The sequence below is a fragment of the Pseudomonas sp. NPDC089741 genome, from assembly GCF_044748825.1.
Taxonomy (GTDB): Bacteria; Pseudomonadota; Gammaproteobacteria; order Pseudomonadales; family Pseudomonadaceae; genus Aquipseudomonas; species Aquipseudomonas helmanticensis.
Genome location: NZ_JBIVGT010000017.1, coordinates 1 through 56,789, shown reverse-complemented (window position 1 = coordinate 56,789; position 56,789 = coordinate 1). Strand labels below are relative to the sequence as shown.

The 56,789-nt window shown below is 59.9% G+C and carries 52 protein-coding genes (1 of these 52 running past the window's edge); 28 read left to right on the top strand and 24 right to left on the bottom strand.

The genetic code is table 11. From position 1 onward, the window contains the following. Positions 1-513, bottom strand: the 5' end (the start) of a protein-coding gene (gene mnxG, locus ACIPZE_RS17420) for a manganese-oxidizing multicopper oxidase MnxG (RefSeq protein ID WP_400774148.1). It extends 5,325 nt beyond the left edge of the window; the window shows 513 of its 5,838 coding nt (coding positions 1-513); the start codon lies at positions 511-513; its stop codon lies off the left edge, out of view. Between the two features lie 201 nt (positions 514-714). Then, a complete protein-coding gene (locus tag ACIPZE_RS17415; protein ID WP_129394589.1) occupies positions 715-1,323 on the bottom strand; it encodes a lytic transglycosylase domain-containing protein in 609 nt (202 codons plus the stop codon). Positions 1,324-1,528: 205 nt separating this feature from the next. Between ACIPZE_RS17415 and gspG the strand changes: the two genes are divergently transcribed. The 3 genes from gspG (at position 1,529) to ACIPZE_RS17400 (ending at position 3,863) form a co-directional block, all read left to right on the top strand. Continuing rightward, positions 1,529-1,957 carry a type II secretion system major pseudopilin GspG gene (gene gspG, locus ACIPZE_RS17410; RefSeq protein ID WP_129394590.1) on the top strand — a complete coding sequence of 143 codons (429 nt, stop codon included), beginning with the start codon at positions 1,529-1,531 and terminating at the stop codon, positions 1,955-1,957. A gap of 14 nt (positions 1,958-1,971) precedes the next feature. Then, complete coding sequence (locus ACIPZE_RS17405) at positions 1,972-3,159, top strand: type II secretion system F family protein (protein WP_283435940.1); 1,188 nt, start codon at positions 1,972-1,974, stop codon at positions 3,157-3,159. A gap of 74 nt (positions 3,160-3,233) precedes the next feature. Beyond that, a complete protein-coding gene (locus ACIPZE_RS17400) occupies positions 3,234-3,863 on the top strand; it encodes a hypothetical protein (RefSeq protein WP_400774143.1) in 630 nt (209 codons plus the stop codon). 206 nt (positions 3,864-4,069) lie between these two features. Here ACIPZE_RS17400 and ACIPZE_RS17395 read toward each other — a convergent pair whose 3' ends face one another. Next, entirely contained in the window at positions 4,070-4,969 is a 900-nt protein-coding gene (locus ACIPZE_RS17395; RefSeq protein ID WP_283435938.1) for a LysR family transcriptional regulator, read from the bottom strand. Between the two features lie 228 nt (positions 4,970-5,197). Between ACIPZE_RS17395 and ACIPZE_RS17390 the strand changes: the two genes are divergently transcribed. Then, a complete protein-coding gene (locus ACIPZE_RS17390) occupies positions 5,198-6,214 on the top strand; it encodes an alpha/beta hydrolase (RefSeq protein ID WP_283435937.1) in 1,017 nt (338 codons plus the stop codon). 190 nt (positions 6,215-6,404) lie between these two features. Further along, complete coding sequence (locus ACIPZE_RS17385) at positions 6,405-7,832, top strand: mechanosensitive ion channel family protein (protein ID WP_129394594.1); 1,428 nt, start codon at positions 6,405-6,407, stop codon at positions 7,830-7,832. Positions 7,833-8,054: 222 nt separating this feature from the next. Here the strand turns inward: ACIPZE_RS17385 and ycaC are convergent, their stop codons facing one another. The 7 genes from ycaC to ACIPZE_RS17350 all read right to left on the bottom strand — a co-directional run bounded on the left by ycaC (position 8,055) and on the right by ACIPZE_RS17350 (position 17,722). Continuing rightward, positions 8,055-8,678 (bottom strand): isochorismate family cysteine hydrolase YcaC, encoded by a 624-nt coding sequence (gene ycaC, locus ACIPZE_RS17380; RefSeq protein ID WP_007913541.1) that lies wholly within the window; start codon positions 8,676-8,678, stop codon positions 8,055-8,057. Between the two features lie 71 nt (positions 8,679-8,749). Further along, the gene (locus tag ACIPZE_RS17375; protein ID WP_283435936.1) at positions 8,750-10,588 is read right to left on the bottom strand and encodes an amidohydrolase; all 1,839 of its coding nucleotides are present in this window, start codon (positions 10,586-10,588) and stop codon (positions 8,750-8,752) included. Positions 10,589-10,631: 43 nt separating this feature from the next. After that, entirely contained in the window at positions 10,632-11,258 is a 627-nt protein-coding gene (locus ACIPZE_RS17370) for an antibiotic biosynthesis monooxygenase (protein WP_283435935.1), read from the bottom strand. After that, positions 11,251-11,667 carry a DoxX family protein gene (locus ACIPZE_RS17365; protein ID WP_283435934.1) on the bottom strand — a complete coding sequence of 139 codons (417 nt, stop codon included), beginning with the start codon at positions 11,665-11,667 and terminating at the stop codon, positions 11,251-11,253. The genes ACIPZE_RS17370 and ACIPZE_RS17365 overlap by 8 nt, the downstream gene beginning before the upstream one ends. Positions 11,668-11,821: 154 nt before the next feature. Then, positions 11,822-14,707: an RCC1 domain-containing protein gene (locus ACIPZE_RS17360; protein ID WP_400774137.1), complete on the bottom strand. Its 2,886-nt coding sequence runs from the start codon at positions 14,705-14,707 to the stop codon at positions 11,822-11,824. Positions 14,708-14,879: 172 nt separating this feature from the next. Further along, positions 14,880-16,652: a hypothetical protein gene (locus ACIPZE_RS17355; RefSeq protein WP_400774135.1), complete on the bottom strand. Its 1,773-nt coding sequence runs from the start codon at positions 16,650-16,652 to the stop codon at positions 14,880-14,882. A 146-nt stretch (positions 16,653-16,798) separates the two neighbouring features. After that, the gene (locus ACIPZE_RS17350) at positions 16,799-17,722 is read right to left on the bottom strand and encodes a LysR family transcriptional regulator (RefSeq protein ID WP_283435930.1); all 924 of its coding nucleotides are present in this window, start codon (positions 17,720-17,722) and stop codon (positions 16,799-16,801) included. A 211-nt stretch (positions 17,723-17,933) separates the two neighbouring features. Here ACIPZE_RS17350 and ACIPZE_RS17345 point away from each other — a divergent pair, with 211 nt between their 5' ends. Beyond that, positions 17,934-18,365, top strand: a complete 432-nt coding sequence (locus tag ACIPZE_RS17345; RefSeq protein ID WP_283435929.1) for a helix-turn-helix domain-containing protein — start codon at positions 17,934-17,936, stop codon at positions 18,363-18,365. A 128-nt stretch (positions 18,366-18,493) separates the two neighbouring features. Further along, the gene (locus ACIPZE_RS17340; RefSeq protein ID WP_400774132.1) at positions 18,494-21,418 is read left to right on the top strand and encodes an ATP-binding protein; all 2,925 of its coding nucleotides are present in this window, start codon (positions 18,494-18,496) and stop codon (positions 21,416-21,418) included. Here the strand turns inward: ACIPZE_RS17340 and ACIPZE_RS17335 are convergent. Beyond that, positions 21,383-22,831: an ATP-binding protein gene (locus ACIPZE_RS17335; protein WP_400774130.1), complete on the bottom strand. Its 1,449-nt coding sequence runs from the start codon at positions 22,829-22,831 to the stop codon at positions 21,383-21,385. The genes ACIPZE_RS17340 and ACIPZE_RS17335 overlap by 36 nt on opposite strands. Positions 22,832-22,921: 90 nt before the next feature. Further along, positions 22,922-23,872 (bottom strand): GlxA family transcriptional regulator, encoded by a 951-nt coding sequence (locus ACIPZE_RS17330; protein WP_400774127.1) that lies wholly within the window; start codon positions 23,870-23,872, stop codon positions 22,922-22,924. Between the two features lie 219 nt (positions 23,873-24,091). Here ACIPZE_RS17330 and ACIPZE_RS17325 point away from each other — a divergent pair, with 219 nt between their 5' ends. Next, complete coding sequence (locus ACIPZE_RS17325) at positions 24,092-24,814, top strand: pirin family protein (RefSeq protein WP_129394604.1); 723 nt, start codon at positions 24,092-24,094, stop codon at positions 24,812-24,814. A 52-nt stretch (positions 24,815-24,866) separates the two neighbouring features. Here ACIPZE_RS17325 and ACIPZE_RS17320 read toward each other — a convergent pair whose 3' ends face one another. Both ACIPZE_RS17320 and ACIPZE_RS17315 read right to left on the bottom strand, forming a co-directional pair. Beyond that, entirely contained in the window at positions 24,867-25,331 is a 465-nt protein-coding gene (locus ACIPZE_RS17320; protein WP_400774124.1) for a hypothetical protein, read from the bottom strand. 181 nt (positions 25,332-25,512) lie between these two features. Further along, positions 25,513-26,388, bottom strand: a complete 876-nt coding sequence (locus tag ACIPZE_RS17315; RefSeq protein WP_400774121.1) for a LysR family transcriptional regulator — start codon at positions 26,386-26,388, stop codon at positions 25,513-25,515. A gap of 111 nt (positions 26,389-26,499) precedes the next feature. Here ACIPZE_RS17315 and ACIPZE_RS17310 point away from each other — a divergent pair, with 111 nt between their 5' ends. The 3 genes from ACIPZE_RS17310 to ACIPZE_RS17300 all read left to right on the top strand — a co-directional run bounded on the left by ACIPZE_RS17310 (position 26,500) and on the right by ACIPZE_RS17300 (position 29,890). Beyond that, positions 26,500-27,777 (top strand): YbfB/YjiJ family MFS transporter, encoded by a 1,278-nt coding sequence (locus ACIPZE_RS17310; RefSeq protein WP_400774118.1) that lies wholly within the window; start codon positions 26,500-26,502, stop codon positions 27,775-27,777. A gap of 57 nt (positions 27,778-27,834) precedes the next feature. Then, positions 27,835-28,833, top strand: coding sequence for an NAD(P)H-quinone oxidoreductase (locus tag ACIPZE_RS17305; protein ID WP_400774115.1), 999 nt, complete (start codon positions 27,835-27,837; stop codon positions 28,831-28,833). Between the two features lie 112 nt (positions 28,834-28,945). Next, complete coding sequence (locus ACIPZE_RS17300; RefSeq protein WP_400774112.1) at positions 28,946-29,890, top strand: alpha/beta hydrolase; 945 nt, start codon at positions 28,946-28,948, stop codon at positions 29,888-29,890. Here the strand turns inward: ACIPZE_RS17300 and ACIPZE_RS17295 are convergent. Then, positions 29,887-31,698, bottom strand: coding sequence for an ABC transporter ATP-binding protein (locus ACIPZE_RS17295; protein ID WP_400774109.1), 1,812 nt, complete (start codon positions 31,696-31,698; stop codon positions 29,887-29,889). The genes ACIPZE_RS17300 and ACIPZE_RS17295 overlap by 4 nt on opposite strands. Positions 31,699-31,940: 242 nt before the next feature. Between ACIPZE_RS17295 and ACIPZE_RS17290 the strand changes: the two genes are divergently transcribed. Beyond that, positions 31,941-32,354, top strand: coding sequence for a VOC family protein (locus tag ACIPZE_RS17290; protein ID WP_283435921.1), 414 nt, complete (start codon positions 31,941-31,943; stop codon positions 32,352-32,354). 58 nt (positions 32,355-32,412) lie between these two features. Here ACIPZE_RS17290 and ACIPZE_RS17285 read toward each other — a convergent pair whose 3' ends face one another. From ACIPZE_RS17285 to ACIPZE_RS17270, 4 genes are all read right to left on the bottom strand, one after another. Next, a complete protein-coding gene (locus ACIPZE_RS17285) occupies positions 32,413-32,742 on the bottom strand; it encodes a hypothetical protein (protein ID WP_129394611.1) in 330 nt (109 codons plus the stop codon). A gap of 210 nt (positions 32,743-32,952) precedes the next feature. Further along, entirely contained in the window at positions 32,953-34,065 is a 1,113-nt protein-coding gene (locus tag ACIPZE_RS17280; RefSeq protein WP_400774105.1) for a succinylglutamate desuccinylase/aspartoacylase family protein, read from the bottom strand. 199 nt (positions 34,066-34,264) lie between these two features. Continuing rightward, positions 34,265-35,044, bottom strand: coding sequence for an ABC transporter substrate-binding protein (locus ACIPZE_RS17275; RefSeq protein WP_129394613.1), 780 nt, complete (start codon positions 35,042-35,044; stop codon positions 34,265-34,267). Between the two features lie 291 nt (positions 35,045-35,335). Beyond that, complete coding sequence (locus ACIPZE_RS17270) at positions 35,336-35,764, bottom strand: rhodanese-like domain-containing protein (protein WP_283435918.1); 429 nt, start codon at positions 35,762-35,764, stop codon at positions 35,336-35,338. Between the two features lie 102 nt (positions 35,765-35,866). Between ACIPZE_RS17270 and ftrA the strand changes: the two genes are divergently transcribed. Further along, positions 35,867-36,841, top strand: a complete 975-nt coding sequence (gene ftrA, locus ACIPZE_RS17265) for a transcriptional regulator FtrA (protein ID WP_400774101.1) — start codon at positions 35,867-35,869, stop codon at positions 36,839-36,841. An 85-nt stretch (positions 36,842-36,926) separates the two neighbouring features. On the opposite strand, the gene cobF is transcribed toward ftrA, so the two are convergent. Continuing rightward, a complete protein-coding gene (gene cobF, locus ACIPZE_RS17260; RefSeq protein WP_400774098.1) occupies positions 36,927-37,682 on the bottom strand; it encodes a precorrin-6A synthase (deacetylating) in 756 nt (251 codons plus the stop codon). Further along, entirely contained in the window at positions 37,682-38,251 is a 570-nt protein-coding gene (locus ACIPZE_RS17255; RefSeq protein WP_400774095.1) for a histidine phosphatase family protein, read from the bottom strand. The genes cobF and ACIPZE_RS17255 overlap by 1 nt, the downstream gene beginning before the upstream one ends. Positions 38,252-38,582: 331 nt before the next feature. On the opposite strand from ACIPZE_RS17255, the gene ACIPZE_RS17250 reads away from it, so the two are divergent. The 11 genes from ACIPZE_RS17250 to ACIPZE_RS17200 all read left to right on the top strand — a co-directional run bounded on the left by ACIPZE_RS17250 (position 38,583) and on the right by ACIPZE_RS17200 (position 48,834). After that, positions 38,583-39,437 carry a MurR/RpiR family transcriptional regulator gene (locus ACIPZE_RS17250; RefSeq protein ID WP_129394618.1) on the top strand — a complete coding sequence of 285 codons (855 nt, stop codon included), beginning with the start codon at positions 38,583-38,585 and terminating at the stop codon, positions 39,435-39,437. A gap of 2 nt (positions 39,438-39,439) precedes the next feature. Next, positions 39,440-40,084 (top strand): isochorismatase family cysteine hydrolase, encoded by a 645-nt coding sequence (locus tag ACIPZE_RS17245; RefSeq protein ID WP_400774092.1) that lies wholly within the window; start codon positions 39,440-39,442, stop codon positions 40,082-40,084. Further along, on the top strand, positions 40,081-41,412 hold the full coding sequence (locus tag ACIPZE_RS17240; protein WP_400774090.1) for a glutamine synthetase: 1,332 nt from the start codon (positions 40,081-40,083) through the stop codon (positions 41,410-41,412). The genes ACIPZE_RS17245 and ACIPZE_RS17240 overlap by 4 nt, the downstream gene beginning before the upstream one ends. After that, positions 41,396-42,148: an N-formylglutamate amidohydrolase gene (locus ACIPZE_RS17235; RefSeq protein WP_283435912.1), complete on the top strand. Its 753-nt coding sequence runs from the start codon at positions 41,396-41,398 to the stop codon at positions 42,146-42,148. Before ACIPZE_RS17240 ends, ACIPZE_RS17235 begins: the two co-directional genes overlap by 17 nt. A gap of 86 nt (positions 42,149-42,234) precedes the next feature. After that, complete coding sequence (locus ACIPZE_RS17230; protein WP_283435911.1) at positions 42,235-43,584, top strand: APC family permease; 1,350 nt, start codon at positions 42,235-42,237, stop codon at positions 43,582-43,584. 117 nt (positions 43,585-43,701) lie between these two features. Continuing rightward, positions 43,702-44,718, top strand: a complete 1,017-nt coding sequence (locus ACIPZE_RS17225) for an arginine N-succinyltransferase (protein WP_283435910.1) — start codon at positions 43,702-43,704, stop codon at positions 44,716-44,718. 61 nt (positions 44,719-44,779) lie between these two features. Continuing rightward, positions 44,780-45,814, top strand: a complete 1,035-nt coding sequence (gene astA, locus ACIPZE_RS17220) for an arginine N-succinyltransferase (protein ID WP_129394624.1) — start codon at positions 44,780-44,782, stop codon at positions 45,812-45,814. A gap of 219 nt (positions 45,815-46,033) precedes the next feature. After that, the gene (locus ACIPZE_RS17215; RefSeq protein WP_129394625.1) at positions 46,034-46,903 is read left to right on the top strand and encodes an oxaloacetate decarboxylase; all 870 of its coding nucleotides are present in this window, start codon (positions 46,034-46,036) and stop codon (positions 46,901-46,903) included. A 307-nt stretch (positions 46,904-47,210) separates the two neighbouring features. Beyond that, entirely contained in the window at positions 47,211-47,984 is a 774-nt protein-coding gene (locus ACIPZE_RS17210) for a hypothetical protein (RefSeq protein WP_400774086.1), read from the top strand. Next, positions 47,981-48,661, top strand: a complete 681-nt coding sequence (locus ACIPZE_RS17205; protein WP_283435908.1) for a transposase — start codon at positions 47,981-47,983, stop codon at positions 48,659-48,661. Before ACIPZE_RS17210 ends, ACIPZE_RS17205 begins: the two co-directional genes overlap by 4 nt. Then, entirely contained in the window at positions 48,658-48,834 is a 177-nt protein-coding gene (locus ACIPZE_RS17200) for a hypothetical protein (RefSeq protein ID WP_283435907.1), read from the top strand. The genes ACIPZE_RS17205 and ACIPZE_RS17200 overlap by 4 nt, the downstream gene beginning before the upstream one ends. 79 nt (positions 48,835-48,913) lie before the next feature. Here ACIPZE_RS17200 and ACIPZE_RS17195 read toward each other — a convergent pair whose 3' ends face one another. Continuing rightward, positions 48,914-50,149, bottom strand: a complete 1,236-nt coding sequence (locus tag ACIPZE_RS17195) for a M20/M25/M40 family metallo-hydrolase (RefSeq protein ID WP_400774082.1) — start codon at positions 50,147-50,149, stop codon at positions 48,914-48,916. Positions 50,150-50,378: 229 nt separating this feature from the next. Then, positions 50,379-51,449 (bottom strand): diguanylate cyclase, encoded by a 1,071-nt coding sequence (locus ACIPZE_RS17190; RefSeq protein ID WP_129394627.1) that lies wholly within the window; start codon positions 51,447-51,449, stop codon positions 50,379-50,381. A 274-nt stretch (positions 51,450-51,723) separates the two neighbouring features. On the opposite strand from ACIPZE_RS17190, the gene ACIPZE_RS17185 reads away from it, so the two are divergent. The 3 genes from ACIPZE_RS17185 to ACIPZE_RS17175 all read left to right on the top strand — a co-directional run bounded on the left by ACIPZE_RS17185 (position 51,724) and on the right by ACIPZE_RS17175 (position 55,628). Further along, positions 51,724-53,178 carry a flavin-containing monooxygenase gene (locus ACIPZE_RS17185; protein WP_400774078.1) on the top strand — a complete coding sequence of 485 codons (1,455 nt, stop codon included), beginning with the start codon at positions 51,724-51,726 and terminating at the stop codon, positions 53,176-53,178. 21 nt (positions 53,179-53,199) lie between these two features. After that, positions 53,200-54,129, top strand: coding sequence for an alpha/beta fold hydrolase (locus tag ACIPZE_RS17180; protein ID WP_283435903.1), 930 nt, complete (start codon positions 53,200-53,202; stop codon positions 54,127-54,129). Positions 54,130-54,248: 119 nt separating this feature from the next. After that, positions 54,249-55,628: a VOC family protein gene (locus ACIPZE_RS17175; protein ID WP_400774075.1), complete on the top strand. Its 1,380-nt coding sequence runs from the start codon at positions 54,249-54,251 to the stop codon at positions 55,626-55,628. 68 nt (positions 55,629-55,696) lie between these two features. Here the strand turns inward: ACIPZE_RS17175 and ACIPZE_RS17170 are convergent, their stop codons facing one another. Further along, positions 55,697-56,374, bottom strand: coding sequence for a type 1 glutamine amidotransferase domain-containing protein (locus tag ACIPZE_RS17170; protein ID WP_400774073.1), 678 nt, complete (start codon positions 56,372-56,374; stop codon positions 55,697-55,699). A 228-nt stretch (positions 56,375-56,602) separates the two neighbouring features. On the opposite strand from ACIPZE_RS17170, the gene ACIPZE_RS17165 reads away from it, so the two are divergent. After that, positions 56,603-56,789 (top strand): hypothetical protein (locus ACIPZE_RS17165; protein WP_400774070.1); only part of this gene is annotated, 187 nt, incomplete at its 3' end.

Here is a 56,789-nt window from a genome sequence, read left to right as displayed (position 1 = left end):
GTCATCGATGCTGTTCACTGCTTGCAGGCCGTTGACCTGAAAACCAACGTGGCGGTCAGCGACTTGCTCATCGACTTTGAAGTCTTCGCCAGCGTTAGCGTTTTCGACGCCTTCCTCTTCTTCACCTTCATTCTCGAAGTGCTTGTTCGGGTTGGCCTGATAGTCGAGCAGGTTCTGCAGATTGATCGTCAGGCAATCCCCGGCGGCGACCCGCAGTACCAATGGCCGTGGCCGCTTGTCCGGCCGCAGCGAAACCTTGCCCGGCACTGCTGAACCGCCGTAGGCCAGCGACATATTGCGGTCATCAACGACGTCGCGGCGCAGGGCGAACATCATGCCGTTGATGTTCTGCGCGCCGAGGCGGTTGAACATCAGCGGTTGATCGAAGGCGACGACGTTGGCTACCAGGTTGCGCTCGCAACGCACGGCCGCGCTGGCCAGCTCGACGCTGAGCATCGAGGCCAGAATCACCAGCCAGTTCAACAGAGACGGAGCGTGATGAATGCCAACCATGATCAGTAACCTCGTAGTGGGTGCTCTTGGGAACACTTCTCGACAAATGCCTCGGAGCAATCCGCGTGCCACAAAAAAATTGCATTAGCGTTCAATCAGTTACCGCGACCACTTGAGAACCCGGGGGATATTCCCCACCGGTTTTCCCCACTTTCCGGGTCTGTCCGGTTTACCCCGAAAGTGGGGAAAACCGGTGTAGGGCTACAACGGTGAATCTGCCGCCAGCCCTTGCAGGCGGCGGTATTGGCGCAACACGTTGGGCACATAACGCTGGGTTTCGGCGAACGGCGGAATCACCCGGCCACGGCTGAGCACCGCGTCGGGCCCGGCGTTGTAAGCCGCCACGGCGAGGGCAATGTCGTTGTCGAACAAGGTCATCAGGCGCTTGAGGTATCGAGCGCCGCCCTGGATGTTGGCCTTGGGGTCGTAGACGTCGGTCACACCGAGTTCACGCGCGGTGTCGGGCATCAATTGCATGAGCCCGCCCGCGCCTTTGGCTGAGGTCGCGCCGGGGTTGTAATGCGACTCGGCGTTGATCACCGCATGCAGCAGCGCTTCAGGCAATTGGTTGACTTTGGCCGCCGCCGAAACCAATTCCGCGTAGGGCTGGTTGGCGATCATCTGCGGCTGCTGATCGAGGCTGACCACAGCGGCTTCAGCCTCATGGATCACCCGTTCGTAAGTGCGGCCGGGCCGGTGAACGTTGGACAGCACGTAGCTGCCCTTGGCGTCCACGGAGATGAATACATCGGCCTGCGCGGCGCCGCTGAGCAGTACACAACCGAGCAATCCGCTGGCGAGAAATTTCATGTCGGGCCTCCCCGGATCGACCCCGATAAATTGGGGGAAATGCCCCAATGGCCGATCACGCTTGAGCCATACGCAAGCACTGTGCCGACTCGTGAGATGCACGTATTACAAGGCTTGCAGCCAATCATCAGCTTTTCGACGGGGCTGAGCATGGCAATTGCATAAGCCCTGTTGGCGACACGGCTGCCACTCACGGGAGGTCATCATGAAGCTGCAATTTCGTCCGCGTGGCCAACGCGGTTTTACCCTGCTCGAATTGCTTGTGGTGCTGGTGGTGCTCGGCCTGTTGGCCGGGATCGTCGCGCCGAAATACTTCGCTCAACTCGGTCGCTCGGAAGTCAAAGTGGCCAAGGCGCAGATCGAAGGGCTGAGCAAGGCGCTGGATTTGTATCGACTGGAAGTCGGCCACTACCCGTCCACCGAACAGGGCTTGCAGGCCTTGGTCACCGCACCGAGTGACGAGGCGAAATGGACCGGCCCGTACTTGCAGAAAAAGCTGCCGCAGGATCCGTGGGGGCGTAATTACGCTTACCGTTATCCCGGCGAAAACAGCGAGTACGACTTGCTGTCGATGGGCAAGGACGGCCAGCCCGGTGGCGAAGGCGAAAACGCCGAAGTGACCAACTGGCAGTAAGCGGAGCGCAGCCCATGCGATTTCATTTGAAGGCGGTCGGCAAGGCTGGCGTGGTGTCCTTGAGCGTGGAAGCGCCGGGCGACAGCGAAGCGCGGCGGATTGCCGAGGATCAGGGGTTGCGCGTAGTCAGCCTGCATGCGGAGAAACATTGGCGCTCACTGCGCTGGCGTCAGCGCGAGACGTTCAATCTGGTGTTGTTCAGCCAGGAACTGACCACGCTGCTCAACGCCGGCCTACCGTTGATCGATGCACTGGAAAGCCTCGCCGAAAAAGAATCCGCCCCCGCTGCCCGGAAAACCTTGAGTGAGCTGGTGCGCCTGCTGTACGAGGGCAAATCGTTTTCGCAGGCGCTGGGCCAGTTGTCGGCGGTGTTCCCGCCGTTGTACGTGGCGCTGGTACAGTCCAGCGAGAAGACCGGCGCGGTCGGCGATGCGCTGGGCCGCTACGTCAGCTATCGCCAGCGCATGGACGAGGTGCGGCAGAAGATCATCAGCGCCTCGATTTACCCGATGCTGTTGCTGATAGTCGGCGGTGGCGTGGTGCTGTTCTTGATGGGTTACGTGGTGCCGCGTTTCAGTCTGGTGTTTGAAGGTCTGGGCAATAACCTGCCGTGGCTGTCGCAGGTGTTGATGAGCAGCGGCATGTTTCTGCACGCGCATCAGGCAGAGTTTTTCGGCGCGCTGGTCGCGTTGGTGACCGCCCTCGCCGTGCTGCAAAAACAACCGGCGTTTCGCCGTGGGCTGGACCGGCTGGTGGAGAAATTGCCGGCGGTGCATCAACGGATTTTCATGTACGAGCTGGCGCGGTTTTATCGTTCGCTGGGGATTCTGCTGCAAGGCGGGATTCCGCTGGTGACCGCCATGGCCATGGTCCGTGGCTTGCTCACCGTGGCTTCGCGGACGCGACTGGATCAGGCCTGCGAGCGGGTGCGCGAGGGACAATCGTTGTCCACCGCACTGGAACTCAATGAACTGGTGACGCCGGTGTCCCTGCGACTGCTGCGGGCGGGTGAGCAGTCCGGCAACCTCGGGCAGATGATGGAACGCAGCGCCGACTTCTACGACGAGGAAATCAGTCGCTGGCTGGAGTGGTTCGTGAAGTTGTTCGAGCCGCTGCTGATGACCTTCATCGGCCTGCTGATCGGGGTCATCGTGATCCTGATGTACATCCCGATTTTCGAACTGGCTTCAAGTATTCACTGACCCCGGGAACCGGTTGGATCTGTGTCACAACGCTCATCGACGTTCCCAACAAGACCACAAAGACGGAGAACGATATGCACATTAAAAAGCTCGTGCTCGCAATGGCCATCGGCGCAGTTCTGTCCGCGTCCACGGTATTGATTCCGGACAGCCTGTCCGGGGTGTCCAGTGCTCACGCCAAGGATGGGGGGAGTGGCGGCGGAGGTGGTAGCGGTGGCGGTGGCGGAGGGAGCGCCGGTGGTGGTGGCGGCAGTGGTGGCGGTAATGGCGGTGGTGGAAGCCACGGCGGCAACGGCGGAGGGAGCGGCGGAAACGGGGGTGGCGGCGGCAGTGGTGGAAGCGGTGGCGGAGGCAATAGCGGCAACGGTGGCGGCGGCAACAGTGGCCACAGCGGCAGCGACCATGGCTCAGGGCACTCCGGCAACAGCGCCTCCTCCGGCCGCAACGGCGCCCATGCCGAACCGGGTGATGACCATGGCGTCCATCGTGCCGGTGAAGTCGGCGATGATCACGGCGTCCACCGCGCCGGTGAAGTCGGCAATGATCACGGCGTCCACCGCGCCGGTGAAGTCGGCAATGATCACGGCGTCCACCGCGCCGGTGAAGTCGGCAATAACCGGGGCCTGCACGCAGCAGGTGAACCGGGCGACGATCGCGGTGTACATGTCGGCGGTGAGCCGGGCGATGACAAGCGCGCCAACTGATCAATCCTGAAAACACCGCAACCCTTTTGGGAGCTGGCTTGCCAGCTCCCAAAAGGGTTTTGTGGCGTTTACATATTCCGCAGACAACCATAATCCCAATGTAGGAGTGAGCCTGCTCGCGATAGCGGTCATTCAGACACTGAAGCTGTGACAGACGAAACGCTATCGCGAGCAGGCTCACTCCTACAATTTGATCTGCGTATAAATCAGAGGGCGACATTGCTCTGGTTCAGGCGTTCGCGCAGAAATTCGACCAGCGCCTGCACCGGCCTTGAGGCCTGCCGATGCTGCGGATACACCGCCGACAACGTCAGCGGCTCCGGGCGCAAATCATCCAGCACCGGCACCAGCCGGCCATCCTTCAGCGCCGCGCCGACTATGAACGTTGGCAGATAAGTAATCCCCATCCCCTGCACCGCCGCGTCCCGGAGCAACTCGCCGTTGTTCACGCGCATGCGCCCGGTGACATTCACCAACACCGGTTTGCCCTGCCCCGCATTGAATCGCCATTGCACCGAACGTCCATGCCCGTAAGGCAGGCAGTCATGGCTGTGGAGATCTTCAGGCTTGAGCGGCATGCCGCGTTCGGCCAGATAGGCCGGGCTGGCGCAATACACCCGTTCGATGGAAGCAATGCGCCGGGCAATCAGCGTCGAATCTTCCAGCACACCGATCCGCAGTGCCAGGTCGTAGCCCTCACCGAGCAAGTCCACCGGCCGATCACTCAGATCCACTTCCACCGTGACGTCGCGATAGCGCTGCAAAAACACCGGCAGCAGACAGCCCAGATGCGCGACGGCAAACGACAACGGCGCACTCAGACGAATCGTTCCGCGTGGCTCGGCGGTCTGCCCGGCGATACCCTGCTCGACCTGTTCGACTTCGCCCAGCAGGCGCAAGGCCGACTCGTAATAGCTCTGGCCTAGCGGGGTGACGTCGAGGCGCCGGGTCGAGCGATTCAACAACCGCACACCGAGGCGCTCCTCCAGCTGCATCAACCGACGGCTGACGAACTGCTTGGACAGCCCCAACTGATCAGCCGCCGACGTGAAGCTGCCGGAGTCCATGACCTGGCAAAAAATACGCATGTCTTCGAACGGGTTCATTGTCACTCTCTGGTAGACAGTTAAACGCTTTATAGCCGCTTTTTCACTTTTCAGCAGCCTATTAATCTGTGTTAACGGTTTGAAAACAACCCCTTACCGGTAGGAGCTGCCGCAGGCTGCGATCTCTTGATCTTGATCTGCGCTGACATCGGGTAAAGGCAAAAACAGGATCAAAAGATCGCAGCCTGCGGCAGCTCCTACCTCACACATTCGAAAATGGAATTGAACATGAACATTAAAAAGACCCTGACCGCTTCCCTGCTCGCACTCTCTATCGGCAACGCTTTCGCCGCCGAGACCTCCGGCGTCGAACACAACACCCAGGCCTTCCTCAATGCCCTCGCCGCCGGCGGTGGCAAACCCCTTGAGCAACTGAGCCCGAAAGACGCCCGTGCGGTGCTGACCGGTGCGCAGGCTTCGGTAAAGGTCGACCTGTCCGGTGTTGAAGTCAGCGACAAGGCAATCAAGGTCGACGGCCAGACGATCAACCTGAAAGTGGTGCGTCCGGCCAAGGTCAAAGGCGACTTGCCGGTGTTCATGTTCTTCCACGGTGGCGGCTGGGTGCTCGGTGATTATCCGACTCACCAACGCTTGATCCGTGACTTGGTGGTGGGTTCTGGCGCCGTCGCGGTCTACGTCGACTACACGCCATCGCCGGAAGCGCAGTACCCGACCGCGATCAACCAGGCCTACGCCGCGACGAAATGGGTGGCCGAGCACGGCAAGGACATCGGTGTCGACGGCAAGCGTCTGGCGGTGGCCGGCAACAGCGTCGGCGGCAACATGGCGGCGGTCGTGGCGTTGATGGCCAAGGAGCAGAAAACCCCGACACTGCGTTTCCAGCTGTTGATGTGGCCGGTGACCAATGCGCAGTTCGACGACGGCTCGTACCAGCAATTCGCCGAAGGCCATTTCCTCACCAAAGGCATGATGCAGTGGTTCTGGGACAACTACACCACCAACCCGGCCGAGCGTGCGCAGATCCATGCCTCGCCACTCAACGCCAGCAGCGAACAGCTCAAAGGCCTGCCTGCCGCACTGGTGCAAACCGCCGAATTCGACGTGTTGCGTGATGAAGGCGAAGGCTATGCGCGGCACCTGGATGCGGCCGGGGTGGCGGTGACTGCGGTGCGTTACAACGGGATGATTCATGATTTTGGTCTGCTCAATCCGTTGAGTCAGATTCCTGAAGTGAAGGCGGCGGTGCGTCAGGCGGCGGCTGAGCTGAAGACGCATTTGAACTGAGCCCAAGCCCTCGCCACAACCAAAATTGTGGCGAGGGGATTTATCCCCGTTGGGCTGCAAAGCGGCCCCCGCTTTTTCAGACTAAAGAGCGACGACTGCTTCGCAGCCGAACGGGGATAAATCCCCTCGCCACAAAAACCTCCTCCCCACCAGAAACTTCTTCAACACTGCTGCAGCTCCGGAGATTGTCATGTCCTTCCTCCTCACCCACCTGCTGTCCCTCAGTGCCGCCCTGCTGCTTCTCGACGCCGTGCTCTGGCACTTCACGCCTTTCACCCATCGTGCGCCAAGAGTGGCTGTGCGACTGGCGCTGTTTCTGGCCTTCACCGCGTTGGTGATCAACGCCGGCGTCAGCCCGCTGCAAGCACCGCTGTTCGCCGATGATCGCGTCGCGCAACTGGGTGCCACTGCGCTGGGGATTCTCTGGTGGCTGTACGCCGCGCGGGTGTTGACCGAGGTGATTGGCTTGGCGCTGATGCGCCGTATCGGTCACAGCGGTCGTTTGTTGCAGGACGTCATCGGTGCGCTGGTGTTTCTGGTGGCCATCGTTGCCGCCGCCGGTTACGTGCTGGAGTTGCCGGTGAAAGGCTTGCTCGCCACCTCCGGCGTGGTCGCGATCGTCGTCGGTCTGGCGCTGCAGAGCACCCTGGCCGACGTGTTTTCCGGGATCGTGCTCAACACCACCAAACCTTATCAGGTCGATGATCTGGTGATGATCGACGGCGTCGAAGGCAAAGTGTTCGACATCGACTGGCGCGCCACGCATCTGCTGACCAGCGCCGGGACCATGGCCGTGGTGCCGAACTCGGTGGCGGCGAAGGCGAAGATCGTCAACCTCAGCCGTCCGACCAACATGCACGGCGTGTCGATCAGCATTCAGGTACCCAATCACATTCGCCCACGTCGGGTGCTCGATGCTCTGGATCGTACGCTGCAAGGGAGCAGCTCGCTGTTGCTGACGCCGGCGCCAAAAGCCGTGCTGAAAGAGGCCGGTGAAACCATGTCCGAATACGTCGCCAGCGGTTTCATTGCCGAGCTTGGCAAGAAAAGCGAAGTGCGCAATCAGCTGTTCGACCTCGCCCACCGGCATCTGGAAGCGGCAGGTATTTCGCGGCATCCGGACGGCGTGATCGAACCGTCGACCCGCGCCCGTGCGTTGCTCGATGAAGTGAAAATCTTCCGTTCGCTGAGTAGCGACGAACGTGATCGCCTGGCCGAATCGATGGTCGCGCAGCAATACGCAGCGGGCCAGGTGGTGCTGGATCTGGACGAAGTGCCGGACAGTTTGTTCGTGATTGCCACGGGCGTGGTCAGTGCCACCGTGCCGGACGGTGACAGCAAGATCGAAGCCGGACGAATGGGACCGAGCGAAGTCATGGGCGAGCAGAGCATTCTCGCCGATACTCCATCGCAAGCCACGTTCACGGCGCTGACGTCGAGCATCATTTATCGTCTCGACAAAAACCTCACTCGCCAGTGCATGGAACAGCGCACTGAAATTGGCCGGGCGTTGAACAAGTTGCAGGCGGTGCGTCAGCAGAACAGTCGCCTCGCGTTGATGGCCAAACCGGTGGCGGTGAGGAAAGGTGGGTTTTTGGGTTGGTTGCAAAAGCGTTGAAGCGGCAAGATCAAGATCAAAAGCCTCCCCCTCACCCCAGCCCTCTCCCCCACGGGGGGCGAGGGGAAAGGGAGCCGATCTCCATGTATTTCAAGATCGGAGTTCGACTCGGTACTGCACGTCGGCGTACTTCGAAAGAACCCCTCGGTCAGTCCCCTCTCCCTCCGGGAGAGGGTTAGGCGGGCGGCGTTCCGATGAGGGGCTCTTCCAGCTGACACAAAATTACTTGGCAGTAAACTTGGTATAGCTGTTAATCAGGTTGCGGTAGTTAGGCAGACGCTCCGACAACAAATGCGCCAAGCCTTCCATATCGTTGCGCCAGTCGCCCTGCAGCTCGCACGCCACCGAGAACCAGTTCAACAGGTGTGCACCCGCCGCCGACATCCGCGCCCACGCCGCTTGCTGCACGGTGGTGTTGAAAGTGCCGGAAGAGTCAGTCACGACAAACACTTCATAGCCTTCAGCAATTGCCGACAGGGTCGGGAACGCTACGCAAACGTCCGTCACCACACCGGCGATGATCAGTTGCTTGCGACCGGTGGCCTTGATCGCCTTGACGAAGTCTTCGTTGTCCCAGGCGTTGATCTGGCCTGGGCGCTGAATGAACGGCGCATCCGGGAACTGCTCACGCAATTCAGGCACGATCGGGCCGTTCGGGCCGGCGTCGAAACTGGTGGTCAGAATGGTCGGCAGCTTGAAGAACTTGGCGATGTCGCCCAGCGCCAGCACGTTGTTCTTGAATTCGTTCGGGGTGAAATCCTGTACCAGCGAAATCAGGCCGGTCTGGTGATCGACCAGCAGCACAACCGCATCATCTTTGTTCAGACGTGTGTAAGGAACGCTCATGGGAAAACTCCTGGATGGACGGATGGTTGAAACGTGCAGCGCCGACCGCATGGCCGGCGCTTTGGGGAAAATCAGAAGGCGAAGCAGGAGCAGCCGAACGCGCCCCAGAAACCGGCAAAGTCACTGACCGGCGCGTTCGACATCCGCGCTTTTTCATGGCTGTGGGTGTGCACCGCGCACGGCCCGCTGCATTGGTGAACCTGCGCCTGCAATGGCGAATTCGGCCGCCAGTGGCCCGGGACTTTCACCACCGGTGACCAGTCCGGCAACACTGGAATCGAGCGCGGGCCGAGGTCTTCGAAGTCGCCGGCGGCGTAGACGATCTTGCCGCCGACCACGGTCAGTACCGACTCGATCCACTTGATCGCTTCTTCTTCGACATGAAAGAAGTCCGCGCTCAACGCCGCCAGATCCGCCAGTTGCCCGACCTTGATCTGGCCCTTTTTGCCCTGCTCCGATGAGAACCAGGCACTGCCGTGGGTGAACAGTTCCAGCGCGGTGGTGCGTGGCAAACCTTCTTCGTACAAGGCCAGACCACCGACGGTGCGACCGCTGACCATCCAGTACAGCGAAGTCCACGGGTTGTAGCTGGAAACGCGGGTGGCATCGGTGCCGGCACCGACCGGTACACCTTCGGCGAGCATGCGTTTGATCGGCGGGGTCGCCTCGGCGGCTTGTTTGCCGTAGCGGTCGACGAAGTACTCGCCCTGGAACGCCATGCGATCCTGGATCGCGATGCCGCCGCCCAGCGCTTTGACCCGTTCGATGTTTTGCGGGGTGATGGTTTCGGCGTGGTCGAAGAACCATGGCAAGCCGTTGAACGGAATGTCACGGTTGACCTTCTCGAACACGTCGAGCATGCGGCTGATCGATTCGTTGTAAGTCGCGTGCAAACGGAACGGCCAGCGCTGTTCAACCAGGTGGCGCACCACTGGTTCCAGCTCTTGCTCCATGGTTTGCGGCAGGTCCGGACGCGGCTCGAGGAAATCTTCGAAGTCGGCCGCCGAGAACACCAGCATTTCCCCGGCGCCGTTGTGGCGCAGGTAGTCGTCGCCCTGATGCAACTTGACGCTGCCGGTCCAGTTCTGGAAGTCGCTCAGCTCTTCTTTCGGCTTCTGGGTGAACAGGTTGTAGGCGATACGCACGGTCAACTGGTCGTCCTTGGCCAGTTGCTCGATGACCTGATAATCGTCCGGGTAATTCTGGAAACCGCCGCCGGCATCAATCGCACTGGTCAGGCCGAGACGATTGAGTTCGCGCATGAACTGACGGGTCGAGTTGACCTGATATTCCAGCGGCAGCTTCGGTCCCTTGGCCAGCGTCGAATAGAGAATCATCGCGTTCGGCCGCGCGACGAGCATGCCGGTCGGATTGCCGTTGCTGTCGCGGACGATCTCGCCACCCGGCGGGTTCGGCGTGTCGCGGGTGTAGCCGGCCACGCGCAATGCGGCGCGGTTGAGCAGCGCGCGGTCATACAAATGCAGGATGAACACCGGGGTGTCCGGCGCGGCCTGGTTGATTTCTTCCAGCGTCGGCATGCGTTTTTCGGCGAACTGGAATTCGTTCCAGCCACCGACCACACGCACCCATTGCGGGGTCGGCGTGCGGTCAGCCTGATCCTTGAGCATGCGCAACGCATCGGCCAGCGACGGCACGCCTTCCCAACGCAGTTCGAGGTTGTAGTTCAAACCGCCACGGATCAGGTGCAAGTGCGAGTCGTTGAGGCCGGGAATGACGCAGCGGCCATGCATATCGACCACTTGCGTGTTCGGCCCGCGCAGGGCCATGGCCTGATTGTCGTTGCCGACGACGACGAAGCGGCCGTCGGTGATTGCCACCGCACTCGCCAGTGGTTTGGTGCGGTCGACGGTATGAAATTGGCCATTGAACAGAATCAGATCGGCGCTCATCGCAGTTCCTCAAGCAAAGTAAAAAGGAGCAAACCCCGCGCGCTCAGCGTGGCGAGGTTTCTTGGGAATCGAGGTGTTCATGGGCCTGACCGGCTTCAAGCCAGGGTGCGAACAATCGCGTTACGCGAGGCATGAACACGTACACCACCGACACAACGATGGTCAGGGTGATCAGGAACGTCGCGACCACGTAGTTGGAAAGCAATGGGTGCAGCTTGAGCAGCGGCCCCCAGATCAACGGCACCAGCAAGGTGTGCGGCAGAATCACCAGCAACGTGATCACCGCTTGTTTCCAGCGTGGCGGTGGCGAGGCGGCTTCGGCCAGCGGCGAGAACCAGAATTCGTTGACCGGCGCGATTTCGGTCTGGTCGCCATCCGCCAGCATTGGCGCAGCTTCGTCGACCAACGCCTGCCGCTCGGATGACTCCAGCCATTGCTGCATCGCTTCGGTCGAACAGAAACGCAGCACGCAGGTATAGAAATCGAGACCGGCACGTTTGCCGCGTACCACGTCCACGCCCAGATGCCCTTCCCGCAGCCCCGCCACCCGCACGATATTGCGCAGCCAGGCTTCATACGCCGACTCGAAACCGGCCTTGACCCGGTGCTTGACGATCAGCGTGACCGTCTCATCGGCCCCCGGCGCTTGTGGATTGAGGACTTCAGGCATAACGCAGCGCTCCGGGCAAACGAACAGGAATCACCAGCCGTCCCGGCCCGGCGATCAATACAGTGGCAAACAGGATCAACAGCAACCAGCCGAACTGCCCCTCGGCCACACTCCATTGCGGATGCACGACCAACAGCGCCACCAGCAGCACAAAGAGAATAGGCACGCAGGCCAATCGCGCCAGTAATCCGGCGACGATCAGTAACGGACAGACGACTTCGGCGAAGATCGCCAGGATCAACGTGAGGTGGGCACCGAGGTGGAACGGGTCTTCGATCAGTTGCAGCTGCGCGCTGAAATCCAGCAGCTTGGGCAAGCCGTGCACCCATAACAGGAACAGCCCGCCGCTGACCCGCAGGAACAGCAGACCGAGGTCGCGCGCCCGTTCATCCTGTTGCGAAGTGTTCATGACCTCACGCCCTTGAATTATTATCGAACGTAATAATGCCGAGGCCGGGAGGGGAAAACTTGAACGTACGTGCTCTCTTCAAAGTGAAAGCAATGACCCGCTGCGGGCACTGCCGAAAGCTTCGGCAGTGCCTGCAACGTAAACAATCTGTTGGCTAACCGAGGTGATAGGAAAGCTGCCGGAGCAGTTGATTCTGAACCCCATCACTATTGCCACCGCCGCCCGCCAGTCCGGCGGTCACCACTCGGCGGTCAGCCGTCAGAAAGGCAAATGCCTGGGCGTTACCGATTATTGCCCTGACGCCGGTCAATTGACTGGCGACTGAACGGACATCGCCCCCCCAGAGCGGATTGCCGAACGCATCGGCTGTGCCGTCGGCATACAGCACCGCATAGGCGCCATTGGTACTGGCGATTTGCACAATGTCGTCACGCCGCGCCACTGCATCGGGAACCCTGCCGCCCTGGTCCTGATCGCCCCACGTATCGATCCTGTTAGTGTCCAGGCGTACTGCAAAACCATAACCGCCGCCAATGATCTCGATGACGTTGGTGTAGGCGGAAATGCTTGACGGCACCAAGCCACCGGCGGCCGGATTGCCCCACGCAGCGACTCGCCCGCTGGACAGCCGCACCGCAAACGAAGAACCGGAACTGGTCACGTCTACAATGTTGCTGAGTCGGGCGATGTCGGCGGGCACATCCCCTCCAGAGCGGCCTTCCCCCCAACCCACTACAGTGCCATTGGCTCTGAGCGCCACACACGCGTTGTGGTTACAGGTGACGGCGACAATATCGCGCAGCGCGGCGATCTCTGCCGGCAAGGCAGCGCCAAAACGGGCATCGCCCCAAGCGACAATTTGCCCATTGGCCAATAGCGCCACAAAAGCGGAGACCGTGGCAAAAACACTGACGACATTGCGCAGGCCAGCGATGGCCGCTGGTACTGCCCCGCCAAAGCGGGCGTCCCCCCATGCCTGCACCTGACCGTTGGCGCGAATGACCGCAAAGCCATAGCCGCCAGGGGTGACTTTGATGACGTCGGTCAAGCGCGAAACTTCGGCGGACACCACACCACCGAAACCGGCGTCGCCCCAGCCGACGACAGAACCATTAGCGCGCAATGCCGCAATAGCCCGTGCACCACCGAACACCTCAGTGATATCGCGCAGCGCAGCAATGGCTGGCGGCAGAATCCCCCCGTAGCCGCGATCGCCCCATGCCACCAGACTGGCGGAATCCCGCAGGGCGACAAGCACCGCATGTCCTTCGCGAGGCGTAGCGGGATCACCCCACCCGTTGCCGAAGATATTGGAGCGTTGCAACACCACCTGATATCCAGCGCTGCCAACCCGAAGCAAACGCTGGGGTTGTAAATCATCGAAGCGCTGACCGCGAAACTGCTGGCTATCGCCTTCGTACTGCCAGACTGTTTCCAGCGGCTGGAGGCTGACCGGATCAAGCGCCGAGAGAAACCGCGAACTGCCTTTATTCGACCAATACCTGACCGTGGTCCCGCGCGAGCCAATGACCAGAGGCACAACGAGACTCGGCGCTTCACTGATGAAAACCGACAACGATGGCGATTCGAATATCCGGCCATTGCGCAGTAACAAGAAATGAAGCTTGACCGATTTACCCCTGTTCGCTGCGACAAAGGCCAGACCCAGAGGAAAGTTCGCCCGGCTGTTGGCGTTCAGTGACTTCGCCTCAAACACTGGCGATCCTGCGCCCGGAGCGCCTTCGACAATCAGCCGAACCGTATCGCCCGGCTGAAACCCAAGAACTTCAACCTGGCCGTTCGCCCCTTGAAGGTTGGCCGGATCCGTTGGATCGAACACGCCGTCAACTGACTTCTGCAATCGCGGCGGTTGCAGCTCCGGCAAGCCTTCGCCCACCACCCGCGCCGTAGCGGTGCTGGAAATGCCAATCAGCACACCGTTGCGCCATACCTCATAACTGGCACTTACCGCATCACCGGAAATCACTTTGTCATTGGCCACTGGCAAGATGACGGGCTTGAGCTGGCCGAAATCGTCGGCTTCGATCTTGCCCTCGACCACCACGTTCGGCTGACCTGCAACCTCGGAAAGAAAAGTCGCCCGAATGATGTCGCCTGAGCGCAGACGATTATCGGTGGTGAATACAATCAACAGCAGCGGGTTTTTACCGAGTTTTTCCAGGTCGACAATTTCCGAGACATCGCCGCTGTCCGTCTGGTTCTCCCGAAAGATCAGGGGCGCGAACCGGGTGCCATCCAGATTCTCGTCGACGATCTGCGAAGCCGACCAGAGTGCGTCGGGATCCACGGTGTTGCCAAGTTGATCGGTGACGGTAAAAACGAACTCCAATGTCTGGTCCGCCCGCTTGGCGCTGTCGAGAAAGGCCCGGGTCACGAGGAAACAAACGGTGATGGGAACGGCCGATCCCGGATTGGGTGGCGGTGGCGCCTCAGTCGGCTTGACGGTGTAGTGCAGAAGGCTGGCGTTGCACTTCAAGGTGATCACGTCGTGAGCCCGGCAATACGGATAACTGACGCAAACCTGAGCACTGGAAAAGTCCGCGCCAACGCCTTTGAGAATTTCATCGGGTAACAACAAGTTCAGTTCGCTATGGCCTTCGACCGTAGGCTGTTTGTCTTTGAGTCCTGGACGAATCTTGTTGTACAGCGCAGTCAGATCCAGCGATCTGGCGATGTTCTGACTACCGCGCACGATATTGAAGAACAGCTGATTGACCAGGTCGAAAGACAGCCGTCCATTCGGAATGCGCAGAAAAATCACCGCATTGACATCATAGATGATTTGACTGTCCAGCAATGCCGACTCCCCCACGCGAAACAGTTGAATGACGTCGCCTGGAGTTACCGTACCACTTGCAATCGGGTCAACGCGGACCGTTGCCCCGAGCCCGTCGGCGACCTGATCGGATATTTTCAACGATATGCCAACGTCTGCGCCCACCACCGAGTGGACTGCCTGAGGAATGTCGGGTGGATAAATTACCAATACGCCGGCGTCATTGGATCGCGAAGTACTCATGTGCCTGGTTCCTGTGCAGTGAGGTGTGGACAGGTCCTAGCAGAACGCGATTCAGTGCATTGCGCACCTGACAGTTCTGACAGTTGTGTGCCTACTCAAGACGAACGGTATCGTCTGGAAAGACAAATCTCCCCGGCTCATCACACAGTAGAACGGACAGGTTTCGAATTGGCTAAGGCACAGCACGAATCGTGTACTCACGCGTTTGAAAGATCGCTGCCGTATCGAGGTTCGCAACCTGATCCAGATTGACCCTGAAGCGAATGACCAGCTTGCTGCCATCCCTCAGCAGCCGCAGATAATTAGCCGATATCAGCGAACTGTAGCTGCCATTGGTAGCCCAGGCTCGATGCACCATGTTCGTCGTCCCCGCCCACATCCGCAGGTTGTGCGTCCCGGTGTCTTTCTGTCCTTCCAGATCAAGCCAGATACGTTGACTCACAGAAATGTGCGGCCAGGCACCAAACAACAGATTTGCGCCGGATTGAACGTCTTTCAGATCGAGAATATCGGTGCCGTTGGCCTGAGTGATCAGTGGCGCCGTGAGTCGATCACGGGCAATCGGCAAGACGTTGAGGCGTAGAGGTTGCGAAGTCACCGGGGCAGAAGCGCCTCGGGTATAGGTGAAGGTCACCTCCATTATTTTTCCGATGCTGAATGCCACCAGCGACACCGGCAAATTGATCTTCAAAGGTGTTGTAGTGCCCGCCGCAATCGGCGTGGAGGTATGTGAACCCGCAGCAGGGGTACCGTCAGCGGCCTTCACCGTGACAGAAACCATATCGGTGGGTTGCTGGTCGTAATCCAGCACTGCGGTCAGGGAAGCGGTGGCATTCAGCGGGTCGAGATTGACGCTATCGGCAGACTCCTGAATGGACAGCTCACCACGTTGAACCTGCTTGACGGTGATCGTCCATAGGTCGGAGATCTCTCCATCGCCATACAATGCCTGTGCCTTTAACGGGTGCGGACCGACACTCAGAGGAGACAAGGGAAGCTGCCAAATACCGGAATCGGCGCGAACCATGCCCTTGGAGTCACTCCTGTCAAAAACCTCCACTTGTTCGCCGGCCGTCGCGCTGCCGCTGATTGTTATCCCGGTATCGGTCGTCTCGCCACCATTGGCAATGTCTTGGCCGGCGGCATCTTTAACCGAGAGGATGGCGGGTTTTCCCGGAGTGGGAGACGCACGGGTTCTGACAATGTAGTGGCGCGGTGCGAAGCGGATTGCATCAGCCTCGACCTGACTACCATCGAACGAAACACTGAACTCGACAGTCAGCACACTGCCATCCTTGAGTCCCTTAAGCGGATCAGCGGGGAAGTTTTTCCTGAAAAAGCCAAAGCGGAAGAAGTCCTGGCCGACCAGGTTGTCGGGAGCAAACCAGTAACGTTGTTCAAATACGCTGCCGTTGGCGTTGGTGCCTTTGAGCCAGGCCCAGAAAAAAAGATCTCGCCTGATCAGCAGCCACGCATTGATTCTCAACGCAAACAGGCTCAGGTCGTGCACAAACAGCAGCTGTCCCTCACCGGCGTGTTCTGCCTGCTCGATAAACGGCCTGGGCAGATCACTCTGTGCCAACGGCAACACGTACAGAATCAGCGGTTGAGACGTGACTGGCGCGGCGTTGCCGCGAATGATGTCGTAGGTCAGCGTGACCGTCCTGCCTTGGTTGATAGACACCAACGAAAACGAAAAACTTTGCTCTACCGGGCGTCTGTCGCCCACTTCCGAAAAGCCCGAGGTGTATGAGCCCTCGGCGGGAGTACCCGGTGCGCCCTGCCATTTGACACTGATTCTGTCGGTGGACTCGAGGACAGCTTCCACGACGATCGTCAGCGAATACCTGGCATGCGCCGGATTCAAGAGGGCGGGAGCCGAGCTCTCCCGAACGAAAGGTGGTGGCAAGTCGTCAGTGGTGATCGTGGCCAATGGACGGTTCATCATTCACTCCTTGCATGATTGATATGGCCCCAAAGGACACCACCTCATCACACACTGGAATGTGCATTGGCGCTACTGTCAGAAGTTACAGGTCAAGGTATGCTCCCGACGAACAGCGCAGGTTGATCCGGGGACTATGCACAGCCTCATTTCTGCTCGATATCCAGCGCAGCCGACATGAACTGCGCAATCCGCGATCTGAGCCACTTCTCGGCCGGATCATTGTCATGCACGCCGCTCCACGCCATCGATAGCTGCGCTGCATCAATCGGGAACGGCGGGTCTTCGGCGCGCAACGCACAACCTTCGACCAACGCGCACGCCGCGTAATCCGGCACGGTGGCGATCATCTCGGTGCCGGCGAGCAAGGCCCGCAAACCACTGAATTGCGGCACCCCCAGCACCACGCGGCGCGAGCGGCCGACCTTGGCCAGGTCGACGTCGATATTGCCGCTCAAATCCCCGGAGAACGACACCATCGCGTGCGGGCGCTGGCAGTATTCGTCGAGGGTCAGCGGCCCCGGGCGATCATCACCACGCAGGACTTTGCACGGAATATCGCGCAGCTTCTTGCGCTTGGCGTTGGCCGGCAGATCGGTGGTGTAGCTGACGCCGACAGAGATTTCGCCGGACGCCAGCAATGCCGGCATCAGCAGGTAATTGGCGCGACGGACGACCACGACAATGCCCGGTGCTTCCTCCTGAAGCTGGCGCAGCAATGGCGGAAACAGGCCGAATTCAGCGTCATCCGACAGGCCGATGCGAAATACCTCGCAACTGGTTGCCGGGTCGAACTCCTTGGCCCGGCTGACCGCTCCGGAAATCACGTCCATCGCCGGCTGCAGCTCTTCGAGAATCGCCAGCGCCCGCGCTGTCGGCTCCATGCCCCGACCGTTGCGCAGCAACAATGGATCGTCGAACAGATCACGCAGGCGACCGAGTGCCGCGCTCACTGCCGGTTGGCCCATGAACAGTTTTTCGGCGACGCGGGTCAGGTTCTTCTCGAACATCAGTGCTTCGAAAATCACCAGCAGGTTCATGTCGACGCGACGCAGATCGTTACGGTTCATGGGCACGGATTCCTTTTAGCCTGGCAGACGCAAGTGCTCTGCACTGTACGCGATCAGGGGCGTCTGGATGGCGGGTTGGCCCGCAGAATTAACAACGATTAACTCGTCAGTTTCAAGCCCCGAGCCAACAATGAATGCCTCTGCGCAGCGTTGTTTTTTGACCAGAGGGAAAGTGCCGAGCGCGCCTTCCTCACCGACACGGACCTTGGCCATGGCTCACTTACAACCAACCGTCGCCCTCGCCCCTGACAGCGCACCGCGCAAGAGCGGCATCGGCGGACTCAGTCCGCAGCGCGAACGGCAAGTGAAACAACTGATCCTCGAACGCCTCGGCGACAGCCTCGAAGTCACCGAACTGGCCCGCGCCTGTTCGTTGTCGCGCAGCCATTTCTCTCGCGCCTTCAAGTGCAGCACCGGCCTCTCGCCGCAGGACTGGATCCGCGCCCAGCGGATTGCCCGGGCGAAACTGCTGATCCAGCACACCGACCTGAGCCTGACGCAAATCAGTCTGGAATGCGGCTTTTGCGATCAAGCGCATTTTTGCCACATGTTCACCCGCAGCGAAGGCATCAATCCGTTTGCCTGGCGCTGTCAGGTCATGCGTGAACTGAAGAGTATCCGCTCACTGCCCGCGCTGTTTTGAATCCGCCGCTCACGCCAGCCGTTGCACTGATGCTCAAACCTGAGGATTATGCCCGGACACCGCGAACCAGAAGGCCTGCACGCGCTTCCAATTCCGCCTGTCCGCCGTCGCATCGCAGGAGTGAGCTGTTGAGTCTTCCGCCGAATCAGGCCCTCGGTTTCGGCCCTTACCGGATTCATCCCGGGCAACGGCTGCTGCTTGAGGGCAACCAGCCGCTGCGACTGGGCCGACGGGCGATGGATATCCTGCTGATTCTGCTGGCCCATGCTGGCGAGGTGGTGAGCAAGCAGCAATTGATGGCCGGGGTCTGGCCGGACAGCGTTGTCGAAGACATCAACCTGCGCGTGCACATGGCGGCGTTGCGCAAGGCACTGGGCGACGGTCAGGCCGGCCAGCGCTATATCATCACCGTGGCGCAACGCGGCTACAGTTTCGTCGCGCCGGTGCTGCACGAATCCATCGAGCAACGTCCGCCGGGCGCTACCGCGAGCCGGCACAACCTGCCGCTGCGGCGCACGCGCATGATCGGCCGCCAGCCGCTGGTCGACAGCCTGATGAGCCAATTGCCACGCCAGCGCTGCATCACTCTGGTCGGCCCGGGCGGGATCGGCAAGACCACCGTGGCCTTGCGCGTCGCCGAGCAGTTGATCGGCCACTACCGTGACGGCATTCGCCTCGTGGACCTGGCGCAGCTCAACGATCCCCGGCTGATTTGCTCACACCTGGCGACGCTGCTCGATCTGGCGTTGCTCGACGGCGATCCGCTGGCATGCCTGGTCAATGGCCTGCGCGAACGGCAGATGCTGCTGGTGCTCGACAACTGTGAACACTTGATCGATGCCGTGGCGGTACTCAGCGAAGGCATTTTGCGTGGTGCGCCGAAGGTGCATATCCTCGCCACCAGTCGCGAGAGCCTGCGCGCTGAAGGCGAGTTCGTCCAGCGTCTGGAATCCCTCGACTATCCGCCGCTGCAAACGGTGCTCGACCGTCAGCAAGCGCTGGGTTTTTCTGCCTTGCAGTTGTTTTTCGAGCGGGCGCTGGCGGCGCAGGAAAACTTCGAGCTGAGCGACGCGCAACTGCCGCAGGCCATTGAAATCTGCCATCGACTCGACGGCATGCCCTTGGCACTGGAACTCGCGGCGGCGCAGGTCACCGAGCTGGGGCTGGAAGGTTTGCTCGCGCAGTTGCAGGGTCGATTGCCACCGTTAGTCGCGGGTAATCAAACCAGTCTGGAGCGACACCTGACCCTGCGCGCTACGCTGGACTGGAGTTTCAATCTGCTCACGGCCTGCGAGCAAACCTGCTTGCGTCGCCTGGGTGTGTTCCGCGATGGATTTACCCTGGAATCCGCCGCAGCAGTCATCGTCGGCCAACACATCGAACCCGGCGCGGTGTTTGCCTCGATCACCCAATTGGTGGCGAAATCGCTGCTCTGTGTCGAGGTCGGCGATGAAGAAGTGTTTTACCGTCTGCTCGACACCACCCGCCGCTATGCCTTGGAAAAACTCGACCTCGCCGCCGAACTCGACGACACCCGCCGCCGTCATGCCGAGCGCTGCCTGACGTTGATGCAGCAAGCACAGCGAGCGTGGGAAGACACCCCGACAAACTTGTGGATCGAGCGTTATGCACGGGGCCTGGAAGATTTGCGCGGCGCTCTGGACTGGAGCCTGAACGGCTGCACAACCCGCGAACTGGGGATTGATCTGGCCGCGACCTCGGCGCCGTTATGGCAAGAGCTGTCCCTATTGCGCGAATACGGCGGTCATGTGCGTCAGGCATTGCATCTGCTGGAAACCAGCGAGAAGCCTTGCCCGCGCCTGCAAATCGCCTTGAATCTGGCGCTCGGCAGCGCTTGTTACCACACCTGGGGCGGTATCCCGGAAACTGTCGAAGCCTTCGTCAACGCCCGTCTGCTCGCGCAACAGCACGGCGATCTTGCCGGGCAATTGCGCGCGGTGTCCGGACATATGGCGGTCAACCTCAGTTGCGGGCATTACCGGATGGCACTCGAACAAAGCGAGCAATTCGATCGCCTGGGCCTGCACGGCGACCCGCTGTTATCGCTGAGTACCCACCGTTTGCGCGTGCTGGCTCTGCACTACGCCGGTGATCAGCCGCAGGCACGCCTGCATGCCGAGCAGGTCATCGAGCGCATGGCCCACAGCGGTCATCTCAACCGTTTTACCCATGGTTTTGGCGTGCAATACGACCAAAGCGTCGCCTCGCTGACCGTGCTCGCCCGGGTGTTGTGGGTGCAAGGTTTTCCAGAACAGGCATGGCGCACGGCGCGCCAGGCGCTGGACATTGCCGTGCAGATCAATCACGGCACTTCGATCTGCTACACATTGGCGCTGGCCAGTTGCCTGATCGCCCATTACAACGGCGACCGGCAGAATGCCCGGGCGTTGTTGCATCTGCTGCTTGAGCAATCGCAGAAGCATTCGGTGCTGCTGTTCCATCACTGGGCGCGGCATTACGCGCAGGTGATCGATGCCGATAACGCCACGCCGATGCCGGCAGATGGTAGCGGTTTGATCCGGGAAATAATGGTCACGCTGGATGAGCGTTTTGTTGATGAAGCGTTGCTGGAGCGCGCCCGGCGCGGTGATGCCGGATGGAGCACGGCGGAGATTTTGCGCGCGCGGGCAAATGTCTTGCTGGCTGAAGAATCAGGTGAGATTGGAGGCCGCCAGCGCTGGCAAGCCAGCTCCCACAATGAATCTGTGTTAAATCCAAAAACTCAACTCAGCACGAAACCCTGTGGGAGCGGGCTCGCCCGCGAAGAGGCCCGCGCTGACAACGCAATTTTCCTCGAAGCTGAAAAAACCCTGCAACAAGCCCTGTCCATCGCCAAGGCCCAAGGTGCGCTGGCCTGGGAACTGCGCAGCGCAACCTCGCTAGCCCAACTGTGGCAGCGCCAGTCGCGTTATCGCGAAGCGCTGGACCTGCTCACGCCGATCTACCAGCGCTTTACCGAAGGCTATGCCACCCCGGACCTGCGCAAAGTGCGCCTGCTACTCGACGAACTGCTCAGCCAGTTGTCCGCTTGAAGCGCGGCTGCCGGACTGCACATGGCGATAGTCGAAATCGCTGGGGGCTATTTGTGCGCTGGCGTAGCTGCGGGTGGTATTGAGCATTCGATAGCGCACCAGCGCACTGCCCTGCTCCACCGCCAGCAACGATTTGCCCGCGAGTTGCGCGATGACAGCGACCAACGCCGAGGCCGGCAATTGCGCGCAGGTGCTCGCACTCAAGGCGTCTTCCAGCGTGAAAGCCTTCTTGAACATCGACAACCGTTGCAAGGCCAGTTGCTCCTGCTCCCCCAGGCATTGATAACTCCAGTCCAGCGCCGCTGTCAGCGTCTGGTGACGCGGCACGGCGGTGCGGCGACCGTGACTCAACAGTTGCAGGCAATTGCCCAGTTGCGCCTGTAACCCGACCAGCGCCAATGCATCGATCTGTGTCACGGCCAGTTCAATCGCCAGCGGCAAACCATCGAGTTTTCGGCAAATGTCGCAGACCGCTGCAAGGTCTTGTTCACGCAGCGTAAAACCCTGCTGACGAGTGCGCGCGCGGCTGACGAACAACTGCACCGCCGAATAGCTCATCGCCTCTTGCACACTGAGCAGTGCCGACGATTTCGGCACTGTCAGAGGTCGTAAGGGTTGCAGTGTTTCCAGACCGAGTTGCAGAGCCTCGCGGCTGGTGGCAAGCACCGACAGCCGTGGCCCGGCATCCAGCAATCGGCGCACCACTGCGCGGCATTGCTCGCGCAAGTGTTCGCAATTGTCGAGCACCAGCAACGCGTGCCGAGAGGTCAATGTCGCGAGGTCAACATCCAGTGTGTCGAGGATGTGTTCGAGCAGCGGCGTGGTGTCGTCGACGAGCGCCAAGTCGACCCGCCACACGCCGTCGCGAAAGTGTTCCAGCAACAGCTCCGCCACACGCAGGGCAACCGTGGTTTTACCCACGCCGGCAGGCCCGGTGACGGTCATCAACCGGCACAGCGGCATTTGGCGCACGAGCCCACCGACCAGCGCGTCACGTCCGGTCACCGGGGTCAGTCGCGCCGGTAAATTGTGTTGCGGCGCCTGCAGGCTTTCGAAGACTACTTGCCCGATGCTGTCGTGATGCACCGGGGCGATAAAGCTGTAACCGCATTGCGGCACATTGACGATGTAGCGCTGACCGTTTTCGCCGTCACGCAGCGCACGCCGCAGCGCAGCAATGTGCACGCGCAGGTTGATCTCCTCGACCACCGACGTTGGCCATACCCAGGCGATCAACTGCTCCTTTGTCACCACCCGTCCCGCGCGTTCGACCAGCAACTGCAGAATGTCGAGGGCACGACCGCCCATGCGCAATTGCCGATCCCCTTCGAGGATCAGGCGTTGACGCAAATGAAACGCATACGGGCCGAAACGCAGCACCGATGCCGGGTTCGAATCGTTGTGATTATCCATGCCAAACATCTTGGCAGCCTTGAGTGACGGTACAACCGCCACACAGGGCGCAACACGGACATAGGAGTGCGCGGTACGGACAGAACCGCTCTAGCTGAACTGTTCGCGGTACTGCGCAGGGGTCAGGCCGAGCCTTTGCGCGAACACCGAGCGCATGTGCCGCACGCTGCCGAAACCACTTTTATAGGCCACGGTTTTCAGCGGCAGGTCGCTGGTTTCCAGCAGGCTTCGCGCAAAATCGATCCGCGCGCTTTGCAGAAACTCCATCGGCGTCATGTTGATGTCGCGGGTGAACACCCGCGCAAAATGCCGCGCGCTCATGTTTGCCAACCCGGCCATGCGTTCTATGGTGAACGCCTCGTCGAGATGTTCGAGGATGTAATTCTGCGCGCGGGTGATCGGCGTCTCCTGTGGGGCCACGGCTGCCATCAACGGGCTGAACTGCGCCTGCCCACCTTGACGCTTCATCACCACCAGCAGGACTTTCGCCACATCCTGAGCGAGTTTCTTGCCGTGATCCCGAGCGACCACCGCCAACGCCAGATCGATGCCGGCCGTCACCCCGCCCGAAGTGATCAGGTTGCGGTCTTCGACATAGATCTGGTCCGTCGCAACAGTGGCTTTGGGGAATCCCTTGATCAGCCGCTCGGTGTAATTCCAGTGAGTGGTGACCCGATAACCGTCGAGCAGCCCGGCATTACCCAGCACAAAGGCACCGGTACAAATCGAACCGTATTGTCCGGCACGTGACACCGCGCTTTGTAGCCAGGCGAACAGTGCCGGGAATTTTTCGTTGTAGGCACCTGGCCCGCCGGGCACCAGCAACAGGTCATAGCGATCAGAAGCCTCTTCGATGTGCCGGTCGGGCAGCACCGATACGCCGTTGGATGCTCGCAGTGCCCCGCGCTCGGTACCGAGGGTAACCAGTTGATAGTGCAATTCAGCTTTCAGAAAGCGGTTGGCAACCGAAAACACTTCCAGCGGCCCGGCCATGTCGAGCAGGAGAAAGTCGGGAAACAGCACCATTGCCACGGTTTTCATGGGAGGACTTCACGAAATCAAAGAAAGTTGCGCAGGAAACAGACCGCGCATTATGGCCAGAGAGTCGGTTGCCGTTGCAAAAGAAAGCGTGACCGGCGCCACAATACTGTCAACCAGATCAGGACAGTATTTCAATTTCCATCTACTTATTGCGCAGAGCGGTAACCAGTAACCTTCTCCTCACTCGGACGAATTCACGTCCCGCAAGGAGATTTCATCATGCTGACCCTTCGCAAAGCCTCCGATCGTGGCCTCGCCAATCATGGCTGGTTGAAGTCGTTTCACACGTTTTCCTTCGCCAGCTACCGCGACCCGCGTGAACAGGGTTTCTCCGACCTGCTGGTGATCAACGATGACCGTGTTGCCGCCGGCAAAGGCTTCGGCCAGCACCCGCATCGCGACATGGAGATTTTTTCCTACGTGCTTGAGGGTGCGCTGGAACACAAGGACACCCTCGGCACCGGCTCGGTGATCCGCCCCGGCGATGTGCAACTGATGAGCGCCGGCAGCGGCGTCGCGCACAGCGAGTTCAACCATTCAGCGAGCAAGCCGGTGCACTTCCTGCAAATCTGGATCGTGCCGGAAGTCAGTGGCGCCAAACCGCGCTATCAACAGGAGCACTTCAGCGCGCAGAAAAAACGTGGTCGCCTGCAGTTGATCATTTCGCCGGACGGCTCCGATGGCTCGCTGAAAGTACGTCAGGATGCACGGGTGTTTGCCGGCCTGTTCGACGGTAAGGAAAGCGCCACGCTGAAACTGGCGGCCGACCGTTATGCCTACGTGCATGTGGCGCGTGGCAGTGTTGAACTCAATGGCGTGCAATTGCAGGAAGGCGATGGCGTGCGGGTTCGTGAAGAGCAGGCACTGACCTTGAGCAATGGCGTGGACGCCGAGGTGCTGGTGTTCGACTTGCGGCCGCAGGAGTTGCCGCAGATGCCATGAAGTGGTGCTTTCCAACGGCGATAAAAAAGCGGCCTCCCTTGAAGGCCGCTTTCTATTGGGGCGGTGTAAGCGATGGCAGTAGCAACTGCTTCGGTACACTGATGTCCTTCCCCGCCTGAACCGCAGCAAGCGTCGTTTGTATCGCTACATACATGTTCGCCTGATTCGCGTAATAGGCACCAACGACGATGGCGGCCAACCCAAGTAACTGAACAGCCGTTGCAGCCCAGACGTTAGCTTTGACAGTGGCACCTTGCCTGACGGCTTCCTCTGCGCCTTTGGCGATTCTTTGCATATCCAGCGAGATCAGGTCGTAGCGTTTATCACGCTCGGTCTGCACCGAAATATAGGCATCTATTTTCGCCGACACACCCTCAACCCGAGCATCCATCCGTGCCTCAATGGTCTCGATCCTGGCATTGAATTCTTCGCGGCTGATAGCGTTCATGGCTTGAGTATTCCGACCTTTGCTCGATAAATCACTGACTGGATTCTGACTGAGTTCCGTGGCTTTCATTCGACACCTTCCTGGGTCTACCGAGACCTTCCGTGGTCCATCACCCCGGTGCTAGCCTGAAACCTTTCACCGGGCTGCTGAAACAATAGAACCCATCTCCAACGTCCACAAGCCGGCTGATTCCGACCTGTGTGTAGGCCGTTTCGTCAGCCGATGTAGCCCCGTCAAAACAGACTATCGGCTATTCATTCTCCTGCGCAAACGCCTCGACGATGTGCGCGATCACCGCTCGCACCCGCGCGGTGTGGCGTAAATCCGCATGGGTCACCAGCCACACTTCGTAGGGTTGCGGGCGGGTTCGCTCCGGCCAGAGCCTGACCAGACCGTCGCGTTCGCCCATGTAGACGGTCATTTCTCCTACACCGATGCCCGCCGCAATCGAGCGCCGCAGCAACAGGCTGGAGCCGAGGCTGGCAACGATCCGCCCTCGATTCACCGGTTCGCACACCAAAGCCATGTCCTTTTGACTCTGCAGATACGGCTGATAGACCACCAGATCATGGCCTTCGAACGCGGCGCCCTGCTGCGGGATACCTTTGGCGTCGATGTAGGCCTGTGAAGCAAACAACCCCACCGGCCAACGGGCAATGCGTCGCGCGATCAGATCGGGATTGTCCGGACGGGTATTGCGCACGGCGATGTCGGCTTCGCGCTTGGCCAGGCTGAGGATTTGCGTAGAAGCATCCAGTTGCACCCGTATATCGGGATGCAGCTCATGCAGGTGGGCAATCGCCGGGATCAGAAAGTCGATGGCCAGCGAATCGGTGGTACTGATCCGTACAGTGCCGGTCAGACGATCATCCAGCCCCTGGATCTGCCGCTCCAGCTCAAGCGCCGAATGCTCCATTTTCTCGACGTTTTTCAGCGCCGCTTCGCCGACCGCCGTCAGCGCATAGCCGTCGGAAGTCCGCAGGAACAGCGTCGCGCCCAGCGATTTTTCCAGCGCACTGATTCGCCGTCCGACGGTTGCCTGATCAACGCCCAGCACCCGCGCAGCGCCGCGCAAGGTCGACTCGCGGCAGACGGCGAGAAACACCCGTGCATCATCCCAATTCATCCAACCTCCAAGTGATGCAATTACGCATCACAACCATGCCAAATCGCTGCATTAACGCAGCAACCATAGCCGATATGCTGGGCGCCATAAACCATTCACGGGATCGCAATCATGCGTAACTCAACATCCAGCAGGATCTGGCTGCCAATTTTCGCCGGGCTCTGCGCCAGTCTGGTGAGCATCGGCCTGGCGCGCTTTGCTTACACACCGCTGATTCCTGCGCTTATTCATTCGCAGTGGTTCGCGGCCAACGATGTGGTCTATCTCGGCGCAGCCAATTTGATCGGTTATCTGATCGGTGCCCTGCTCGGTCGACCGCTGGCGCGTCAACTCGGCAATAAAACCGCGCTGCGCGTGATGATGCTGGCCGTGACGGCGGCATTTTTCGCCTGTGCCTACCCGCTCTCGGTAAGCTGGTTCTTCGGCTGGCGGTTGCTGTCGGGGATCGCCGGCGGCGCGATCATGGTACTGGTCGCAGCCACCGTTTTGCCGCATGTGCCGGTGTCTCGTCGAGGGCTGGCGAGTGGGGCAATCTTTCTCGGCATCGGCCTGGGCATCGCCGGTTCCGGGACGATTGTCCCGCCGCTGCTGAGCCTGGGTTTGCCTGCCACCTGGCTGGGGCTCGGCGCGTTGTCGCTGTTACTGACGGCGCTGAGCTGGTTCGCTTGGCCAGTTGATCTGCCGCATCCTGTTGCAGCGCAGCACAGCGCGGTGGTTCAGCCGACACCGCCCGGGGTTTATCTGTTGTTCGCCCAATATGCGTTCATGGCCGCCGGTCTGGTGCCAGCCATGGTGTTTCTGGTCGATTACGTGGCGCGCGGACTCGGCGCCGGGGCGCATGCCGGTGCGCTGGTGTGGGTGATGTATGGCCTGGGCGCGATTGTCGGGCCGGTCAGCTATGGCGTTCTGGCGGATCGCTTCGGCGCGCTCTGGAGCATTCGTCTGGTGCTGGTGGTGCAGGCGATCACGCTTGGCTTGCTGGCGGTGTGCCATTCCTTTATTGCGCTGGCGTTGCTCGCGGTGATTCTCGGCTCATTCCCGCCAGGCATCGTGCCGCTGGCGCTGGCCCGGGTGCATGAACTGGTGCCGGAGCATCATCGCCAGCAAACTGCCTGGAGCCGCGCGACAGTATCGTTTGCGACGTTTCAGGCGTTGGCCGGATTTGCGTATTCGGCACTGTTCAATGCCTCGGGCGGCCATCACGCGCTGTTGTTCGTGATTGCAGCGGGCGCGATTGGGGTGGCGCTGCTGCTGGAGCAAGCGATGATTTTATGGAATCACGCATCCCCCTGGAGTGAGCCTGCTCGCGATAGCGCTTTATCCGCCAACGCTGCACTGCCTGACCCGACGCCTTCGCGAGCAAGCCCGCTCCCACAGCGATTGTCCTGAATTTATCCTGCGATGCACCACTCCCATCTACACACACCCTTATCAGGAGGAACCAACATGTCCCTGCCCAACGAAATGACCCGCATCGAAATCACCGAACCCGGCGGCCCCGAAGTTCTGCAAGCCAGACGTGTGCCGTTGCCGGCCGCAGCTGAAGGCGAAATGCTGATCCGCGTACACGCCGCCGGTATCAATCGGCCCGACGCGTTGCAGCGCGCCGGGAAATACCCGATGAAACCCGGGATGAACCCGATTCCTGGCCTGGAAGTGGCTGGCGAAGTCGTCGCGCTTGGCAAAGGCGTCAGTCAGTTCGCCATTGGCGATCGAGTCTGTGCGCTGACCAATGGCGGCGGTTATGCCGAATACTGCAACGTCCCGGCCGGCCAGACCCTGCCGATTCCCGAGGGAATTGACTGGATTCAGGCCGCTGCCATCCCGGAAACCTTCTTCACCGTGTGGGCCAACCTGTTCGGCCTCGGGGGCGCCAGCCGCGGCCAACGCGCGCTGATTCACGGCGGCACCAGCGGCATCGGCACCACCGCGCTGATGCTCTGCAATGAATTCGGCATCGAAGCCTTTGCCACTGCCGGAAGCCCTGACAAATGTGCAGCAATCCGCGAGCTGGGTGGCCAGCCGATCAATTATCGTGAAGAGGATTTCGCCGGCGTCATCGCCGAGAAAACTGGCGGCCAAGGGGTGAACGTGGTGCTCGATATCATGGGCGGTTCGTACCTCAACAATAATGTGCGCGCCCTGGCGATGGATGGCCGCGTGGTGATGCTCGGTTTCCTTGGCGGCGCCAAGGCCAATGAGTTCGATCTGCTGGCGATGATGGCCAAACGCGCGGTCATCACTGGATCACTGCTGCGCGCCCGCACGGCGGCGGAAAAAGCCGAAATCGCCGAGCAACTGCGCGAAAACGTCTGGCCGGTGCTGGCCGCCGGCCGTTGCCTGCCGATCATCGACAAGGTGTACGCGCTGGCCGACGCCGCCCTGGCCCATGCGCACATGGAGGCCGGCGACCACATCGGCAAGATCGTGCTGCGCGTCGACTGAGTCGTTGCAGCATTTTGTAATCGTTGCGCGGGCACGTTGGTCGAATATGTCGCGCGCAACGCAAGGCATCTGTTAAAAAGCATTCTTTGTCTGCGCCTTGGTGAAACGTTTAATGTTCCTTGCCTTCATGACTCGCCTGCGACGCCGCCGTCTGGCGTTCGCCTGCATGGCCGCGCTGATCATCGGCGTGCCGACGAGTTGTGCCGTACTCGAACACACCGAACGCAAATTGCTGTTTCGCATCGAACCGGGAACGGCTGGCTGGTACCACGGCTTGCCGAGCAGCGTGCAGGAACTCGATCTGCAACCGAAAAGCTTCAAGGCCGGGCAAAACATCCACGCCTGGTGGTGGCCGGCCGAGAAAGCCAATGCCCCGGCCATCCTCTATCTGCATGGCGTGCGCTGGAATCTCACCGGGCAGTTGTTCCGCATCGAACAACTGCGCGCAGCGGGTTATTCGGTTTTGGCCATCGACTATCGCGGCTTCGGCCAGAGTCACGGCGATCTGCCGTCGGAAGGCAGTGTTTATGAAGACGCACGGGTAGCGTGGGAACGTTTCAAGCTGCTGCAACCGGATCCGGACAAGCGCCTGATCTATGGGCATTCACTTGGTGGCGCCGTCGCCATCGATCTCGCCGCTGAACTCGGCCAGGACGCGGCTCGCGAGCACACTCCGTTACCGGTGCGCGGGCTGGTGATCGAATCGACCTTCACCTCGCTCGCCGACGTCGCCGCTGCCGTGGCCAATACTTCGCTGCCGGTGCGCTGGCTGCTGTCGCAGAAATTCGATTCGATCGACAAGATCGCCGACATCCATATGCCGCTGCTGGTGGTGCATGGTTTGGCCGATGCGTTCGTGCCGCCGCGTTTCAGCGAGCAACTGTTCAACGCCGCCCAACAGCCCAAACGCCTGTTGCTGGTGCCGGGCGCCACGCACAACAACAGCATGGCGCTCGGCGGGCAAAACTACCGCAAGGCACTCGACAGCCTGATGCAGAGCAAACCCGCCCCAAGGGTGGCCGGGCCGGCGACCGTGCGCAGCGGGCGCGACACCTAGCGGTAACCGCGCGCCTGCAAGTCGAACAGTTGCGCGTAATGCCCGCCAGCGGCGATCAGTTGCTCGTGAGCACCCTGCTCGAGAATCCGCCCCTGTTGCAGCACGATGATGTGGTCGGCGTTGCGCACGCTGGAAAACCGGTGGGAGATCAGCAGCGTCATGCGCCCTTCAGTATGCTGGCTGAAATGCTCGAACACCGCCGCCTCGGCCGCCGGGTCGAGGGCCGAAGTCGGCTCATCGAGGATCAGAATGTCGGCATCACGGCGCATGTACGCGCGCGACAAGGCAATTTTCTGCCACTGCCCACCGGACAATTCCTGGCCACCGGCAAACCAGCGCCCCAACTGCGTGGCATAACCCTTGTCGAGACCTTCGATGAAGGGTGCGGCCATGCCTTGGGCAGCGGCTTCCTGCCAGCGTTGCGGGTCGTTGAACGCCAGGGTATCGCCGACGCCGATGTTTTCTCCGACGCTGAACTGATAGCGGATGTAATCCTGAAAAATCACGCCAATGCGCCGACGTAACGCGGTTTCCTGCCAATCCTGCAAATCGCTGCCGTCGAGCAGAATGCGCCCTTGATCAGGACGGTAGAGCCGGGTCAGCAACTTGATCAGCGTGGTCTTGCCGGAACCGTTCTCCCCGACCAACGCAATGCTCTTGCCTGGCAACAGTTGCAGGTCAATGTTTTCCAGGGCCGGTCGACTGGCCCCCGGATAGCGGAATCCGACGTTCTCGAAACGCAAACCATCGCCCGGGCAGGCGCCAACCGTCAGGTGGCCGGTATCCGCCTGCACCGGTTCGGCGAGGTATCCATAAAGACTGGTCAGGTAGAGGCCATCTTCGTAGAGACCGCTGATCGCACTCAGGCTGCTGCTCACCGCACTTTGACCTTGCTTGAACAGCACCAGATACATGGTCATCTGGCCGAGGCTGATCTGGCCATGCACGGCATCGATCACCACCCAGGCATAGGCCAGGTAAAACGCGGCAGTACCGAGCAGGCCGAGGCCGAAACCCCAGCCATCGCGGCGCAACGTCAGGCGCCGGTCTTCGGCATACAGCCTGGCGAACGTGTCGCGGTAACGTTGCAGCAACAGCGGGGCGAAGCCGAACAGCTTGACCTCTTTGATATAGGTTTCGTGGGACAGCAAGGTTTCGATGTAGCTCTGCTGGCGACTCTCCGGCGCACGGCGGGTGAACAAGCGAAAGGCGTCACCGGAAAAATGCGCCTCGGCAAAGAACACCGGCAACGCTCCCACGACCAGCAGCACCAGCGCCCAAGGGGAAAAGTGCACCAGCAACACGCCAAAGCTGATCAGCATGATCAGATTCTGAACCAGGCCCAACGACTTCATGACCAGCGCCAATGGCCGGGTCGACGCCTCGCGACGCACACGCACCAGCTTGTCGTAGAACTCGGAGTTCTCGAACTGCACCAGCGAGAGGGTCTGTGCTTTCTGCAAAATCAGCGTATTGACCTTCTGCCCCAGTTGCACCCGCAACAGCGACTGCTGCACCGAGAGTGCCCGTTGGGTGCCCGACAACAGCGCCAACACCCCGGCTTCCAGCAACACATAACGCAACACTGGCCACAGCGGTGCACTGCCGTTTTGTGCGTGCAACTGCATCGCTGCCACCACGGCATCGACAATCCGTTGCCCCAGCCAAGCCGCCAGTGCTGGCAAAAGCCCGGCCACCAATGTCGCCAGCACCAGCCCCAGAAACAAGCCGCGCGATGTCCCCCAGACCAGCCGCATGGCTCGCTGCGCCTGATCGAACAAGGACGTGATACGCGATAGATCAGGCATGGGGCACGGGACTCAGCAGGTGATGGCGGTGGCTCATGGTACTCCAGCGCCGTGAGTGAATTTCACACGGCGCATTCATTCAAGAAGGCCTGTTCAGTATTAGGCACGAAGCTTTTTAGAAGTAAAACGTCTGGAGAACTCCAGCCCTTGCGACGTCCAACGCTCTGCTATGTTTTAACCGCCGAACGCGGAACCCGGCGAACACCCGCCACGCTCCGCGCCTGACTGCCAGGAGCAGAGACATGAGAATCAGCCCGTACCTGATCTTCAACGGTGACTGCCGCGAGGCTTTCACTTTTTATGAGCAAGCCTTGCAGGGAAAACTCGAGGCGATGATGACCTTCGGCGAAACCCCCGCCGCCGAGCATGTGCCGAAAGAGCATCACCACCTGGTCATTCACACCTGCCTGAAAGTCGGCGATCAAATGATCATGGCCTCGGACACCACGCCCGACCGGCCGACCCAAGGCATGAGCGGCTGCTCGATCTCGCTGAACGTCGACAGCATTGCCGAGGCCGAACGGCTGTTCAATGCATTGGCGAAGGCCGGCCGCGTCGACATGCCGCTGGAAGCGACGTTCTGGGCCGCGCGTTTCGGCATGCTGGTGGATCGTTTCGGCGTGTCGTGGATGGTCAATTGCGAGAGTGAAAAATAGCCTTGAGATTTCCTCGGGCGAAAAAAAGCCCAACCGTTACGGGTTGGGCTTGGGCATTTCAACGCTGCGCCAGTTCGTGCCTGACGCATTGCTCGTAGTACGTCTGCTTGACCGCCGCAGGCTTGAGCTTCGAGGTGCTGTTGTAGGTTTGCTCAGTGATGCCCATTGCGGTCATGCGCATCCACGGCTGCTGGAATTTGCGCACCTGCAATTGCTTGCGCGCGCCATACAGGGAAATGCCCGACAGTTTCGATTGCTGTGCACCGGCGGCCATATCGGAACCCCAGGTGCAGGCAAACCGGTGACTCTTGCTTAACTCTTTCGCCTGAACTCCCGAGGCAAGAACAGCCAGGGAAAGCGTTGCAACGGTTATGACAATCGTCCGCATATAGCCAACCTAACCTTTTGAAAAAAGGCGATTTTGCCGATGAAAACGCGGGTTGGGGGCCAGCAATTTGCCGCTTTTTACAAAGATCTGCCCGCATGGCAGGCGAAACAGCGGCGCAGTGTTTACCGCATTGCCCAGATTGTTCTGCGTGAAGTCGTCGAACACTCGGTGCGTACGGTACTGCTGCCGCTAAAAAAGCCTCGGCGCTGATCAGTCGTTCGTCAGCTTGCCCGTGCGAAATGGCACGCGTCCCGCCACTTTCGCCTGCCAGATCCCGGGTTCGGTGTAGCGCCCGCGATCAATCGCGAACAACACGCCACTGGTGCCGGCGTGCACAGTGCTCAGGCGATCCTGCAACGGATCAACCACTTCAAACAAGGCATCGCCCTTTTCTACCCATTCGCCGGCGTGGCGCAGAAAACTCACCACGCCATGGTGCGGCGCGAACAGGTATTCGGTGCCTTCGAACGGCATGCCTTCGCAGCATTCGCTCGGTGCCGCCGGCCATTCACCGCTGATGAAACCCTGCTCGGCGAGAAAACCGAGAATCGCCTCGCAATTGGCCTGAGCCTGATCGACGCGGGTGTCGCCCATGCTCCCCAGTTCCAGCGTCGTGGCGAGGTTCGCCGGCGGAATTGCCGCAGCGGGAAAGGCCCGCGCCAGACGCAGCCAGGGCGTCGAACAGGACTCATCGAACGAGCTGCCGCCGGAATCCTCGCACAGCAACGCCACGCCAGCCTGCAAACGGGCCGCCAGAGATTGCCACTGCGGCCAATGTTGCGGTAGCGCATAAAGATGAATCGCCGCGTCGAAATCACAATGCAGATCGAGGGTGATATCGGCGTCGCAGGCATGGCGCAGCAGCAGTCGATGCAGTGCTTCCAGTTGCGAGGCCGGCGCCGGCAGTTGCTCGAACACCTGGACCATGGCCTGACGGATCAGGGCGACGTTGGTCTCGGCATCGGCCCCCAGCTGCGCACCGATCATGGCGGCTACCGGCGCACTGAGTTCGACGAACGCGCGGTTGAAGTTCTTGCCGCTGCCCATTTCGAAACGGCCCATGTGATTGCCTTGCAGGTGCTGATCCATCCCGATCGGATTGGCCACCGGCACCAGCTCGATCACGCCATGCAGGCGGCCCTGCTGTTCGAGGTCGTTGAGGCGTTGCTTGAGTTCCCATGCGGTGCGCATGCCCGGCAGCTCATCAGCGTGCAGGCTGGCCTGGATGTACACCTTGCGGTCACCGGCGCCATAGCGGAAGACGCTGAGAGAGCGCTCGCTGCCCAAGTGGCTCCAGGGTAGAACATGGTCGATACGTTGCATGAAAGAACTCCGCTATTTCTGTAGGAGCTGGTGCAGGTTCGGGCCGCGCTCGGACGATCTTTTGATCTTGATACCAAAAACAAGATCAAAAGATCGCAGCCTGCGGCAGCTCCTACATTGGGATGTGTGTCGGCAGGATAAATCATGGGCGTAAAAAAAGTGGCCACCGCGTACACAGGGCCACTTTTATTACGGCGTATTAATGGCCGTAGACGTCAAAGTCGAAGTACTTGTCCTGCACTTGCTTGTACTTGCCGTTCGCGCGGATCTCGGTGATGGCCTGGTTGAATTGCTCGGCCAGCGCGGTATCGCCCTTACGCACCGCGATGCCGGCGCCGCCGCCGAAGTATTTGGCGTCTTCGTAGGTCGGGCCGACGAATTCAAAACCTTTGCCGGCGTCGGTTTTCAGGAAACCGTCGCTGAGGTTGACCGAGTCGGCCAGCATCGCGTCGATACGCCCGGAGACCATGTCCAGGTTGGCTTCCTGTTGCGAGCCGTAACGCACCAGTTCGATCCCGGCCGGAACCAGCACCTCGGTGGCATAACGGTCGTGGGTACTGGCACGCAGCACGCCGACTTTCTTGCCTTTGAGCTCGGTCAACGGGTCTTTCACGCCCGAGCCTGCCTTCATTACGAAGCGCGCCGGGGTGTGGTAGTACTTGATGGTGAAATCAACGTTCTTTTTGCGATCGTCAGTGATGGTCATCGAGGACAGGATCGCGTCGATTTTCTTCACTTTCAGCGCCGGGATCAGGCCGTCGAATTCCTGCTCGACCCAGGTACATTTGACTTTCATCTGCTCACACAGCGCATCGCCGATATCGACGTCGAAACCGGTCAGCTTGCCGTCAGGGGTTTTCATCGAGAATGGCGGGTAACCGGCTTCGATACCGATGCGGATCGGCTTGGCGTCTTCGGCCACAGCGGTCAAGGACAACATCGACAGTGCCAGGGCACCGAACATCACTAGCTTGTTCATTTATAACTCCTGTGTGCGGAGGCTTTTATTGGCAGCTTCGATTCAGCGTTCGGTCATGGCCATTTAGCGGCAAATACCGAAGTGGCCGGCAGTCTATGGCGGCGCGCACAGGGTAAATTGTGTTTAAGCGACAAATACTTACATAAATTCGGCGCGACCATTGACCGGGGTCAAGGGCTGCTCCGTCGTGGTGCGAAGGCTGTAGGACAAGCCCTATGCGGGGGCTGCGATCTGGTGCTTTTTTGAAAACAACGGCAAAAGATCGCAGCCTGCGGCAGCTCCTACAAGTGATCAGCAGGCGCAGTTGATGGGGGTGTTTGCAGTTTTGGGTACGTTGAGTTCGAAGCCTTCATCCAGCCAGCCGGTGATGCCGCCGATCATCTCTTTGACTGGATAACCCAGCGCCGCCAGTTTCACCGCAGCCTTGTTGGCGCCGTTGCAGTGCGGGCCGGCGCAATAGACCACAAACAGCGCGCTCTTCGGGTAGCCAGCCAAGCCTTCTGCCGTCAGCAACCGTCCGGGAATATTGATCGCGCCGGGTACATGGCCGCGTTCAAACGCCAGTGGTCCGCGTACGTCCACCAGCACAAAGTCGATCTCGCCGCCCTGCTGGCTGCTGAACACGTCGGAACAATCGGTTTCGAAGGTCAGACGATTGCTGAAATGCATCAGCGCAATCGCCGAAGGGGCGGCAGGAATTTCGCGAACCAGGCTCGGCATGGGGTGTTGCTCCTACGTCTTGAGGGGAATGAACAGACTTTATCGAGGCGCCGCGAATCGCTACAGTGGCGCACAAGACACTCACCGGGAGTTTTCCGCCAAATGCCCACTTCACCAGGATTGGTCGCGATTCTCGCCTACGACGGCCTCTGCACCTTCGAGTTCGGCATTGCCGTGGAGATCTTCGGCCTGGCGCGCCCGGAGTTCGAGTTCCCGTGGTACGAGCACGCGATTGCTGCGGTCGATCAAGGCCCGATGCGCGCCATGGGCGGCATTCAGGTATTGGCCGATGGCGGTCTGGAACTGCTCGCCGAGGCACGCACCATCATCATTCCCGGTTGGCGCGACCGTAACGCCGAGGTGCCGCCAGCGTTGCTCGACGCCTTGCGCCAGGCTCACGCCCGAGGTGCGCGGCTATTGTCGATCTGTTCCGGGGTGTTTGTGCTGGCCGCCAGCGGCCTGCTAGACGGCCATGCTGCAACCACGCATTGGCGCTACGCGGCAGAATTGGCGCAACGCTTCCCGATGATTGCCGTCGACGCCGATGTGCTGTACGTCGACGCGGGACAGTTGATCACCTCGGCGGGCAGTGCTGCCGGGATCGATGCCTGCCTGCACCTGGTGGCCCGAGACTTCGGCACTCAGGTTGCCAACACGGTGGCGCGGCGACTGGTGATGTCGCCGCAGCGCACCGGCGGTCAGGCGCAATTCATTCCGACGCCGGTCAGCCCGACGCCGCGCAACGATCTGTCACGGGTCATGCAATGGGCGCGCGAACGCCTGCATGAACCGCTGGAGGTGCGCGAACTGGCCAGCGAAGCGGCGATGAGCGAGCGAACGTTCTTGCGGCGTTTCAGCGAAGCCAGCGGGCAGTCGCCCAAGGCGTGGTTGCAGCATGAGCGACTGGCGCGGGCGCGGGAGTTGCTGGAGAGCACGGCGGACAACACCGAACAGATTGCGCAACGTTGCGGCTATCGCTCGGTGGAGAGTTTTCGCGTGGCGTTTCGTGGCGTGGTGGGCGTGCCGCCGTCGGTGTATCGGGAGCGGTTCGGGCGTGGGGCCATTGCCAGGTCTTGAGGTTTTCTCCAGGGCCTCATCGCTGGCAAGCCCGCTCCCACAGTTTTTTTTGTGAACGCCTTGCAGCGATGAGGGCAGCGAAAATCTAGGGCTTGCGTAACAGATAGGTGTCCATGATCCAGCCATGCTCGGCCCGGGCAGCCTTGCGCACCCGCTCGATCTCATCGGCGACATCGCCAAGCTTGCCGCTGATCAGGATCTCATCCGCCGTGCCCAGGTACGCGCCCCAGTAAATCGCAGTTTGCGGGTCGGCCACGTGGTGGTAGGAATCCTCTGCATCGAGCATCACCACCACGCTGTCGGCATCACTCACCTGCCCCGCCGCCAGACGCCGGCCCGTGGTGATCTCGACGGAGCGGCCAATACTGTTCAACGGCACTTTATGCTGCGCCGTCAGCGCCTGAACGCTGGTGATGCCGGGGATGACCTCAAATTCGAAATGACAACGACCCGAATCCAGAATCGCCTGAAGAATACGCACAGTGCTGTCGTACAACGCCGGGTCGCCCCACACCAGAAAACCGCCGCACTCGCCGTCAGACAATTCGTCATTGATCAGCCGCTCGAAGGTCGCTTGCTTGGCGCGGTTCAGTTCATCAACGCTGGCGCCGTAGTCGACATCACCGCGCTCACGCTCCGGGCTCGCGGCTTCGGCGAAACGGTAGGCAGAATCGGGGATGTAGCGTTCGCAGATCTCGCGGCGCAGATCGAGCAGTTTGTCCTTGCTGTGGCCCTTATCCAGCAGAAAGAACACATCGACGCGGTTCAGCGCCTTGACCGCCTGCATCGTGATGTAGTCCGGATTACCGGCACCGATGCCGATCACCAGCAGTTGTTTCATCAGTGTACTCCCTCGATGTCGATGCCCGGCAAGCGTAGCCGCCAGATCCCGTTGAAGCGCAACTCGATGACAGACAGCGGTTCAACGTCGATTGCATTGAACGCCGTGCCTTGCACCACCTGCATCAGCGCGGCCCGCAAGACGTACGGGTGAGTGATCGCCAGCACATGCCCCGGCGTCGCCTGCAAACCTTGCAGCCATGCCGCGACTCGCGTGGCCAGGTCCGTGACTGATTCGCCGCCGTGGGGCGCTGCGTGCGGATCTGTCAGCCATGCTTGCAAAGCCTGCGCTTGCGTCGTTTGCAAGTCCTTGATCGAACGCCCGTGCCAATCCCCCCAGTCGCAATCACGCAATGCCTCGTCAACCTGAGCATCCGCGCCGAACCAGGCCGCCGTCTGCCGGGTGCGCAATTCGGGGCCGCAGATCAAACGTCGAGCCGCAGCGAAGCGAGCCGCCAAGCTGTCAGGCGCCAAAGCACTATTTTCAACAGGCTCATTCGTAGGAAAACGCGCCAATTTCTGTGCGACGGTTCGCGCGTGGCAAATCAGTGTCAAGCGGGTGGTCTGCACGATGAATCACTCTGCCGAAGGTCATGAACAGCAACGGCGTCGCGCCGGGTTGCAGGCAATTGTGCCGTAAACCGAGGGTTGCCGGGTGTATCGATGCATTGCTGCGCCAACGGTGAATGTTAGAAAAGCGGTGATATCTGACACAGCTATGGGCAATGGACTACAAGGCTTGTCGACTTCCGTGTAGCCCTTATGACACGGGCGTCCTGCGCCATTTTGGCGCCTTTTAAACACGGTGAAAAATTCACTAGACATGTAGCGTCAGTTACATAAATACTGTTTTAACGGATTATGAAGCGAATTCGACACCCCCCATCCAGCAGGAGCCCGGATGCCCCCTCTTAGAGACCTGATCACCGATCCCGGCCTGGAACTCACGCCGTCGGAGCGCAAAGTCGTTCGCGCTTTGCTCGATCAGTATCCGCGCAATGGTCTTGGACCGATGGCGCGCCTGGCTGAACATGCCGGCGTCAGCGATCCGACGATTGTGCGCCTGGTGAAAAAACTCGGTTTCGGCGGTTATGCCGAATTCCAGGAAGCCCTGCTCAGCGACATGGACCACCGCTTGCGTTCGCCGCGCACACTATTGCAGCCACGCGCGCAGCAAAACAAGGACGACGCTTGGGCCCATTACCTCGCTGACAGCCATCGCCTGCTGGTCGACACGCAATCACTGACCCAGCCCGAAGACGTGCGAATCCTCACCGACTGGTTGCTCGATGCCCGGCATCAGGTGTACTGCTTCGGTGGCCGTTTCAGCAGCCTGATGGCGACTTACCTGCTCAATCATTTACGCCTGCTGCGCCCCGGCTGTTTTGCTCTGGAAGACAACGCGCTGCTGCCCGACCGCCTGTTTGACCTGCAACGTCAGGACGTTGTCCTCGTATTCGATTACCGTCGTTATCAGACCCAGGCACTGCGTGTCGCCACGGCGGCAAAAAACAACAATGCCCGCGTGGTCCTTTTCACCGACATCTATGCCTCGCCGTTGCGCGAAATGGCCGACCTGATCATCAGCGCTCCGGTCGAATCGGCCTCGCCGTTCGACACCATGGTCCCGGCGCTGGCTCAGGTCGAGGCGCTGATTGCCTGCCTGACCCTGCGCAGCCCGGATCTGGCCGATCGTCTTGAGGGCATCGATGCCCTGCGCAACGACTTCGCCACTCATCTGCTGGAGGACAAATAAGGATGTTCAGCCTTCCCCACCGCTCGCCGCGGGACTTGCCGTTTGTCACCGACCACACCGCGTTGCTGTTGGTGGACATGCAGCGCGCCTGGCTCGAACCGCAGTTCGATCCGCACCTCAGTGGCCCGGACGCCGAGTATTTCCTCAACCGCGCGCGCACGCAGGTGGTGCCCAACCAGCAACGGCTGCTCAGTGCTTTTCGCGAGGCCGGGCAAAATGTCCTGCATACCCTGATCGAAAGCCTCACCGCCGATGGTCGCGATCGCTCGCTCGACCATAAGCTGTCCGACATGCACCTGCCCAAGGGCAGTCCGCAGGCACAAGTGATCGCCGAACTGACCCCGGGCGAAAACGAAATCGTCCTGCCGAAAACTTCGTCTGGCGTATTCAACTCGACCACTATCGATTACGTGCTGCGTAACCTCGAAACCCGTCACCTGATCATCGCCGGTATCGTCACCGACCAATGCGTCGACATGGCCGTGCGCGACGCTGCCGACCGTGGTTATCTGGTGACTCTGGTCGAAGACGCCTGCGCCACCTACAGCGCCGAACGTCATCACGCCTGCCTCAACGCGATCAAGGGTTATTGCTGGATCACCGACACCGCTACCGTGCTCGGCCGCTTGCGGGAGATGCAGGCATGACTTCGCGCCTGATGCCGCTGCCGATGACCACCATCGTCACCACCGACCTGATCGGTATCACTCGCGGCCGTTCGTTTCCCACCGATGAACTTGAGCATTATCAGGCGGCCGGTTGTGGCTGGGTGCCGGCCAACAGCGCGTTGACCCCGCAAGACATCATTGCCTCGAGCAATCCGTGGGGCGCCTACGGCGATCTGCGCCTGATTCCGGATCTGGCCAGCCGCGTCACCGTGCCCAACGGCCCGGATCCCGATGCGCCGGCGCTGGACTTCATCCACGGCGATATTCGTGAAACCGATGGCCGTCCGTGGGGCGCCTGCCCACGCACCTTGCTGCGCGATGAAATCGAACGTTATCGCGACGAACTGGGTTTGCAGGTCAACGCGGCGTTCGAACACGAATTCAACCTGCACGCCGGTTTCGCCGAGCATCTGGCGTTTTCGCTGGAGGCCCAGCGCCAAGGCGCAGAATTCGGCGGCTGGTTGCTCAGTGCGTTGCGCGCCGGCGGTGTCGAGCCGGAAATGTTCCTCCCCGAATACGGCAAGCACCAATACGAAATAACCTGTCGGCCGACGCTCGGTGTCGCCGCAGCCGACCGCGCGGTCAACGTGCGCGAAATCACCCGCGAGATCGCCCGGCAGATGGGCCTCGACCTCAGCTTCGCGCCGAAGACCGCCGCCGATGCTGTGTGCAACGGCGTGCACCTGCACGTCAGCCTGCTCGATCTGGCCGGCCAGCCGATGCTTTACGACGCTGGCACGAGTAATGGCCTGTCGAGCCTCGGCCAGCATTGGGCAGCCGGTATCCTCCATTATTTGCCGGCGCTGTGCGCGTTCACTGCGCCAACGCCAGTGTCGTACGAGCGCTTGCAGCCGCATCACTGGAGCGCGTCTTACGCGTGCCTGGGTCAACAGAACCGTGAAGCGGCGCTGCGTATCTGCCCGACGGTGACCCTCGGCGGCAAATCCGTGGCGACGCAGTTCAACCTGGAGTTCCGCGCCATGGATGCCACGGCCTCGCCGCATCTGGCCATGGCCGCGCTGTTGATCGCCGGGCGCCTGGGCATCGAACAGCGCCTGGCGCTGAACGCGATCACCGATGAAGTTCCCGATTCACTCAACGACGAGCAACGCAAGGCCCGGGGCATCGTCGCCCTGCCCGCCTCGCTGGCCCAGGCACTGGATTGCCTGCGCGACAGTGGCGCCTTCAACGAATGGCTGCCCAAGCCGTTGCTCGACACCTATCACGCCCTTAAAACCGAGGAACTGGCGCTGACGGAACAGCTCTCGCCCGCTGACCTGTGTGAGCACTATGCACGCCTGTACTGAATCCGCCGAGCTTGGGTTGTACACCCGACCGGTCTACAACCTGAGCCGCGAGGACTCGACAAATCCGTTGATCCTCGTGTGCGAACACGCCAGCCGCTACATCCCCGAGGCCCTCGACAATCTGGGTCTGGACGATGCCGCTGCCGGTGAACACATCGCCTGGGACATCGGCGCGCTGCAACTGGCCGAACAGTTGTCGGAAAAACTTGGCGCAACGTTGTTGAGCGCCAACTATTCGCGGCTGCTGATCGACCTGAATCGCCCACGGCATGCGCCCGACAGCATTCCGGCACAGAGCGAGATCTATCAGATACCGGGCAACCGCGAGCTGGACGAAGCCACTCGCGAGTACCGCCGCCAGACACTGTTCAAGCCGTTCCATGCGCGCTTGCAGACATTGATTGACGAACGCCTGGCCAAGGGTCAGGCGGTACGGGTGGTGGGGATTCACAGTTTCACTCCAGTGTATTACGGCCAGCCGCGAACACTGGAGGTTGGCGTGCTGTTCGGTCAGGCGAAGGCGTACGCGCAAAGGTTGCTCGACGGTCTCGGCGAACACCCGTTGCAAGTGGCCGGCAATCAGCCGTACAAGATCGACCCGCTGGGCGACATGACCGTGCCGGTGCATGGCGATGCCCGGGGCCTGGACTCGGTGCTGGTCGAGGTGCGCAACGATTTGCTGCGCAGCCCGCAAGCGGTTTCGCGCTGGGCCGGATACCTCGCGCCATTGCTGTAATCACTGCTTTATCGACTGCTGACGCTGTAAACGATGGACCGACATAAAAACTAAAACAACGATTGGCTGACAAGGAGTTGCGCTTCATGGAAATTGAAGAATTCGGCTACAAGCAGGAGTTGAAACGTAGCCTGACGCTCACCGACCTGGTGGTCTACGGGATGATCTTCATGATCCCCATCGCCCCGTTCGGTGTGTATGGCTACGTCAATGCCGAGGCACCGGGGATGGTGCCGCTGGCGTACATCATTGGCATGGTGGCAATGCTGTTTACCGCATTGAGCTACGGCAGCATGGCCCGCGCCTTTCCGATTGCCGGCTCGGTGTATTCCTACGCACAGCGCGGCCTGAATCCACACGTCGGTTTCATCGCCGGGTGGCTGATGCTGCTCGATTACCTGCTGATTCCGCCGTTGCTTTACGTGTACGCCGCCATGGCACTCAACCATCTGTATCCGGACATTCCGAAGGTCGGTTTCATTCTCGCGTTCCTTGTCAGCGCCACCTTCGTCAACCTGCGCGGCATTACTTTCACCGCGCGGATGAACATCATCTTCCTGCTGGCGCAACTGGTGGTACTGGGGATCTTCCTGTTCTATGCATGGAACGCCCTCCATAACGGTGGCGGTAATGGCGAGCTGACACTCGCGCCGCTGTATCACCCGGAAACCTTCAACTTCGCCCTGCTGATGCAAGCGGTATCGATTGCGGTGCTGTCGTTCCTCGGTTTCGATGCCATTTCTACCCTCGCCGAAGAAATCAAAGGCGACCCGGGTCGCAGCGTCGGCAAAGCCGCATTGATCACCCTGGTGGTGATGGGTGTGATTTTCGTCGTACAAACCTGGATTGCCACCGATCTGGCAGCGGGCATGGGCTTCAAATCCGCCGATACCGCGTTCTATGAAATTGCCGAAATCGCTGCTGGTAGCTGGCTGGCCACGCTGACCGCTGTCGCCACCGCCCTGGCCTGGGGTGTCGCCGTGGCGATCACTTCGCAAGCCGCAGTTTCGCGTCTGCTGTTCGGCATGGCCCGCGACGGCAAACTGCCAAAAGTGCTGGCCAAGGTGCACCCGAAACACAACACGCCGTATCTGAGCATTTATCTGGTGGCGGTGCTGTCACTGATCATCTGCTACCTGTTCATCAACTCGGTCGACACCCTGACGTCGCTGGTCAACTTCGGCGCACTCAGCGGTTTCATGCTGCTGCACCTGACCGTGATCAACTACTACTGGCGTCGGCAAAAGTCCGGTCAGGTTGTGCGTCACCTGATCTGCCCGGTCATTGGCTTCATCATCGTTGCAGCCATCATGTACAACATGGGCGTCGATGCGCAGAAACTCGGCCTGATCTGGATCGTTCTGGGCCTGGTGTACCTGTTCTTTCTCAACAAGCTCGGCGCCAGTACCGCGTTGCCTGACCCGAGCAATGGCTGACAAGAAAAAGAGCGGCGTCTGACAACAAATCAGGCGACCGCCGATTTAACGCGTGGAAACCGACAGTGATAGTCAGGTTCGTGAATTCGCCGAACCCTTTGATACAGGAGTGCATCCATGCTGGTCTTACGCCCAGTCGAGCCAACCGACCTGCCGCAATTGCAACAACTGGCCCGCGACAGCATGGTCGGTGTGACCTCGCTGCCGGATGACAGCGAGCGCCTGTGCGACAAAATCGCCGCGTCCTGCGCCTCGTTCGACAGCGAGGCGCAGACGCAGGGGCCGGAAAACTATTTTTTCGTGCTGGAAGATTGCATTGCGCAACGGCTAGTCGGTTGCTCGGAAATTCTTGCGACCGCAGGCTATAAAGAACCGTTCTACAGCCTGCGCAATCGTCACTTCACCAGCGCCTCGCGCGAGCTGAACATCGAGCACGGTGTGCCGGCGTTATCGCTGTGCCATGACCTCAACGACCACACGTTGCTGCGCGGCTTTCACATCGACAAGGCGCTGGTGCGCACGCCGTTCTCGGAACTGCTCTCGCGGGCGCGGCTGCTGTTCATTGCCGCCCACGCGCCACGTTTCGCCGAAGCGGTGATTACCGAAATCGTCGGCTACAGCGATGAAGAAGGGCATTCGCCGTTCTGGGATGCGCTGGGCAAGCACTTCTTCGATCTGCCGTACGTTGAAGCCGAGCGTCTATGCGGCTTGCAGAGCCGCTCATTCCTCGCCGAATTGATGCCGCAATACCCGATTTACGTACCGATGCTGCCGCTGGCCGCACAGGAATGCATCGGGCGCATTCACCCGGACGGGCAAGAGGCGTTCGATATCCTTGAGCGCGAAGGCTTTGAAACCAACAGCTACATCGATCTGTTCGATGCTGGCCCGACCCTGTACGCGCGCACCGCGAATATCCGCTCGATTGTGCGTAGTCAGACTGCTCCGGTGCAGCAATTGCCGGAGATCGATGCGCGTGGCCGCTACCTGCTGAGCAACGACGCGTGGCGTGGCTACCGGGCCATCGTTGCCGAACTGGATTACCAACCCGATCAACCGCTGTCCCTCACGCCTGCAATGTGTGCGGCGTTGAACGTGACCGATGGCAGCCAGATCCGGCTGATTGCCCTTTGAACCGCGCCCGGTTCCGCCGCCAACGACAGTGCCCGAACAGGCGCGCAAAAGGAGTTACAGCATGATTGTCCGCCCGGTCAACGTCAGCGACCTGCCAGCATTGATGACGCTGGTCCAACAAGCCGGCCCGGGGTTCACCACCCTGCCGGCCAACGAAGATCGCCTGGCCCATCGCGTGCGCTGGGCGCAACGTGCATTCGCCGAGCAAGTGGAGCGTGCTGACGCCGATTATCTGTTCGTCCTCGAAGACGATGACACACACGTGGTCGGTGTCAGTGCGTTGGCCGGCGCGGTTGGCTTGCGCGAGCCCTGGTACAACTATCGGGTCGGACTGACGGTGAGTTCGGCGCCGGATCTGGGCATTCAACGGCAGATCCCGACGCTGTTCCTCAACAACGAACTGACCGGGCAATCCGAACTCTGTTCGCTGTTCCTGCGCCACGATCAACGCACCGGCAGCAACGGCCGCCTGTTGTCGCTCGGGCGTTTGCTGTTCGCTGCCGAGTTCCCGCAGCTGTTTGGCGAGAAGATGATCGCTGAACTGCGCGGCAGTGCCGATGAAAAAGGTTGCTCGCCATTCTGGGACAGCCTCGGCCGGCATTTCTTCCAGATGGATTTCAGCCATGCCGATCATCTCTCAGGCCTGGGCAACAAGTCGTTCATCGCCGAGTTGATGCCGCGTCAGCCGCTGTATACCTGCCTGCTCACCGAACAGGCCCAGGCGGCCATCGGTCAGACGCATCCGAATACCGAACCGGCGCTGAAGATTCTTCAGGCCGAAGGCTTTGCCCACAAGGGCTACATCGACATTTTTGACGGCGGACCAGTCATTGAAGCGCCGCTGCGCAGTATCCGCACCGTGCGCGACAGCCTCGAACTGACCCTGAGCCTCGGCACCCCGGATGAACAGGCGCCGCTGTGGCTGATTCACAACCGTCGCCTGGAAAACTGCCGCATCACCGTCGCCCGCGCCCGTCGCGTCGGCAGCAGCCTGGCAATCGACCGTGCTACTGCCCAACGCCTGCAATTGCAGCCGGGCAATTCGGTGCGCGCGGTGATGCTGCCCAATCAACAGCGACAGGCGGTGGCGGCCTGAGTGACCGCCCCGCCTCAACCTGTGCAGCCAGGCTGTGTCTTCTTGATACAGCTAAATTTCGCCCGTTCAGATTAATCCTTTCAGCAAAGCGTTCACCGGCAAACACCCGCCTTGCAAATTCGTCATGATCCTTGACCCATTCGCGTGATAGCCTTTTCATTCTTCGGCGTTGACACATTTGCTCAAGCCTTTCCATTCCTTTGTATTGGTGGAACTCGTATGACCAGGCTTTCTCATCAAGATTTGCGCCGTAGTTTCCGTCAGCTACTGGCATCCGACACCTGCTATCACACCGCTTCGGTGTTCGACCCGATGTCCGCCCGCATCGCCGCTGACCTGGGTTTTGAAGTGGGGATTCTCGGCGGCTCCGTCGCTTCGTTGCAGGTACTGGGCGCACCGGATTTTGCCTTGATCACCCTCAGCGAGTTCGCCGAACAGGCCACCCGCATCGGCCGCGTCGCCCAACTGCCGGTGATTGCCGATGCCGACCACGGGTACGGCAACGCCCTCAACGTGATGCGTACCATCGTCGAACTGGAACGCGCCGGCGTCGCCGCGCTGACCATCGAAGACACCTTGCTGCCCGCCCAGTTCGGCCGCAAATCCACCGATCTGATCACGGTCGCCGAAGGCGTCGGCAAGATCCGCGCAGCGCTGGAAGCCCGCGTCGATACGGAAATGGCGATCATTGCCCGAACCAACGCCGGCATTCTGCCGACGCAGGAAATCATCAGCCGTACCCTGCAGTACCAGAATGCCGGGGCAGACGGCATCTGCATGGTCGGCGTACGCGACTTCGATCACCTCGAACAGATTGCCGAAAACCTCAACGTGCCGCTGATGCTGGTGACCTATGGCAACCCGCTGCTGCGTGACGACAAACGCCTGGCGGAACTGGGCGTGCGCGTCACCATCGATGGCCACGGCGCGTACTTTGCGGCGATCAAGGCGACCTATGACAGCCTGCGCGAACAGCGGCAGATTTTCACTCAGGCTGCGGACTTGAATGCAACTGAACTGACGCACACCTACACCCAGCCGGAAGAATATATTCGCTGGGCTGAAGAGTTCATGAGCGTAAAAGAATAATCAACGCCCGACTTAAACTTGAAACTCGACCGGCAGACGCAATGTCGCCGGTCGAGTTGCGAGTAGCATTGTATTGATACGCCCCGCCTTACACATGAATAAACACACTCCAACATCAACTAACAACTCGTTAGTTGCCACCCAACCCTGCCCACTATAAGTTCAATCCACTGAACAACGAGTGCGCAACACAAAATCCGCACTTTCAAACAAAAAACAAACAACAACAAAACAAACCATATAATATTTTCAGTCGGCAAGCGGAAACCACCCTGCCAACCAACAAAACAACAACATCGAGTTCGCCATGATAAACAACCTGCTCAACCCTGACCTGACACCATCACAACTTACAAACTCTATCAAGACACTCAACATGAGTGCCGAAATAAAAAATCTGGCGAACCTCAACTCCAAACAAACCGCGAACGTTTTCGACCCTGCTTACCGCGCTGCGATCATGAGCCTGACAAACACTCATACAGGCACATTGACTTTGCACTGTAACGAACATGGAAACATCAGCCTAAAGGTTCCGGATACTGCACCGCCGTCAGCACAGCTTTATTCTGTACCCGGCAACAGCGTTCTTTTCGCAATCAATTCGGAGTCTTTTCCCATCCAGCTTTATGAACTGGACGATGAGCATTTGGTACTTGCAGAGCGAGTCATGGTCGATGCCGCCAACCCTTTGTTCATTGATGGTACGAAAGTGTTGTTCGACAGCAATCCAACCGGGGACGGGCATCCGGCGTTTATTGGTAGCGTCAACCTGCCAGTCAGGAGTGCGGACATCAGCGTGTTCGACCGCGAGACATTGAGCAAAGTCGCATGGTTCCCGCATGACGACAGCGCGGCACGGTATGTGGTGAGTCTTGAGTTGCTGGAAGCTACTGCGGATCCGGACGCTATCAAAGTGGCCAAAGAATTGATTTATCACTACCATCCCGCCGTTGCCTGGAAAGCTTTTCAGCTGATCAGAAACACTGATCAGCGCACCGCCTCGGAATATGTACCACTGTTGAAAAACCTACAGAACAGACGCTTGGATTTTCTACTCGAACAGAGTCAAGCGGCATGAAACTGGAAACTTTCATTGCACAAATGGCCACTTACGATTTAACGCGAGACACGCTAAAAATCGTAGCAGATCTGCGGCAACTGGCGACCAACCGTACATTGTTGAGCGAGCACCTATACACAACGATTCAGCGAGACGGCTTCAGTAGCAAAAACAGCTTGTACAGCGCTTATGCTTTCGTATTGCACTCCAACGACCTTTTTACCGTACGTTTGGGGTTCTGGTCTCCGGTCAGCTCACAGGATGAGCGTGAAACGTTCATCTATGACCTTTATCACAGTCATGACTTCGAACTCTATTGCGTGGGTTACAGCGGTGATGGTTACACCACTGTCACGCGAAAGATATTGCAAGACACCCCAATACAAGCAGGGAAAGTTCCTGCGCTCGGTGAGGAACTGGTTTTCAAACTTGAACCGGGCGCAGTGATACACATGCTGGCGCTACGAGAAATACACAAGCAACTTCCGCCTGAAACCATGTCCGCGTCGCTGAGTTTGCTTATACATCCGCCACAAGAAAGTAAAACCGAAGAAGCCTGGTGCTTCGATGACAATTTGATGCCGACTTATCCCGGCATCGCCGCACCCGAGACAGCGCTATTTGAAAGCATGCTGTCGCGTTTACAACACGGGCAGACTTCACTGCCCGTTCAATCAGAAAGGAAATCTGTATGAATCAGCAACTGAACAACTGGAACCAAACCCCTCTGCTGCGTGCCAGCACCAATGTCATCAACACACCTGTGAAGACGACCGCTGCATCACCGTGCGCCGGCTTCATACCCCGTTACAACGTGGGCAACATTCACGAGATCAAACAACTCTGGAGCGTGCCACAAGCAGCCTGATTCCTGCTCAGCCCAAGCGACATCGGCGGCAGACCCCATGGGTCTGCCGCCTTCGTTGCGAGCATGAATGGTTCAACGCTTACTTGCCTGCCAACTCCATGATCATCCGCGAGAGCAGATAGATGCGTGGTGCCACACTCGCCACTTCGGCGTATTCCTCAGGCGTATGGATATTGCCGCCGACAATCCCGAAACCATCCAGCGTCGGCGTGCCCACTCCGGCAGACAGGCTGGCATCCGCAGCGCCACCGCTGCCCTCTTCAGTCAACTTGCGGCCAATTTCACCGTAAATCCCCTGCGCCATTGCCATCAACCGATCCGATTCGGGCGTTTGCGGCATCGGCGGCAGACCGCGCTGTAAAGACGTCTTCACTTCGGTATCGGCAATCAGTTTGTCCTGGGAAACTCGCGCCAGATCTTTTTCGATCCGGTCGAATTCTTCCGGCACCGCCGCGCGCACATCAGCCTTGGCCGTGGCTTGATCCGGAATCACGTTGGTACGATCCCCCGCCTTGAGCACGGTGAAATTGATCGTGGTTTTCTTTTCTTCGTCGCCGAGTTTGCCCAGTTGCAGAATCTGGTGCGCAACTTCCATCGCCGCATTGCGCCCAAGCTCCGGGGCGACGCCGGCGTGAGCGGCCTTGCCCTTGACCTCGACCAGCGCGGTCGCGCTGCCCTTGCGCCACACCACCAGACCATCGGCGGGACGGCCCGGCTCAAGGTTGAGGGTGACGTCGTGCAGTTTGGCGGTTTTCTTTATCAGGTCGGTGGCGACCTCCGAGCCGGTTTCCTCGCTGGCATCCAACAGGAAGGTGATTTGTGCGTAATTCTTGAAGTCGAGATTTTTCAGGACTTTCAGCGCATAGATCCCGGCGACGATACCGCCCTTGTCGTCCATCACCCCCGGCCCGTAGGCGCGGCCGTCCTTGATGTGGAATGGCCGTTCGGCGGCGGAGCCTTCCTTGAATACCGTGTCCATGTGCGCCATCAGCAGGATTTTCGCCTTGCCGGTGCCTTTGAACGTGGCCAGTACATGGTTGGATTTTTCCGGCGTATTGGGCACCAGTTCGATGGTTGCACCGAGCTTCTTCAACTCGTCAATGGCGATTTCGCTGACCTGCTTGAGGCCCGGTTCATAACCGGAACCGGAGTCGATGTTGACCAGGCGCTCCAGCAGCTTCAAGGCTTCGGGTTGGTATTGCTCGGCGTCGGCGAGGACTTGTTTGTGCGGTTCGGCGAAGGCATTGGCGGCTGACAGAGCAAGGGCAAGACCGAGGCTGGCGGCGAGAAGAGAGCGAGAGAATGAAAACGTCATGAATCGATCCTTGTTTCGCGTCGGGGGACTTGAACCGTACCCGACATCGACGCAAGGCTCCACACCGAATACGACACTCCCAAAACCCAAAACGAACACCGAACACCAAACACCAAACACCGGACACCAAACACCGTAGGAGCTGCCGCAGGCTGCGATCTTTTGATCTTGTTTTTTAAAAAGAGCGAAAAGATCGCAGCCTGCGGCAGCTCCTACAGCGGGGATTAGGTCAGACTGAGTCGAGCAGTTCGCGTCGGGGCTTGTCGCAATTGCAAATCACCCGGTTACGGCCGCTCGCCTTCGCTTCATACAATGCCTGATCGGCATCGTTGAGCCAGCGCGTCGCATCGGCGTGCGACGGATCGTAAGCCGCCAGACCAATGCTCAAACTGACTTTCAACGCTGGATTCTGCTCATAACCCAGCGTGGCAAAACGCTCGCGCAACGCCTCCATCGCCTGGGCGGCGTTGAACAGCGGCAGCTCTGGAAGAATCACGCAGAATTCATCACCGCCATAACGCCCGGCCACGTCGGTGGCGCGCAGGTTCTGCCGGAGCATCTTGCTCAGTTGTCGCAACACAATGTCGCCGGCGACGTGGCCGTAGGTGTCGTTGATCGACTTGAAGTGATCAATGTCGATCAAGGCAATCGCCGCGCCCTGCTGCTGCCGTTTGCAGCGCTGGAAAGCGATCTCCAGCTGATCCTTCCAGGCGCCATGATTGAGCAAACCGGTGAGGCTGTCGGTACGGCTCAACGCCAGCAATTCACGCTTATGCTGGCCAAGGGTGTAGGCCTGACGAAAGCAGATCCAGCCCAATGCCAGCGGATACAACATCAGTAACGGAAGGCAGGCATACAGCTGCAAGGGCGAGGTCTGCGGGATGAATGCCGGGGCAAACACCACCAGCCCGACACCGACGCCGAGAATCTGCGCCGCCGCGCCGGCCAAGAGAAAACGCAACCCGCCGATGGCAACGTTGTTCATCGCCATCATCGACACAGTCGTGGCACTCGGCAGTGGATTGAAATGCATGGCGGCGACCCAGAAGCCACCGAGAAAGGAGTCGACCAACAGGTTTCGGTGTTCGGCGTGGTAAGGCACGCTTGAGCGGCGCGCCCATTGAAAGGCCAGATGCGGCCACACCAGACCGTTGAACAGCATCAGTGCCCACACCCACAGCGGCGGATCGAGCGGGTACATCGCCACGCTCACGCACATGAGCCCCAGAGCCAGCCCGAGGGTCCGCGATGTATAAAGCCTCCTGGCCAATGAAAGTCCCTTTCCTCCCGTGTTTCCCATAAGGGCCTCGACACTCGACGGAACCTGCGCACCGTAGGACGGATGTGTTGGAAGTCTATCAGGGCGACGTTAAATAGCCATCACCGGCCGGCGCCCCTCAACAACCTCCCCTGTCCCGTAGGAGCTGTCGAGTGAAACGAGGCTGCGATCTTTTGATCTTCAAAATCCAAATCAAAAGATCGCAGCCTCGTTTCACTCGACAGCTCCTAAAGGGCGAATATTTGGCTATACATGAAAGGACTAAAACGGAAAAACAACTATAAGAAGGAGGCCCATGCAGACCTACCAAGTGTTGATCATCGGCAGTGGATTTGGCGGCCAGTGCGCGGCGGTCAACCTGCTCAAGGCCGGGATCGAGGATTTTCGCCTGCTCGAGCGCAGGGACTTCTTCGGCGGCACCTGGTGCCAGAACACCTACCCCGGCGCCGCCGTAGACGTGCCGTCGCCGCTGTATTCGCTGTCGTTCGCGCCATACCGCTGGTCGCAGATGTTTGCCGAGCAGGCCGAACTGCACCGCTACACCGAACATGTGATCGAGCAATTCAACCTGCGTGAGCGCGTGGAACTGCAAGCCAACGTCGAGCGCGTCGAATGGGACGACACGGAAAAACGCTGGGCCGTGCACACCGCCAGCAAAGGCACGTTCTACGCGCAGTTCCTGATCAATGCCAGCGGGCCGCTGAGTCAGCCGGTCATCCCACAGATTCCTGGCCAGGATCGCTTCCAGGGCAGGACATTTCATACCAACAATTGGGATCACAGCTACGACTACCGCGGTAAACGCGTGGCGATTGTCGGCAGCGGCGCCAGCGCCGTGCAGGTCATTCCGACGATTGCGCCGCAGGTCGAGCAGTTGCACGTGTTCCAGCGCACCGCGCATTGGCTGTTGCCGCGTGCCGACCGCCGCTTCGGCGCGTTCCAGCGTTGGCTGCTTGGTTTGAAACCGGCCTACAAACTGCTGCGCTGGTTGATCTACTGGCAATTCGAAACCCGGGTGATCGCCTTCAAATATTCGCGACCAGCGATCCACATGGTGCAACGCCAGGCCATGCGCCTGCTTGAACGTCAGGTACCGGATCCGGTGATGCGGGCCAAACTCACGCCGGACTTCACCATCGGCTGCAAACGGGTCCTGCTCTCGAACACCTATTACCCGGCGCTGACCCGCGCCAATGTGATGCTGCACACCCGCGAACAAGGCATCGCGTCGCTCGATGAAAGTGGAATCAACACCACGGACGGCCAGCACATCGATGTTGACCTGATCGTCTGGTCGACCGGTTACGACGCCACTGACGGGGTAATTTCCTACCCGGTCAGCGGAAAAAACGCCGTGCAACTCAGGGACGTCTGGGCCGAGTATCCGCGTGCTTACCTCGGCACCAGCCTGCCGGATTTTCCCAATCTGTTTTTCATCACCGGTCCCAACACCGGCATTGGCCACACTTCGGCGCTGTTCATCATCGAATCGCAGATGAACTACATCCTCGACTGCATTCGCACCGTGCAGGCCAAAGGTCTGCGCAGCATCGAAGTACGCCCCGAAGCGGAACGTACCTACACTGCAATGATTCATCGGGAAATGCAGCGCACGGTCTGGAAGTCCGGCGGCTGCCACAGTTGGTACCAAAGCAAGAGCGGTCATGTGATCGCAATGTTTCCCGGCTTCAGTTTCAGTTATCACCGGTTGACCCGGGCGCTGAAACCGGCCGACCACATTTTCTCCTGAACACGTAAAAGGAAGACGTCGATGCTTTTGCTGTTTGTTGCCCTCGCGGTTTTCGTGGCCTGGAGCTGGTTGAGTTATCCGGCGGTCGGTCATTGGCTGTATGACCTGAACATGGCCGTCGAGGCCAAGCTGTACAAATTGCACAAGATCGAAGTGCCGATCGCCGAAATGACTGTCTCGACCTGGCAAGGCGGGCCTTACGAAGCCGCCAGCGCGATCCTGATGCTGCACGGTTACAGCGCCGAAAAAAACCTCTGGCTGCGCTTCTCGCGGCATTTTGTCCGCCAGTATCGGGTGATCATCCCGGACCTCGCCGGCCACGGTGAAACCGGCTTCAAGGCCGGCGGCGGCTACGACATTCCGCTGCAGGCCAAGCGCATGATTCAACTGCTCGACGTCTGCGGCGTGGACAAAGTCCATGTCATCGGCAACTCGATGGGCGGCTACATCGCCGCATGGCTGGCGGCGACTTACCCGGAGCGGATTGCCTCGGTGGCATTGATCGACCCGGCCGGCGTCACGGCGCCGGAAGTCAGCGACATGGAGCGCCATCTGGCACGCGGGCATAACCCGTTCCTGATCAACTCCCGCGAAGAATTCCGGCGTTTTTATGCGATGACCATGGCGTCGCCGCCATGGGTGCCCGGACTGGTGCTGGACGCCATCGCCCAGCGTTACGAACAACAACGCGATGATCTCGAAGAAATCTTCCGCGATTTTCGCGCCAGCCCGCCGATGGAGCCGAAACTGGCCGACATCAAATGCCCGGCACTCCTGCTCTGGGGGCGCAAAGACCGCTTGATCGACGTCAGCAGTGTGCCGATCTGGAGCAAAGGCATCGCCAATCTGCAGGTGGAAGTCTGGGAAGGCGTGGGCCACATGCCGATGGTCGAACATCCGGCCAGCACTGCGCGCCTGTATCGGCAGTTTCTCGGGCAACAGGTGCACTGACAGAACGCGGGATCAGTCATTGGCAGAATGAAGTTCGTAGGATTCTTCGTTTGCCGACGTCAGCGAAGGCTGCGATCTTTTCCAGCATCCTTTACGTGACCGTGGCAGGAATTTTTTTCATGACCGTGCAGCCTTTCGTCAGCCCTGACCTGATCCGCCAACGCTTCTCCAAAGCGATGTCCGACATGTACCGCGAAGAAGTGCCGCTGTATGGCGCGCTACTGCAACTGGTCGAGCAGACCAATCACGACGTGCTCGAACGCGAGCCGCAGATCGCCGCGCAACTGCACAACAGCGGGGAAATCGAACGGCTGGACATGGAACGCCATGGCGCGATTCGCGTCGGCACCGCCAGTGAACTGGCCACCCTCGCCCGCCTGTTTGCCGTGATGGGCATGCAACCGGTGGGTTATTACGACCTCACGCCAGCGGGTGTGCCGGTGCATTCCACGGCATTTCGCGCGGTGCATGAGGACGCGCTGCAAATCAGTCCATTTCGAGTGTTTACCTCGTTACTGCGCCTGGAATTGATTGAAGACCTTGAGCTGCGCGCCTTCGCCGAATCGGTGCTGGCCAAGCGAACGATCTTCACCCCCGCCGCGCTGCAACTGATCGAGCGCGCCGAAACCATCGGAGGCTTAAACGCTGACGAGTCTGAGGAGTTTGTCCTACAGGCACTGGAGACCTTTCGCTGGCATCACAGCGCAACGGTCAGCGCTGCGCAGTATCAGACGCTGAGTGCCCAGCACCGCTTGATCGCCGACGTGGTGGCGTTCAAAGGCCCGCACATCAACCACCTGACGCCGCGCACCCTCGACATCGACATCGTCCAGGCACAGATGCCGGCGCATGGCATTACGCCGAAAGCAGTCATCGAAGGCCCACCGCGTCGGCAGTGCCCGATCCTGTTGCGCCAGACCAGTTTCAAGGCGCTGGAGGAGCCCATCGCTTTCACCGACCAGAACCAGACCCGTGGCAGTCACAGCGCGCGCTTCGGCGAAATCGAACAACGCGGCGCGGCGCTGACGCCCAAGGGTCGCGCGTTGTACGACCGTTTGCTGAATGCCGCGCGAGATGAGCTGGGAGACTTCCCCAACGAAGGCAACGCCGCACGCTACAACGCGCTGATGACGCAGCACTTTGGCGAATTTCCTGACAGCATCGAAGGCATGCGCGAGCAAGGGCTGGCGTATTTTCGCTATTTCGCCACGGAAAAAGGCCTCGCGGCAGGTAGTCTTTCGCAGGCCTCGCTGGAGGATTTGCTCCGCGATGACCATGTGAAAGCGGAGCCGCTGGTGTACGAAGATTTCCTGCCGGTCAGCGCAGCAGGGATTTTTCAATCAAACCTCGGCGATGCTGCCCAAACACACTATGGCGAACACTCCAACCGCCAAGCCTTCGAACAGGCTCTGGGACGAACAACTATTGATGAGCTTCAGTTGTATGCCGAAACACAACAACGCTCACTCAACGAATGCGTTGCCGCGATCTCAAAATAACCACCACAAAGATCGCAGCCAACCGCCCCCTGCAGGAGCTGCCGCAGGCTGCGATCTTTTAATCTCCATCAACGCAACCGCGACAACAACGCCAACGCCGTCTCTTCAGAAGAAGCCGGATTCTGCCCCGTCAGCAACAGCCCATCTTCACGGGTATAACTCGACCAATCCGCACCTTTCGAGAAAATCCCGCCCTTGGCCTTGAGCTCATCTTCCACCAGAAACGGCACGACTTTAGTTAGCTGCAACGCCTCTTCCTCGCTGTTGGTAAACCCGGTCACCTGTTTGCCTTTGACCAACGGCTGACCGTCCGCACTCTTGGCATGGCGCAGCACACCCGGCGCATGGCACACCGCCGCGACCGGTTTGCCACTGTTGTAGAAAGCCTCGATCAACGCGATCGAATGGCGATCCTCGGCCAGATCCCACAGCGGGCCGTGCCCGCCTGGATAGAACACCGCATCGAAATCCGCAGCTTTTACCGAATCCAGTTTGACCGTCGCAGCCAAAGCCGATTGAGCCGCCGAGTCTTGGCGAAAACGTTCGGTGGCGGCGGTTTGCGCGTCCGGCTCGTCACTCTTCGGATCCAGCGGCGGTTGACCGCCCTTGGGCGACGCCAATGTCAGTTGCGCGCCAGCATCCTTGAACACGTAATATGGCGCGGCGAATTCCTCCAGCCAGAAGCCGGTTTTCTTGCCGGTATTGCCCAGTTGATCGTGGGACGTCAGAACCATCAGGATTTTCATGTCGTTCTCACTCGATTTGGGGGGTGTGCAGACGCCAATGGCGCGGGTGTCAGTGATTGACCCTGAGGAGCGACGGATCGTTTCAACCGGATCAAAGCTGGCCTCTGGCCAACTGCGCAAGAAGTTGCGCACTTGTTTTCAAAAAAACCCGGCGAAACACGCTGGAAGCCTCGCCAGACGTGGCCTGCAGCCAAGTGCGCAAGAAGTTGCGCAGTACTGCGCAACTTCTTGCGCACTTTTAACTTCGCCTCCCTGCTTTTTTCGCAGAATCGCCGGCAAAAAACCGCTATCCCCTTGATCCATAAGGGCGCCGCATTTGTTGGCACGTTCCTTGATAACAGTCAGGCACCCACCGGGCGATTTCGCCCCGGGCACCCTAAATTTATCCGCAAGGAGAGCACCCCATGGCAACACC

What these genes read in the sequence shown, in the direction of transcription:
- ACIPZE_RS17415 (WP_129394589.1), bottom strand. Translation starts at nt 1,323, where the DNA reads ATGAAATTTCTCGCCAGCGGATTGCTCGGTTGTGTACTGCTCAGCGGC.
- gspG (WP_129394590.1), top strand. Translation starts at nt 1,529, where the DNA reads ATGAAGCTGCAATTTCGTCCGCGTGGCCAACGCGGTTTTACCCTGCTC.
- ACIPZE_RS17405 (WP_283435940.1), top strand. Translation starts at nt 1,972, where the DNA reads ATGCGATTTCATTTGAAGGCGGTCGGCAAGGCTGGCGTGGTGTCCTTG.
- ACIPZE_RS17400 (WP_400774143.1), top strand. Translation starts at nt 3,234, where the DNA reads ATGCACATTAAAAAGCTCGTGCTCGCAATGGCCATCGGCGCAGTTCTG.
- ACIPZE_RS17395 (WP_283435938.1), bottom strand. Translation starts at nt 4,969, where the DNA reads ATGAACCCGTTCGAAGACATGCGTATTTTTTGCCAGGTCATGGACTCC.
- ACIPZE_RS17390 (WP_283435937.1), top strand. Translation starts at nt 5,198, where the DNA reads ATGAACATTAAAAAGACCCTGACCGCTTCCCTGCTCGCACTCTCTATC.
- ACIPZE_RS17385 (WP_129394594.1), top strand. Translation starts at nt 6,405, where the DNA reads ATGTCCTTCCTCCTCACCCACCTGCTGTCCCTCAGTGCCGCCCTGCTG.
- ycaC (WP_007913541.1), bottom strand. Translation starts at nt 8,678, where the DNA reads ATGAGCGTTCCTTACACACGTCTGAACAAAGATGATGCGGTTGTGCTG.
- ACIPZE_RS17375 (WP_283435936.1), bottom strand. Translation starts at nt 10,588, where the DNA reads ATGAGCGCCGATCTGATTCTGTTCAATGGCCAATTTCATACCGTCGAC.
- ACIPZE_RS17370 (WP_283435935.1), bottom strand. Translation starts at nt 11,258, where the DNA reads ATGCCTGAAGTCCTCAATCCACAAGCGCCGGGGGCCGATGAGACGGTC.
- ACIPZE_RS17365 (WP_283435934.1), bottom strand. Translation starts at nt 11,667, where the DNA reads ATGAACACTTCGCAACAGGATGAACGGGCGCGCGACCTCGGTCTGCTG.
- ACIPZE_RS17360 (WP_400774137.1), bottom strand. Translation starts at nt 14,707, where the DNA reads ATGAGTACTTCGCGATCCAATGACGCCGGCGTATTGGTAATTTATCCA.
- ACIPZE_RS17355 (WP_400774135.1), bottom strand. Translation starts at nt 16,652, where the DNA reads ATGAACCGTCCATTGGCCACGATCACCACTGACGACTTGCCACCACCT.
- ACIPZE_RS17350 (WP_283435930.1), bottom strand. Translation starts at nt 17,722, where the DNA reads ATGAACCGTAACGATCTGCGTCGCGTCGACATGAACCTGCTGGTGATT.
- ACIPZE_RS17345 (WP_283435929.1), top strand. Translation starts at nt 17,934, where the DNA reads ATGGCTCACTTACAACCAACCGTCGCCCTCGCCCCTGACAGCGCACCG.
- ACIPZE_RS17335 (WP_400774130.1), bottom strand. Translation starts at nt 22,831, where the DNA reads ATGGATAATCACAACGATTCGAACCCGGCATCGGTGCTGCGTTTCGGC.
- ACIPZE_RS17330 (WP_400774127.1), bottom strand. Translation starts at nt 23,872, where the DNA reads ATGAAAACCGTGGCAATGGTGCTGTTTCCCGACTTTCTCCTGCTCGAC.
- ACIPZE_RS17325 (WP_129394604.1), top strand. Translation starts at nt 24,092, where the DNA reads ATGCTGACCCTTCGCAAAGCCTCCGATCGTGGCCTCGCCAATCATGGC.
- ACIPZE_RS17320 (WP_400774124.1), bottom strand. Translation starts at nt 25,331, where the DNA reads ATGAAAGCCACGGAACTCAGTCAGAATCCAGTCAGTGATTTATCGAGC.
- ACIPZE_RS17315 (WP_400774121.1), bottom strand. Translation starts at nt 26,388, where the DNA reads ATGAATTGGGATGATGCACGGGTGTTTCTCGCCGTCTGCCGCGAGTCG.
- ACIPZE_RS17310 (WP_400774118.1), top strand. Translation starts at nt 26,500, where the DNA reads ATGCGTAACTCAACATCCAGCAGGATCTGGCTGCCAATTTTCGCCGGG.
- ACIPZE_RS17305 (WP_400774115.1), top strand. Translation starts at nt 27,835, where the DNA reads ATGTCCCTGCCCAACGAAATGACCCGCATCGAAATCACCGAACCCGGC.
- ACIPZE_RS17300 (WP_400774112.1), top strand. Translation starts at nt 28,946, where the DNA reads ATGTTCCTTGCCTTCATGACTCGCCTGCGACGCCGCCGTCTGGCGTTC.
- ACIPZE_RS17295 (WP_400774109.1), bottom strand. Translation starts at nt 31,698, where the DNA reads ATGCCTGATCTATCGCGTATCACGTCCTTGTTCGATCAGGCGCAGCGA.
- ACIPZE_RS17290 (WP_283435921.1), top strand. Translation starts at nt 31,941, where the DNA reads ATGAGAATCAGCCCGTACCTGATCTTCAACGGTGACTGCCGCGAGGCT.
- ACIPZE_RS17285 (WP_129394611.1), bottom strand. Translation starts at nt 32,742, where the DNA reads ATGCGGACGATTGTCATAACCGTTGCAACGCTTTCCCTGGCTGTTCTT.
- ACIPZE_RS17280 (WP_400774105.1), bottom strand. Translation starts at nt 34,065, where the DNA reads ATGCAACGTATCGACCATGTTCTACCCTGGAGCCACTTGGGCAGCGAG.
- ACIPZE_RS17275 (WP_129394613.1), bottom strand. Translation starts at nt 35,044, where the DNA reads ATGAACAAGCTAGTGATGTTCGGTGCCCTGGCACTGTCGATGTTGTCC.
- ACIPZE_RS17270 (WP_283435918.1), bottom strand. Translation starts at nt 35,764, where the DNA reads ATGCCGAGCCTGGTTCGCGAAATTCCTGCCGCCCCTTCGGCGATTGCG.
- ftrA (WP_400774101.1), top strand. Translation starts at nt 35,867, where the DNA reads ATGCCCACTTCACCAGGATTGGTCGCGATTCTCGCCTACGACGGCCTC.
- cobF (WP_400774098.1), bottom strand. Translation starts at nt 37,682, where the DNA reads ATGAAACAACTGCTGGTGATCGGCATCGGTGCCGGTAATCCGGACTAC.
- ACIPZE_RS17250 (WP_129394618.1), top strand. Translation starts at nt 38,583, where the DNA reads ATGCCCCCTCTTAGAGACCTGATCACCGATCCCGGCCTGGAACTCACG.
- ACIPZE_RS17245 (WP_400774092.1), top strand. Translation starts at nt 39,440, where the DNA reads ATGTTCAGCCTTCCCCACCGCTCGCCGCGGGACTTGCCGTTTGTCACC.
- ACIPZE_RS17240 (WP_400774090.1), top strand. Translation starts at nt 40,081, where the DNA reads ATGACTTCGCGCCTGATGCCGCTGCCGATGACCACCATCGTCACCACC.
- ACIPZE_RS17235 (WP_283435912.1), top strand. Translation starts at nt 41,396, where the DNA reads ATGCACGCCTGTACTGAATCCGCCGAGCTTGGGTTGTACACCCGACCG.
- ACIPZE_RS17230 (WP_283435911.1), top strand. Translation starts at nt 42,235, where the DNA reads ATGGAAATTGAAGAATTCGGCTACAAGCAGGAGTTGAAACGTAGCCTG.
- ACIPZE_RS17225 (WP_283435910.1), top strand. Translation starts at nt 43,702, where the DNA reads ATGCTGGTCTTACGCCCAGTCGAGCCAACCGACCTGCCGCAATTGCAA.
- astA (WP_129394624.1), top strand. Translation starts at nt 44,780, where the DNA reads ATGATTGTCCGCCCGGTCAACGTCAGCGACCTGCCAGCATTGATGACG.
- ACIPZE_RS17215 (WP_129394625.1), top strand. Translation starts at nt 46,034, where the DNA reads ATGACCAGGCTTTCTCATCAAGATTTGCGCCGTAGTTTCCGTCAGCTA.
- ACIPZE_RS17210 (WP_400774086.1), top strand. Translation starts at nt 47,211, where the DNA reads ATGATAAACAACCTGCTCAACCCTGACCTGACACCATCACAACTTACA.
- ACIPZE_RS17205 (WP_283435908.1), top strand. Translation starts at nt 47,981, where the DNA reads ATGAAACTGGAAACTTTCATTGCACAAATGGCCACTTACGATTTAACG.
- ACIPZE_RS17200 (WP_283435907.1), top strand. Translation starts at nt 48,658, where the DNA reads ATGAATCAGCAACTGAACAACTGGAACCAAACCCCTCTGCTGCGTGCC.
- ACIPZE_RS17195 (WP_400774082.1), bottom strand. Translation starts at nt 50,149, where the DNA reads ATGACGTTTTCATTCTCTCGCTCTCTTCTCGCCGCCAGCCTCGGTCTT.
- ACIPZE_RS17190 (WP_129394627.1), bottom strand. Translation starts at nt 51,449, where the DNA reads ATGGGAAACACGGGAGGAAAGGGACTTTCATTGGCCAGGAGGCTTTAT.
- ACIPZE_RS17185 (WP_400774078.1), top strand. Translation starts at nt 51,724, where the DNA reads ATGCAGACCTACCAAGTGTTGATCATCGGCAGTGGATTTGGCGGCCAG.
- ACIPZE_RS17180 (WP_283435903.1), top strand. Translation starts at nt 53,200, where the DNA reads ATGCTTTTGCTGTTTGTTGCCCTCGCGGTTTTCGTGGCCTGGAGCTGG.
- ACIPZE_RS17175 (WP_400774075.1), top strand. Translation starts at nt 54,249, where the DNA reads ATGACCGTGCAGCCTTTCGTCAGCCCTGACCTGATCCGCCAACGCTTC.
- ACIPZE_RS17170 (WP_400774073.1), bottom strand. Translation starts at nt 56,374, where the DNA reads ATGAAAATCCTGATGGTTCTGACGTCCCACGATCAACTGGGCAATACC.